The sequence below is a fragment of the Butyrivibrio sp. TB genome (assembly GCF_900110805.1).
GTDB lineage: Bacteria > Bacillota > Clostridia > Lachnospirales > Lachnospiraceae > Butyrivibrio > Butyrivibrio fibrisolvens_C.
In genome coordinates this window covers 57,180-98,345 of record NZ_FOER01000022.1, presented here as the reverse complement: position 1 = coordinate 98,345, position 41,166 = coordinate 57,180, and the positions used below count along the sequence as shown (strand labels likewise).

Annotated in this window: 42 protein-coding genes (1 of these 42 cut by a window edge); 4 read left to right on the top strand and 38 right to left on the bottom strand. The window is 36.4% G+C overall.

The window, feature by feature from the left end; genetic code table 11:
• Positions 1-75: 75 nt before the first annotated feature.
• The 31 genes from BMX21_RS14565 to BMX21_RS14405 all read right to left on the bottom strand — a co-directional run bounded on the left by BMX21_RS14565 (position 76) and on the right by BMX21_RS14405 (position 32,693).
• Positions 76-876, bottom strand: a complete 801-nt coding sequence (locus tag BMX21_RS14565) for an ATP-binding protein (RefSeq protein WP_092045488.1) — start codon at positions 874-876, stop codon at positions 76-78.
• A 121-nt stretch (positions 877-997) separates the two neighbouring features.
• Positions 998-2,266: a glycosyltransferase family protein gene (locus BMX21_RS14560; protein WP_092045486.1), complete on the bottom strand. Its 1,269-nt coding sequence runs from the start codon at positions 2,264-2,266 to the stop codon at positions 998-1,000.
• Between the two features lie 45 nt (positions 2,267-2,311).
• A complete protein-coding gene (locus BMX21_RS14555; protein ID WP_051199638.1) occupies positions 2,312-3,268 on the bottom strand; it encodes a glycosyltransferase family 2 protein in 957 nt (318 codons plus the stop codon).
• Positions 3,252-3,827: a dTDP-4-dehydrorhamnose 3,5-epimerase gene (rfbC, locus tag BMX21_RS14550; protein ID WP_027205254.1), complete on the bottom strand. Its 576-nt coding sequence runs from the start codon at positions 3,825-3,827 to the stop codon at positions 3,252-3,254. The genes BMX21_RS14555 and rfbC overlap by 17 nt, the downstream gene beginning before the upstream one ends.
• Complete coding sequence (locus tag BMX21_RS14545; RefSeq protein WP_073387172.1) at positions 3,814-4,740, bottom strand: NAD-dependent epimerase/dehydratase family protein; 927 nt, start codon at positions 4,738-4,740, stop codon at positions 3,814-3,816. The genes rfbC and BMX21_RS14545 overlap by 14 nt, the downstream gene beginning before the upstream one ends.
• A gap of 2 nt (positions 4,741-4,742) precedes the next feature.
• A complete protein-coding gene (gene rfbF / locus BMX21_RS14540; RefSeq protein ID WP_027205252.1) occupies positions 4,743-5,525 on the bottom strand; it encodes a glucose-1-phosphate cytidylyltransferase in 783 nt (260 codons plus the stop codon).
• A 165-nt stretch (positions 5,526-5,690) separates the two neighbouring features.
• Complete coding sequence (locus BMX21_RS14535) at positions 5,691-6,203, bottom strand: nitroreductase family protein (protein WP_278305097.1); 513 nt, start codon at positions 6,201-6,203, stop codon at positions 5,691-5,693.
• Between the two features lie 11 nt (positions 6,204-6,214).
• Entirely contained in the window at positions 6,215-6,808 is a 594-nt protein-coding gene (locus BMX21_RS14530) for a hypothetical protein (RefSeq protein ID WP_092045482.1), read from the bottom strand.
• On the bottom strand, positions 6,805-7,764 hold the full coding sequence (locus BMX21_RS14525; RefSeq protein WP_177174056.1) for a glycosyltransferase family 8 protein: 960 nt from the start codon (positions 7,762-7,764) through the stop codon (positions 6,805-6,807). Before BMX21_RS14525 ends, BMX21_RS14530 begins: the two co-directional genes overlap by 4 nt.
• A gap of 652 nt (positions 7,765-8,416) precedes the next feature.
• Complete coding sequence (locus tag BMX21_RS14510) at positions 8,417-8,686, bottom strand: hypothetical protein (RefSeq protein WP_092045474.1); 270 nt, start codon at positions 8,684-8,686, stop codon at positions 8,417-8,419.
• 118 nt (positions 8,687-8,804) lie between these two features.
• On the bottom strand, positions 8,805-10,592 hold the full coding sequence (locus tag BMX21_RS14505; protein WP_092045472.1) for an HAD-IIIC family phosphatase: 1,788 nt from the start codon (positions 10,590-10,592) through the stop codon (positions 8,805-8,807).
• A gap of 17 nt (positions 10,593-10,609) precedes the next feature.
• Positions 10,610-11,602, bottom strand: a complete 993-nt coding sequence (locus BMX21_RS14500; RefSeq protein WP_092045470.1) for a hypothetical protein — start codon at positions 11,600-11,602, stop codon at positions 10,610-10,612.
• A gap of 24 nt (positions 11,603-11,626) precedes the next feature.
• Positions 11,627-11,875 (bottom strand): acyl carrier protein, encoded by a 249-nt coding sequence (locus tag BMX21_RS14495; protein WP_092045468.1) that lies wholly within the window; start codon positions 11,873-11,875, stop codon positions 11,627-11,629.
• A gap of 90 nt (positions 11,876-11,965) precedes the next feature.
• Positions 11,966-12,934 carry a polysaccharide deacetylase family protein gene (locus BMX21_RS14490; protein WP_177174055.1) on the bottom strand — a complete coding sequence of 323 codons (969 nt, stop codon included), beginning with the start codon at positions 12,932-12,934 and terminating at the stop codon, positions 11,966-11,968.
• Positions 12,904-14,079: a LegC family aminotransferase gene (locus BMX21_RS14485; protein WP_092045466.1), complete on the bottom strand. Its 1,176-nt coding sequence runs from the start codon at positions 14,077-14,079 to the stop codon at positions 12,904-12,906. The genes BMX21_RS14490 and BMX21_RS14485 overlap by 31 nt, the downstream gene beginning before the upstream one ends.
• A gap of 113 nt (positions 14,080-14,192) precedes the next feature.
• A complete protein-coding gene (locus BMX21_RS14480) occupies positions 14,193-15,788 on the bottom strand; it encodes a glycosyltransferase (RefSeq protein WP_092045464.1) in 1,596 nt (531 codons plus the stop codon).
• 23 nt (positions 15,789-15,811) lie between these two features.
• A complete protein-coding gene (locus BMX21_RS14475) occupies positions 15,812-17,443 on the bottom strand; it encodes a hypothetical protein (protein WP_092045462.1) in 1,632 nt (543 codons plus the stop codon).
• A 14-nt stretch (positions 17,444-17,457) separates the two neighbouring features.
• Positions 17,458-18,534 (bottom strand): radical SAM/SPASM domain-containing protein, encoded by a 1,077-nt coding sequence (locus BMX21_RS14470; RefSeq protein WP_092045460.1) that lies wholly within the window; start codon positions 18,532-18,534, stop codon positions 17,458-17,460.
• Positions 18,535-18,660: 126 nt separating this feature from the next.
• On the bottom strand, positions 18,661-19,479 hold the full coding sequence (locus BMX21_RS14465) for a flagellin N-terminal helical domain-containing protein (RefSeq protein WP_092045458.1): 819 nt from the start codon (positions 19,477-19,479) through the stop codon (positions 18,661-18,663).
• Between the two features lie 410 nt (positions 19,480-19,889).
• A complete protein-coding gene (locus BMX21_RS14460) occupies positions 19,890-20,708 on the bottom strand; it encodes a flagellin N-terminal helical domain-containing protein (RefSeq protein WP_092045456.1) in 819 nt (272 codons plus the stop codon).
• Between the two features lie 130 nt (positions 20,709-20,838).
• The gene (locus tag BMX21_RS14455) at positions 20,839-22,719 is read right to left on the bottom strand and encodes a motility associated factor glycosyltransferase family protein (protein ID WP_092045454.1); all 1,881 of its coding nucleotides are present in this window, start codon (positions 22,717-22,719) and stop codon (positions 20,839-20,841) included.
• A gap of 28 nt (positions 22,720-22,747) precedes the next feature.
• Complete coding sequence (locus tag BMX21_RS14450; protein ID WP_092045452.1) at positions 22,748-23,008, bottom strand: hypothetical protein; 261 nt, start codon at positions 23,006-23,008, stop codon at positions 22,748-22,750.
• On the bottom strand, positions 23,001-24,080 hold the full coding sequence (locus tag BMX21_RS14445; protein WP_027204509.1) for a nucleotidyltransferase family protein: 1,080 nt from the start codon (positions 24,078-24,080) through the stop codon (positions 23,001-23,003). The genes BMX21_RS14450 and BMX21_RS14445 overlap by 8 nt, the downstream gene beginning before the upstream one ends.
• Positions 24,081-24,110: 30 nt before the next feature.
• The gene (locus BMX21_RS14440) at positions 24,111-25,280 is read right to left on the bottom strand and encodes a glycosyltransferase family protein (RefSeq protein ID WP_092045450.1); all 1,170 of its coding nucleotides are present in this window, start codon (positions 25,278-25,280) and stop codon (positions 24,111-24,113) included.
• A gap of 108 nt (positions 25,281-25,388) precedes the next feature.
• Complete coding sequence (locus tag BMX21_RS14435) at positions 25,389-26,411, bottom strand: lipid II:glycine glycyltransferase FemX (RefSeq protein WP_177174054.1); 1,023 nt, start codon at positions 26,409-26,411, stop codon at positions 25,389-25,391.
• A 113-nt stretch (positions 26,412-26,524) separates the two neighbouring features.
• Positions 26,525-27,670: an aspartate aminotransferase family protein gene (locus tag BMX21_RS14430; protein WP_092045447.1), complete on the bottom strand. Its 1,146-nt coding sequence runs from the start codon at positions 27,668-27,670 to the stop codon at positions 26,525-26,527.
• A gap of 15 nt (positions 27,671-27,685) precedes the next feature.
• A complete protein-coding gene (neuC, locus tag BMX21_RS14425) occupies positions 27,686-28,792 on the bottom strand; it encodes a UDP-N-acetylglucosamine 2-epimerase (RefSeq protein ID WP_092045445.1) in 1,107 nt (368 codons plus the stop codon).
• Between the two features lie 114 nt (positions 28,793-28,906).
• Positions 28,907-29,914 (bottom strand): N-acetylneuraminate synthase, encoded by a 1,008-nt coding sequence (neuB, locus tag BMX21_RS14420; protein WP_027204514.1) that lies wholly within the window; start codon positions 29,912-29,914, stop codon positions 28,907-28,909.
• Between the two features lie 180 nt (positions 29,915-30,094).
• On the bottom strand, positions 30,095-30,508 hold the full coding sequence (gene fliS / locus BMX21_RS14415; protein ID WP_080656083.1) for a flagellar export chaperone FliS: 414 nt from the start codon (positions 30,506-30,508) through the stop codon (positions 30,095-30,097).
• Positions 30,509-30,597: 89 nt separating this feature from the next.
• Positions 30,598-32,133 carry a flagellar filament capping protein FliD gene (fliD, locus tag BMX21_RS14410; RefSeq protein ID WP_092045443.1) on the bottom strand — a complete coding sequence of 512 codons (1,536 nt, stop codon included), beginning with the start codon at positions 32,131-32,133 and terminating at the stop codon, positions 30,598-30,600.
• A 71-nt stretch (positions 32,134-32,204) separates the two neighbouring features.
• Positions 32,205-32,693, bottom strand: a complete 489-nt coding sequence (locus BMX21_RS14405) for a flagellar protein FlaG (RefSeq protein WP_242952934.1) — start codon at positions 32,691-32,693, stop codon at positions 32,205-32,207.
• 458 nt (positions 32,694-33,151) lie between these two features.
• Here BMX21_RS14405 and BMX21_RS14400 point away from each other — a divergent pair, with 458 nt between their 5' ends.
• The 4 genes from BMX21_RS14400 to BMX21_RS14385 all read left to right on the top strand — a co-directional run bounded on the left by BMX21_RS14400 (position 33,152) and on the right by BMX21_RS14385 (position 36,613).
• Positions 33,152-33,880 (top strand): glycosyltransferase family 2 protein, encoded by a 729-nt coding sequence (locus tag BMX21_RS14400; protein WP_177174053.1) that lies wholly within the window; start codon positions 33,152-33,154, stop codon positions 33,878-33,880.
• A gap of 57 nt (positions 33,881-33,937) precedes the next feature.
• Entirely contained in the window at positions 33,938-34,996 is a 1,059-nt protein-coding gene (locus BMX21_RS14395; RefSeq protein WP_092045439.1) for a hypothetical protein, read from the top strand.
• A gap of 116 nt (positions 34,997-35,112) precedes the next feature.
• The gene (locus BMX21_RS14390; RefSeq protein ID WP_092045437.1) at positions 35,113-35,592 is read left to right on the top strand and encodes a hypothetical protein; all 480 of its coding nucleotides are present in this window, start codon (positions 35,113-35,115) and stop codon (positions 35,590-35,592) included.
• Between the two features lie 40 nt (positions 35,593-35,632).
• Complete coding sequence (locus tag BMX21_RS14385; protein ID WP_092045435.1) at positions 35,633-36,613, top strand: LicD family protein; 981 nt, start codon at positions 35,633-35,635, stop codon at positions 36,611-36,613.
• A gap of 87 nt (positions 36,614-36,700) precedes the next feature.
• Here BMX21_RS14385 and BMX21_RS14380 read toward each other — a convergent pair whose 3' ends face one another.
• From BMX21_RS14380 to BMX21_RS14350, 7 genes are all read right to left on the bottom strand, one after another.
• Entirely contained in the window at positions 36,701-37,888 is a 1,188-nt protein-coding gene (locus BMX21_RS14380) for a glycosyltransferase family protein (RefSeq protein ID WP_092045433.1), read from the bottom strand.
• 69 nt (positions 37,889-37,957) lie between these two features.
• On the bottom strand, positions 37,958-38,173 hold the full coding sequence (csrA, locus tag BMX21_RS14375; protein WP_092045431.1) for a carbon storage regulator CsrA: 216 nt from the start codon (positions 38,171-38,173) through the stop codon (positions 37,958-37,960).
• Positions 38,174-38,206: 33 nt separating this feature from the next.
• A complete protein-coding gene (gene fliW / locus BMX21_RS14370; RefSeq protein ID WP_092045429.1) occupies positions 38,207-38,665 on the bottom strand; it encodes a flagellar assembly protein FliW in 459 nt (152 codons plus the stop codon).
• A 74-nt stretch (positions 38,666-38,739) separates the two neighbouring features.
• Positions 38,740-39,237, bottom strand: coding sequence for a flagellar protein FlaG (locus tag BMX21_RS14365; protein WP_242952933.1), 498 nt, complete (start codon positions 39,235-39,237; stop codon positions 38,740-38,742).
• Between the two features lie 401 nt (positions 39,238-39,638).
• A complete protein-coding gene (locus BMX21_RS14360) occupies positions 39,639-40,208 on the bottom strand; it encodes a hypothetical protein (protein ID WP_092045427.1) in 570 nt (189 codons plus the stop codon).
• Positions 40,209-40,464: 256 nt separating this feature from the next.
• Positions 40,465-41,022 carry an ATPase gene (locus BMX21_RS14355; protein ID WP_092045425.1) on the bottom strand — a complete coding sequence of 186 codons (558 nt, stop codon included), beginning with the start codon at positions 41,020-41,022 and terminating at the stop codon, positions 40,465-40,467.
• Positions 41,023-41,026: 4 nt separating this feature from the next.
• A protein-coding gene (locus tag BMX21_RS14350; protein ID WP_022754341.1) for a hypothetical protein crosses the window boundary here: on the bottom strand, positions 41,027-41,166 show its 3' portion. It continues 40 nt past the right edge of the window; the window shows 140 of its 180 coding nt (coding positions 41-180); its start codon lies beyond the right edge, outside the window — the gene reads right to left on this strand; its stop codon occupies positions 41,027-41,029.

Below are 41,166 nucleotides of genomic sequence, written 5' to 3'. Positions count from 1 at the left end.
ATTATAAAGTTTAATTATATATAATCAATGCACACTCCGCTTAAAATATGGCTTAATTATAATTTATTATACTATTTACCTTATATTCCCAACAGCTAGAGCCTTTATATCACTATCAAAATATTTAAGAAGTTCCTCGTCTGTAATACCGCAAAGACCTGCATATTGTCTTGTTAAAGATATGTCTTTAAGCTGATTTAGATCACTAAAAATGCTAACTTTATGAAATTTAGATACACCTGTAATAAAAATAAATTGAATAACTTCGTCAGCTTTCTTCAACCTGCTAAAAAAGCCTTTGAAAACGTCCCTGATGTGCTCTTGTATTTCTTCATGTTCTGAAGTATCTAAAAGAGGTTTATCGTACTCGTCAATAAGTACAACGCAGCGCCTGCCTGTTTTCTCAGCTGCAAGCTCCAATACTTTTTGAAAACGATCCCCCAGAGTCCTGTCTCTGAACTGATCTCCATAAATATCTTCCCAATCACGAAGCATACCATCGAGTACAATTTCTATAGAAGTCTTAGTATAACTATCTCCATTAAAATCAAAGTAAAAAACCGGGTATGGCTGCCACGCTTCCGGATTATCCTTTTCAAGTTTCTCGATATCAAGACCTCTAAATAGTTCTCTCTTACCTTCCCAATAAGCCTTCATTGCAGACAACAAAAGCGACTTTCCAAATCTTCTAGGCCTGCTAAGAAAATAGGGTACATTGTTATGTACCAGCTCATAAATATAACTCGTTTTGTCTATATATAAGAACCCATCTGTCCTTAATTTTTCAAAACCTTGTATACCGATTGGTAGCTTTTTCAATTCGATATTCACCTCTGTAATTATAAAGGCGTAAATGTATAAAACACATTCAAACACCTACTAACCATTCTTTAAAATTCTCGGGATATTCTTGTAAATCTCTACAATATTATACATTTTGCCTTCTAAGCTTGGCAACAACGAACATCTGGATCGATTTTATCACTTGATCCAATAGTTATGCTCTCCTAAATTCTTCCAACAACCGCCCCGTCTCTTCCGAAGGATTAGGGATAAGTGACAGTGTAAGGAATGCTCCTGCAGCATCTCCTTTTTCCAGCATATCAGATGCGATAGAAAGCATGATATTCTCACGCTCGACATAGATAGAAATATGCGAATAAAGCATAGCTTGTATACTAAATGGCGATATATGCCTGTCACGAATGAAAGCATATGCTTCCATCACTTCTTGTTTTAATGTAACTGTGCTACTAAGCTCTATCCTTCTTAACATAAGTTTTAGTTCAAGAAGTTTATCTTCAAATTCATCAATATCATATACATCATCTATAAAAGTCGGAAGCTTCATAGCGTATTCTTTTTGAACGCAGCTTCCCAATAGCTGTATCTGTGTAAGCCTTGAAGAAGCTCTTAAAAGATTGTCTTTATCTTTAAGTGCATCACATATGGTACTAAAAGCTCCTGCCTCATGGCTTCCTATAATATCACTTATTTTTTCTATTATGCTGCCAAGCATTCCCTGCATATCAGCGGTATTATCGCTATATGTTCTTATAATCTCAAGATAAGCTTTATACTCAGGATCCTGTTCGTCTGCTTCAGGAATCATATTGCTATAACTATCTATAAGCTTTCTTCTATACCGGTCATAGTTCCAAAGCGACATGATAACTCCATCATCATGAACACACCAGGTCGACAGCTGTTCTGGTACTACGATCTTATAACCTTTCCTTCGAATCTCAAAGGATTGAGATACATCATAGAAATCCCACCCATCAAAGATATCGCTTCTCCAAGGCACATCCACCCTTGTGACCATCATGAAGCCATCAATAGACTCAACTTCATGAATTATAGAATCTTCTGTGATTCTTTCATGTTCAAAATTTCCACCAGGCCATGATCTAAAGTTACCAGCTCTGTCACCTAACCACATAACAGCTGAAGCTGGTATATGTGGGCTCCCTATCATACCGATCATACCTATGGAATCATCTTTATTAAAAATATCAATTATATTTAAAAGGAAATATTTATTGATTATATAAACGTCCTGATGCATATAGATCTTATACCTGGCATCAGTTTCTGCCATGGCGCTATTGTAACCTGAAGTCATAGAAACAGCGCCATATATAGGAATAAGCTCTGTCTCATAGCCATCGGGGACTATAAGCTTATCTATATACAGCTTGCATTCATCGAATTGTATCTTATTATTGGTGCAGATTATGAAAGCGATTTTTCTATTGCTTGCCATATGCGTTACCAGTCATCAAACATGTTTTACTCTTATCATTAATCTCTAAATATGAAAACTCAGCTTATCAGGTTCTTTTTCAATATAACGTTCACACATATCTTTGTATGCCAAAAGTAGATCATCAAATTCTTCACCTTTATAGTGGTCTTCATAACAATTAGCAATGATCAAGGTTGCTTCTCTTATCCAATGAAATTGTGAAACATGCAATTTATCAGGACTATCCAGATACTTTTTATTGTTCCATGCATTCTTGATCGTAAGTGCCATAGATACAGATCCCTTAACTATTGTCCTAAAATCCTTTTGATCATTTTCATCGTGCAATCTAAAAAAGCTAAGCGGCTCGTTAATATATATCATGTCCCCTTTTTCAAGTAATCGTAGCCACAATGGATAATCAAGAATCAGATATTTTTCATCTCCTACCCAGCCTTTAAAAAAGCCGTCAGTATATTCTCTATTAAACAAAACTGTTGTCGGCTCTCCTATCCAATTCTTTCCAGTGAGCAAAAAATGTAAACCGGCTTCATACCCCTTTACATGTAAAAGCTTATCTGTAAATGGAGAAGCATTAAAATCTTTATCTTCCAGAAAATTCCCATCCTTATCAATAAGCTTTCTATATGATGTTACTAAAGAAATATCAGGATTACTCAAAAACTGAGCTGCCATATATTCAATCTTATTTGGAGCAAAAAGATCATCATCCATCAGGAAATTGATATATTGCGCATCATCTGACATATTGTCCCAACATTTCTGCCAGTTATCCCACATAGGAAGATCAGGAGTATGAAAATATTTGATATTTTTATAGGTCTTTTTAAATTCTTCTACAAGCTTCTGCGTCTCATCTCCACTACTATTATCGGAAATAATGATTTCAATATTGTCATAGGTTTGATTTACAGCACTGGCAAGTGCAAGAGCAAAATAATGAGGTCTTTCGTGAGTAGGTATAAGTATAGATACTAACGGCTTATTCTCCAAATCCATATTCAATCGCCTTCTTCTCAAATTCTTCAAAAGTCATCAGTTTCAAATCTCTGTCAGAAAAGACACCTTTTCTCGTATCTATCGGCCATGTAATTCCAATAGTCTTGTCATTGTATAATATCCCCGTATCTGTCTCTATATCATAGTCCCCGTCGCATTGATACAGCATTGTGGTATCATCTGATAATGCCACAAAACCATGTGCAAATCCTTTGGGGACATATACTGCATTTCGGCCATCACTCCTTAAATCTATACTTATCCATTTTTTATAAGTTGGACTGTTTCTTCTAAGATCAACAATCACATCCCAAGCCTTACCTTTTAGTACACATACAAGTTTAGCCTGCGGATTTCTCAGCTGAAAATGAAGCCCACGTATAACATTCTGAACCGACACAGAAACAAACGTTTCGTTAATATTAAATTCTATTCCACATTCGCTATATATTACTTTGTCAAAACTTTTTATAAAACTCCCTCTATTATCTTGGAAAAAAAAGTTTGTAATCGCATATGCCCCAGGAAGTTCCAATTCAGAAAAATCAAGTTTGCTCATATATATTCTCCTTGATATATCTAACCGTTGCTTCAATTCCTTCTTTGAAAGAAATATTTGAGTCAAAATCAAATTCATTTTCCAATGCACAAACATCAAATTCAGAATATGAAAGAGTTGTAATAGGATCCGGAAGTTCACCAAATCCAAGTAGTATATCAGGATTTATCACATCTTTTATCAGTTGTAGATATTCTTTTAACTTTCGAGGATTAGTACCGATGTAGTATGATCTGTTATTAGTTCCTTTCTCACCAATAACAGTAAAAGCCCTGGCCGCATCGTCTATGTATATAAAATCATATAATTGCTCTCCGCTTGAAAACTTACAGTGCTCGCCTTTTAGAAGTTTTCTTATAGTTGAATTAACAAGCCTCGGACTTTTTTCCCCTGGGCCATAGATATTAGATATAATGCCGCATATATACTCTACTCCCAGGTCATTTGATATAGCGCGAGCCATGTTATCAGCAGCAAGCTTGGCACTTGAATATACTGTATTTGCAGATAACTTACCTTCATTTTTGACAGCGTTTTGAATCTCATATTCCATAATGCTACCGGCAAAAATAAAGCGTTTACATCCTATTTCGCTACACGCTTTTACCACGTCACAAGTATACTTTACGCAGTCAGTCTGAACACGATAATTACTTCTAAGAGATCCTGAACTTCCTGTCCATGCGAAATGGTACGTATAATCTACATCTCTGTCAGCAATTACATGATGTAGATTCTTGATATCTGACAAATCACAATAAACCATTCTAATATCAGGAATTCCTGCCAATCTTGATATATCAGACGCTTGGTTCCTAATAACAGCTATGACTTCATAGTTTTTTAAAGCAAGCTGTTTACAAACAGCTGCTCCTACAAATCCATTTGCCCCGGTAACAAGAGCTTTCTTCATAGCTAATCCTCCCATATCTTCCACGGAGCATTGCCATCATTCCATAACTGCTCAATCTGGTTCTTTTCTCTAAGTGTATCCATGCATTGCCAATAACCTGTATGAACATACCCTGCAAGCTTTTTCTCTTCTACCAAAGCCTCCATCGGTTCTTTTTCAAAAGCAGTATCATCATCTTTAATATAATTAAAAATCTCAGGCTCTAATATCATAAATCCGATATTGATCAGTTCACCATCGTCATCAGATTTTTCACGAAATGCTTCGATCATCCCATCTCCGGATACTTCTACTACGCCCTTATGCTGCCCATAATTATACATAGAAAGTGTACATATACTATGGTGTAATCTGTGGAACTTAATAAGCTCTGGAATATTAATATCAGCTACTCCATCACCATAAGAAAGCATAAAAGGCTCTTGCCCTATATACTTTTGTACCCGTTTTATTCGTCCGCCTGTCTGCGTATTAAGCCCTGTATTAACCACAGTAACTTTCCATGGTTCAATACTTTTATCATGATAAGTGATGCTACCGTTTTCGCTAGTGTAATCAAAGGTAACATCAGAGGTATTCATAAAATAATCCGCAAACCATTCTTTTATTTGTCTTTGCTTATAACCGGCACAGATAATAAACTCATTAAAACCATAATGAGAATAAATTTTCATAATGTGCCAAAGTATCGGCATATCGCCGATTTCTATCATTGGTTTTGGTTTTAAATGCGATTCTTCGGATATTCTGGTTCCAAATCCGCCAGCCAGGATTACGACCTTCATTGCCACCTCGCAACTGCACCTATTATTCTTTCAATACTAACATCCACTTTTAGTATTATGGTTCAAAATTCCACTTCACTTATAGCATACTCAAGACAATGCATATTTCATTGTGAATGTAAAAATGCTAATCATCCTTTGTTTATGTAGACAAATACTTAACATTCATAGATACTTAACTTTTCTATTAGCCTTTACAGCCGGTTGCAAGTACCTTATATCCGGAATACCCATGGCAAAACAGATCAATGCCTCTTCATTATTTTTTACCCCAAGCATTTCTTTGATATCATCAACATTGTTAATAGCTTCCTTCATATCTCCCCTATATCCTGTTCCAACTCTCAAGGCCGCTGCCTCAAGCTGCATCCTTTCAGCCGCAATAGCAGCATCTACCAGGCTTGACTTATTACCAATAAAAACAACCAGATACTCTGCATTCCATAACACTTCTTCTCGTTTTGCATCCAGTCTCATGGTTGATGAATATAAAGGATTTATACTTCCAGTCTTGGAAACTTTCTCAACCAGATAATCAAGTGCCTCATTATATATTTCTACGAGCTTTTCTTTTACAAATATAATCCTGGCAGACTTTCGGTTTCTATCCGTAGGAGCACTCTGCCCGGCCAATATTATTCTCTGGAGTACATCTTCTGATATCTTTCCACCCTTAATATACTTTCTGATTATGTAAGAACTGCTTTTACTTCATTTAACGCCTTTGTGAGTTTTTTGTTTTCTTCAAATATACTATTTGCGTAATCCTCCAAAGTCGAATCAGATAGAGCATTATCTAAAAATAACTCCATAAGTTTTAAATATATAGGAGTTTGCTTTGCATACTCCCACCATATCTTTTCTATATCATAATGCAGATCAGAACACGACCATGGCCCATTTTTTGGAAAAGATATTATTGGATGTATACCTTTTATATCGTCATACCCAATTCCCTCATCGTGAGCGGCATCCGCATTAATAGCAATTGACAAAAAATCCTTATTATGACTATTGTCTTCCGATTCTAATATTTCCGATACACTACCATCTATTATGATATTGGATTCAAATTTAAAGAAATCCTCTTCTCCATTAAAAGGCTTAACTTCAACATCATATTTATGTAACGCATCTTTTAACATTTCGATTTCTTCGCCACTTAAACCTTCATTTTGAAAAAGAACTAAAACATGACCAGTATAGTTTTTACAAAGCGAAGTCAATGCAACTATCGCCTGTAAATAATTATCCTTATCAAGATTTATTTTTACTTTGATCATTTATTATCTATCCTCTTTTTCATAAGCTCATATGCTTTACCCAAAGTATCTTTCAACTCATAATTAGTCTTAAAAAGATCAAACAGAAAATTTTCTATCTTAGTATCAGTCATTGCTTTTTCAACAAACTCTTCAAGCAATTCTTCGTAAAAAGGTGTTAGCTTTGCATATTCCCACCAAATCTTCTCAATATCAAAATGAAAATTATTAAAGTCCCATGGCTTTGAACCAGAATAATGAATTATAGCTATTTTTTCTTTGGCATCTTTGTAGGTCACCTTGTTTCTGTGAGCAATTCTGGAAAAATAATCATATACTTTACAATCAACATATCCTATTTTTTTCCAATGTACCCAGTTCAAAATATCCTGATCCGGAGCATCCATTTCATAGTTCCATTCTTCAATTGCATCAAGATATGTCTGGAACGAATACTCTTTTCTTAATCGCTTTAGATTCATGAGCATAACACCGGAATTAAAATATCTGTATCCGTTTGCATAAGCTTCTTTAAACATCTCATTATGTTTTGCTCCATAAGAAGATGGATCATTATTTCCGCTTCTATCATCCGTAGCAATAATCTCATATTCATCAAAATCCACGTTATAGAAAGCTTCGATTGATTTATTTATAATAAGATCCACATCCAGATATAATATTCTTTCTACACTTTCAGGAATAACTTCTCCCATTAATAGCCTATAGTACATTTCAATGCTCCACTGATCATCTTTAGGGAGCTTATCATCAAATCTTTCTGAACTTATGTTTACAGGAATCACGCTAATATCATAGTTTGAAAGAGCGTTTCTTATCTTAGCAAAATCTTCTGCATCCAGCTCAGAATTCAAAATATATGCATCTATATGTACCGGATTATTCACGCAAAGAGATGTGAGCATTACTACTGTATATCTGATATATTTTTTATTCAGGGCGGTTGCGATATTCATAATTAACCTCGTGTGTGCAAATGCCATTCTAAAAAATGTGCATTTTATGATCCTGAAACAAAGTCAACACTTTCTACAAGTCTTTTCTGATACTCCTCATACATAATCTTCGCATATGGATATTGTTCAGATACCGCTCTCCAGTAACCCTCATATTCCGGAAGCCATGCCTTTTGAGCAGAAAGCCAATGAACAATACAAGTTATGTCTACTAATTTAGTAAAATCTTCCTCGGATATACTCGTAGTATCCGTAATCGGAAAACTATTCCAAATTGTTTGAAGAAAAAACTTTATCTTATATCTAAATACCACGTTAAGCGCTTCTTGATCTGTAGAGTAGCTAAAATCCGGAGAAAACAAAGTTTCCCAAAATTTATGAATCATATCATCAGATCTAAGTCTATTTAATATGAACATGACAATTATTGTTATACAAAAACAAGGTATAAATTGTAGTTATAGAAGGTAACAGAAATTTAGAATTAAATGACATTACTATTTGCATATCATTTGTGTATTGTTTATTCCTTTCATCGATTATTACAGTTGGGAGCTTATTAGAAATCAACGAACTATTTAAAAATCTTAAATAATCAATATATCCTTCAAATGTCAGCATAATAGCAGCTGCTTCTAACATCATCATTACTTTATATTGATGACCTGTAAGCATTTTTTAGTTTTCCATAAACCTCATCAGTTTTATCTGATGCTATAACCACATAGTCAAATGTAATAATATTATCTACTTGATAATTATCAAGGCAATTATATGAATAACCCTCTATATCTGTTTCTATATCATCACATGAAAACAATATGCAATTGTATTCTTCTTTTACTCCCTTAAAAAAAAGATATGCCAGAGCCACATAGTTAATGTCTATAAAAAACAAAGCATTGAACCTCGATTTAGACATAATAACCTCCTTCGTAAAACTCTTATTCAAATTTTTAATTACCGATCAATCAAGGTAATGTATTAAGAATTACTTCGAAAGACATTTTTCAACTTAAATACTGTTTCTTCAATCTGGCTTATAGCCATAAGGAACTCATTGAAATCATCGTAGTATGCATTTCATAAGATAATGTATCAAGTTCCCAAATAGTACTACCGTTTGATTCTTCTTTGACAAAAGAAAAACCCATATTGCTATAAAAATCCTTCACCAACCCATTTTTTGGCGTTGGCTTATAATACCCCACTATTCGCCTGATATTTGTATTTCTTACGATTTTCACCAATTCATTCATCATAAGATCTTCCAAACCACGTTTAAAAACTCTGCAGCTCATAAGCCATAATTCAATGTGCAAAGAATCATCCTTTATTTTCCCTGATACAACAGTAACAATGCCATTATCTGCAAATTTGTCTATAAGCCTGCCGCATAAACAGATATAATCAGGAGCATTTTGCATATGGCGAATATCATCTTCACTGCATCTTAAAGTGGTTAAATTGAACTGGTTTGTTTTATTTGTAAGCTGTGCAATTCTTTGAATACAGATTGGATCAAATTCAGTAACTACAGCTTTCATCTCAAGGCTTTTCAGATAATCATCATAGTTTTCATATACCGCCTGTTCTTTTTTGGCCTGTGCTCTTGCTTTATACTGGCTTGTTTTGGACAGATCATCTTCCGTTATTGTCGTGGTTTCAAAATATCCGGATTCATCAAGAATCTTAATATAATTCTCCGCTACATCCATATCAGGAACAGCTACTGCCGGCAATCGATTTTTTATTATTTCACGCTCCGCAGGATTATCATCAACAAACACAAAACTATCTATTCCTAAAGATAGTTCGTCAGCTAACTCTCGTAAATTCTGATCCTTATTGTTCCAATTTGCTTTTATCGATACAAAATCATCTGGTCTAAGCACGCCCTCTGGGTGCTTTAGTCCGGCAATAGCATTATCTTCATCATTTTTAGAATTAACAGCAAGAACAACACCTATCTTCTGAAGCTCTTTACAATATTTTTGAAAATAGTAATAGGATTGTCCCTGAGGTGTTTCCTTTCCAATCTTTATCCCTTCTAATCCATCATCTCCTATAACGCCGCCCCAAATAGTGTTATCCAGATCTAGAGCAATCAACTTTTTATTTTTCCCAAAAAGAGATTTAATAATATTGGCTATGCTAAAGGATAAATATGGAATAGCATTCATCGGACACATATATTTATACATGTTCCAATACAGCGAATTCGACCACTCTGCAAGTCCGAAATTTTGAGCTATGTAGTCCAGATCATTAATATAAAAAGATGTATGCTCTCTCGCATACAGATAAAACTTTTGATTTAGCCTTGAGAGAAAATTGCTCCTACCACGATAATCCCAAATATCACGATTCCCCATTAATCTATAATCCGGCCTGTCAAAATTGTTCTGAATTATCGGACACTGGTATTTTTCTTTAATGCTATTCCACAGCTGTTCAAAGCGGGTATATTCATTATCAAGTATCTTATCAACACTTTCCTCGGTATCACTTATAGAAGGAAACTCCTTAACATTTCTCCAATTGGTATGGATATAAATAATATCCGGAGCAAAACCATCTAAAGCCGGATTACCAAACATACCATCTTCCCAATATTTACCATATTCCGACTGATAGAATTCTGCCTTTATTCCATAATGTAAAAGCGCAAGTTCTAATTGATCTACCACCTCATTAGTTGTAGATCCGCCAAGAACAGCAATTCTTTTTGTAATCCAACTATGATTCTGCTCCAGCAATTCATTTTTTATTGCCAGTTTCTTTCGAATCAGAGTCTTTGTATCTAATGGATAAGAAAAATAATCCACTCTTAGCACCTCGCTTTTTAACTTGGCCTATCCTGATCTCCATCACCCTTAAAAAGTATTGCTCTCATATTGCTGGTAGAATAATGTATTTCAACATTTCTTTGTTCAAATGGAGAAAAATAATCCGGAATAATATTTCCATCTTCTATGACTTTGTGCCATCCAGCCTCTATAAAGATCTTTTCGTCTATACCGGCTTCATATGTATCAACATATTCACATCCATACTCATCTAAAAGCCTGTCTATTTCTGGTGTAACTCTTTTTATCTCGCTTATATCTCCAATACAATCAATCATTCTAAGCGCCTTTGATCCATTACATTCTTGTATTCTGAATGCAAACAAAGCCTTTATATCCTCATTATCATTAACTGATGCAAATACCTTGTATACGTATTGCGGATGGTTAAAATACCTCCATAAAAGATATGATCTACTCTTATACGGAATTTGAACACTCTTATCAAATATAGATTTACCGACATTCTCAAGCGTTTCATCTATCGGAACAAGTTTTACAGAACTTTTCCCTTTTACAAATTCGGTGATGGGGGGAGTTGTTATCTTAGCAATATTATAAGCATCTCTTCTAGCCAATCTATACCAATGAGACATTGTGCTTACCTGCATTCCTACATACGCATATATCTTTGAAGTTGTCTCAGGATTAATTCCCGGACACACAATTTCTCTATGGGGCTCGTTATTAATGAGATATTGTATTAGTTTTATGCCTAAAAAACCTGTTGATGGATTAGCCTTCCACAGTGCCAGTGCAATATCCTTATCATCAGAAGTATCATAAGTAACAAATCCAAGCATCCCTTGGATTTGGTCATCTTCATCCAGCCCAATTACGATATTCAGCTTATCGTTATCGCCTCTATACTGCCATTCGAAAAGCTTCCTATCTCGTGAAAGAATATGCCCCTTACGCCAATACGTATCAATGAATTGCATTATCTTATCAACATCACTTTTTTGAGCAAAACGAATAGAATAATCCACTACTCATTACCTCATTTCATACGTTCAAGAAGTTGTACTTTTCGCAATAATAGCATCAACTATTTTTCCAACATCACTGAGCTCTATCATCTCATCAAGCGTAAAAGTTAATTCAAATTCATCCTGAACGGCCTCTAGAATTGTTATATGAGTTAGACTATCCCAACCATCAATATCATTTTGATTTGTATTTTCATTGATGATCAAACTGGAATTTCCAAAAATATCACGAAAAATATTCTGTACTTTATCCAAAATATCAGTCTTATTCATATTTACATATCTCCTTATTCAGCGATTTAGCTTATCAATGGCGGTACTATTAACTTGCATTTTCTTTTTAACCATTCGACCAAAGAGGTATTATTTCCATCTTTTATAATTCTCACTTTTTGGAGGAAAATCATTACAATCAAGTCTTGGAAGTAGCAACGCTGAATCTTTGCCAATCTCTGCCGCACGAGTATCGGTAGTCAGTCCAATACATGCACCGTTTTCTCCAATAAGCCTGAGCACATCATCATTGTAACTGCCATACGGATAATTCATCACCCATTCTTTGCGATCAATAAATTCATCCATAGTTTCCAATGCCTTCAAAATATCTTCCTTCATCTGCTCAGTAGAAAGATTACCAAGCCAATAATGATCATATCCATGTATTCCTATGAACATTCCATGCTTTCTCAAAGTACGAATCTGCTCTGAAGTCATATATAATTCATAGGCGAGCTGCTCTTCTGTAACCCCAACATACTTTTCAAAAAGATCACTGGAAATTATATTTCTAAGCTTTTCCGGAAGTACAGTTTGAAGGATTCTTTTTACAAATACAGTTTCTTTGCCATCGAATCTTTCATCTATCGCATATTGATTCCATAATTCTACAGTATCAGGATAATCAAACTCTCTGCCCCTGTAATAGTCCATTTTTTGCTTTACATCTACAACAAGCTTTGCGATATCTGCACTTGCAAGTATATAGTGAATTTTGTTTACATCTAATAGTTGATGCGTTGTAAATGTTTTTCCAGGGATAAAAAATGAACCTTGAAAGCCAAACTCTTCAAGAATTGGATAAGCATATGTAAAATTATCAATGTATCCATCATCAAAAGTAAGCAGTATAGCATTATCCGGAAGTGTGGAATTTCCTTTAACTGCGTCTATGACCTGTTCCATTGTGACTACATTACAGTTTGTCTTAAAAAACTCCATCTGTTGTCTGAAAAGATGTATATCAAGGCCTTTAATATCCGGATATCTGCTATGTTTAAGATCTCTTGTGTAATGATACATTGCTATTGACAATTTTCTGCGATCTTCAGACATTTTTTCATTTTACCTACCGTTTCTTCAATCTGATCCTTAGTTATGTTTGTGCTACATGGAAGGTTTATTATTCTTTCAGAATAGTATTTCGCCTTTTCTATCTTGTATGAAACACATTTCTGATATGGTTTCTGCTCTCCTATAAGCCCCCAGATAGGTCTTGTTTCTATTCCTTCTTTAGATAAGTCATCAATATATGTTTTTATATCCAAAGGACATTTAACCCTGTTTATAACCAAAGAATAAAACCATTTATTAGACCTGATATTATCTCTAAACGGAAGAATATATCCAAAATCTGCTCCTTCAAGCAATTCCAGATATATCTGGTGATTTTTATTTTTTCTACTGATAAATTCTTCAAGCTCTTCCATCTGAGCACAGCCTATAGCTGCCTGAACATTAGTCATCCTATAATTAAAACCAATCTCGTTATGTATATAAAAATGTGGGTCATCCTTGGCCTGTGTAGACAGATACTTAATATGCATTGCTCTATCCTTATCTTTGGATAAAACAGCACCACCACCACCTGTTGTTATTATCTTATTGCCATTAAAAGAAAGAGCTCCATAGTCTCCTATTGTGCCTGCTATTCTCCCTTTATATCTTCCATATTCAAACCTGCTCCCAAGAGCTTCTGTTGCATCTTCAACAACAGATAGATTATATCTGTCTGCAATATCCATTATTTTTTCCATATCTGCAAGATTTCCAAAGACATGGACAACAATTATTGCTTTTACCTTTTTACCACTCTTAGTATGAACAAGATTCTGTCCGTCATACTTACATTCAGTCATACAGAATTCATCAATTTTAGCAGGATCAATACACAGGCTATCATCGCAGTCCATAAATACAGGCTCAGCACCTACATATGTAACCGGGTTTACAGCCGCTATAAAAGTCAGTGTTGGTACAAGAACCATGTCCCCATATTTGATCCCAAGGTCATAAAGAGCCATATGAAGAGCTGATGTCCCGCTCTGACAGGCTACAGCGTATGATGATGTATATTCTGAAAGCATATCTTCCATACGGCTTACATATGCACCACCTGTAGACACCCATCCCTGGCCAACCGCATCACTTGCATATTTAAGCTCATTACCTTCAAAATTCGGAACAGACAACGGTATCATAATAACCTCATAACCTCATGTTGCGAGTGAAACGAGCGGCTAATGGTTGAAGTGGTGGAGCTCGCGACACCACTTCGTAGAGTTTGAATTTATTCAAACTCATAACCTCATGTTCATATGTTTAAGAAATAATTATCATCATCTCTTTTATGGCACTCTTCAATGATCCTGTTGAATTCTCCTATTGTGTCATGTTCAAGTTCTCCGAGTTCGTGTGCCTTTTTTGATTGAGATTTATAATAATCAGCATCATTTACGTATCTTTCTATTACTTGTACCATTTCGTCATAATCATCAACTGCAAAGTCGTCATGACAATTGGCATATACATCTCCTGTTTTGCAGGTAACAACCGGCACTCCTTTTAGCATTGCTTCCTGAGCGCTGGTTCCACCTCCTAGTCGTATGGGGTTAACATAAAGATCAATGTTATCCAATACCGCCATCATATCGGATTGCATTCCCAAAAATCTGCATATACCGGAACAGACAGGATCTTCACCAATCAACTTCTCGTATTTTGAAAAAATACCGCAGAAATTGAATCTGACATTACTCACTGAGCCTGCAACTTTCCGTATCATTTCAAGAAATTCAGGGCCAACTTCATCATCGAGTCTTCCACCTACAATTGCAATTTCAAAATCTTCCTCTTTCATCCCAAGATCGGCTTTTGATAATACAATTGACTGTTCCTTACATTCAAAGGTCATGATCATTTCTATGACTTTATCTTCAGGATAACCAATTCTTTGTAACATGGTTCTGTCTTTGTCTGTTATCTTCCTTCCAAGTGTCTGCCATTTCTCTGTAGTTCTTACAAGATTGTCAGGTCCAAGGGTAACAGCAAGTGTAGGTATAAAGTAATTGCACAGATTGCCAAGAAGAGTATTACCACCTATGTCTATAACCATATTAGGGGCGTAGTCGTAGATTATGTGTAAATAATCTCTCAGTTTTGGAATATCCATAATTCCTTTACCAATTTGGCAAAATGGTATACTAACCCCTTTATAGTTTATTGACTCCATATTATCCAGCTCATCTACATGATTCGCAAATACAAATCCATAAAATAAGACTGAAATATCGTAAAAACACATTTCTCCGGTATTTATTAAAAGGACATTATTGTTATTAGCAATTAAAGCTCTACATCTATCCAAAGCAGACTTTGTAGGACCATGTTCTTCTCCCAAAATCTGATCTGTTATTACAATATAAAAATCGTTATTTCTCTTATCTATGGAAATATATGGAAATTTCTCTTTTGACCATATTGCATCATGATATTCTTTTACAATCGAATTATATAATTTCCATAATAGTAATTTATTATCATCGGTTTGAAGTACAGGTGTGACAAACAGTCTATACGAAATCTCATAAAAATATACATATTTTTCCTCAACAGATATGTCAGGAGTTTTGAGTAAAATATCCACACTTTGTTCCAATGCGAAATTATCTTTGGCAAGACAGATTGGCATCTGCAGCAATATAGAATAAAAAAACAGCTTTAATCTAACATCATCAACATCATTTGCGCAGACATTAATTATCAAATAAGCATAGTCTTTATCAGAGGGATTTTTATTGAGATATTCAATAAGCTCAGAACTTTTATTAATTAGAGCCTGATAATTCATCTCATCGCTAAGTTCACTGACTATCCCCAATACCTTATCTTTTACATCTTCATATGCCATATGCAAACATCCTCAACCAGCTTTTACCAGTAACATCCACCTTCAACTTGTTCATACCAGACCGGTTTTTCATCAAAGGGTCTTATCCAAGCATCGGTCATGTATTTACCATAAAAATCCTTCTCATCTTCAACAAAGCGTTTACCTGCAACTCCAAATATAAAAGATGTAAGACCACACATCTCTATTGCTGATCTTCCCGATCTTTTAATTGCATCACATAATGGAACTCCGTAGAACCCCGCTCCCACAATAGCTATGTCAAAATCAATTGCAAGTATATCCTTTTTGACCTTATCTAAAGCTTCAAACCACGAATCGTAATTATTATCATCACTCTGACAGGTCTGTATCATTCTGTATGTGATCAATGTAAAATCAGGAAGGGTGCTTTCCTTATAAGGGCTAATTGTTTCTTTTCTCTTATATTGGTATTCAACTGAATCAGGAACATTTGTAACAACAAGTACTTTCTTCCCTGCAAGCGCCGATGTCCACGGCTCATAACCATCAACATAAGGAATAAGGGAAAAATAGTCTATGTTATCACAGGAAGATAAAACAAAATGATTTGCAAGTACAGCTTCCATTCTACATGCGCCCCACATCATCATAATGTCTGCATTTCTAAATCCCTCAAGCTGTACTTGAACAAAACGATCTATATAATCAATGATTATTTCCGGAGAAGCATCTGAAGGTACAAAAAAGCCACATGCATTGAATGCGTACTCTAATGCAAAATCACTATATTCTTTTTTATCTTCTAATATATTTGATATATAGTTATCAACTAAAATTCCTTCTGTATTTCCTAAACGAAGTGCACAAAAAGGTCTTCCCTCCAAGATTTTATTTTTTAATACTTCGTTTGCTTTATTTCCAAAATGCACTTCTTTCTTCACAGGGTCTAAATTCTTCATGTAAAAGCATCGATCCTGATAGTTTTTCCTAATGACAAGATTATACATATTGAATGTATTTACTTCATTTATGAATCCGCTAAGTCCATCTTTCTTATCAGGAAAAATATCCTCCCTTTCGAAGGATGTATCTATCTTTTTAAGCATCATTCTTATATACGGAACAAATAGTGCATTTATGCTGTCTTCATAATCATCTCCAAGCATTTTTACAAGCATTTTTTTATTTAGATCAGCTTGTATCGGATTTCCAAATAAACCAAACTTATCTATAACAAAACCAAGCTCCGTGATGTGATCAGCTATATCTATAAGGGAATCATCCGTAAGCTCTTCTTTAGCTTTATAATCCTTATTCGTTTTTACTTCTGCTCCTGATCTAATTACTCTGTTCATCATCAGGTCAGCTATTTTCTCTATATTATTAGAATTAGGGCAGACTATCATCATCTGTCCATTGGCTTTTAATAAACAAGAAACTGTAGAAAGATTTTTCCACCTTTCACTTTTATCAATCAGATAGGTTACAACTATATAATCAAAAGAAATCTTCATGCTAATGAGCTGCTTTAAATCTTCATCTGAAAGCTCTGCACTATAGACATCACAAGAAGGAAAGAACTGCCCTGCAATCGCTACATCTTGGATGCAGTCTTCCCCTAGTATAAGCATATTGAATTTTGAATTCTCTGCTTCTTGGATCAGATCAAGTAGGTATGCTCCAATAGTCATATAAACCTTTTCTCTCAAATAAACGAATCCATTTCTACAGGAAGCTTTGAAAGCAGTTCTTCCATGATCATGTTATAGCTTATCGCCCTACAGTTCTTACACTCTCCGCAGCTCCATCTCTTATTGGAAGTAGCTTTAACCTCATCGTGTCTTTTACTGTGCCATATTTCTTCAAATGAGTTCTCATAAATATTTCCAACAAGGAATTCCTCTTTACCTATCTCTGAAATATTAGGGTATACATCTCCTTCTGGTGTGACTGCAGCAAGAAGTCCCATCTGATTTATATGACATATCTTTGATTTCGTATATGGTTTTCTATAATGAAATACTGTATCAAGGTTAGTAAAATTATGATCTATCTTGCCTTCTTCTGATAACTTTTGAATGACAGAATCAAGTTCTGCTGCCTTTTCTTCTGAAACTCCAAGGCCTCTGTCTTCATAGTCTCTTACGATCTTGAATATAGCATAATCAAACTGTCTGTCTTTGAGCGTCTGCAATATATGCGGAACTTCGTCCACAATAAGATTCGTAACAACTACTCTGGAACCTACTACAGGTGACTTATCACCAAATCTGTCCTTAATCTTGGAAGGAAGTGACAAAACCTTAGGCATATTTTCAGTTCCGGTAATCTTCTTAAAAAGATCTTCGCTGCAGCTTGGTACTGACAATGCAATATAATTAAAGTGATCAGCAATATCAAATACTCCTGAAGATTCAATCATTGATCCGTTTGAAACAAGAGCAGATTCAACGCCGTTTTCATAAAGTTTTACTACTGCATCAGCCAATCCCTCATAAATGCAGGGTTCTCCGCCACCTGAGAAATATACACCTTTTACTTTCATCCTGATAATGGAATCTATGAGCTTATCAAATACAGCTCTATCCATATGACAACGGCTTTCATTTCTTTCTTTATAGGAGCAATGAATACATCTGTGATTACATCTTGCTGTAGGATGTATCTCAACAGACCATGGTGCAAAATCATTCCTTCCTCCCCTATAATCAGCCAGGTATGCTCCAAACGGAAACATTACTTTTTGAGAGTTTAAGAAGTCGTTACAAAGTGAATATTTCATATTTAGATTCCTTTCTACCAGGACCAACTATATCAATAATATGTTTTTCTATACTTTCAGAAAAATCCGGCAGGTATTCTGCCGGATTTCCTGTTAGTATATATTATACCATATTTAGTATATTTTTTACTGAAGTAATGATAATACGCCCTGATTTGTCTGGTTAGCCTGAGCAAGCATTGACTGACCTGCCTGAGCAAGGATGTTATTATTTGAATATCTAACCATCTCTTCTGCCATATCTGTATCACGAATCTGTGATTCAGCTGCTGATGTATTCTCTGTGATGTTATCGAGATTCTTTATAGTATGTTCAAGTCTGTTCTGAAGAGCACCGAGGTCAGATCTCATGCTGGAGATAGATACGATAGCTGCTTTTACAGTACTGATAGCCTGATCTGCAGTAACATTAGTCGATACACTAAGGCCAGATACGCCGATTCCTGCTGCGCCAAGCGAGCAGATGGAGATAACAATTCTACTATCGTCAAGATTTTCAGAACCTACCTGAAGATTCTTTGCTGTGAATGTTCCGTCAAGAAGTGTCTGGTTATTGAATTCTGTTGTGGATGCTGTTCTGTCAATCTCTGATATAAGAGCATTTACTTCCTGTTGGATGTATCCTCTATCGTCTGTTGTAAGAGTATCGTTAGCAGCTTTAACAGAAAGTTCATTCATACGCTGAAGCATATCCTGAACTTCCTGGAGCGCACCTTCTGCGATCTGTACGCAGGAGATACCATCCTGTGCGTTATCAGATGCCTGTGAAAGACCTCTGATCTGTCTTCTCATTTTTTCGGAAATTGCGAGACCTGCTGCATCATCTGCTGCACGATTGATCTTGTAACCTGATGAGAGTTTTTCTGAAGATTTTGCCTGATTGTCTGTTGTAATACCAAGCTGTCTCTGCGCGTTCATTGCGGTTATGTTGTGTTGTACTACCATATTAATTTCCTCCTTGAATTGGGGCCCGCTTCCCTGCTGCCACTCTCCTTTTCTTGAATTTATGTAGCCTACTTTGCGGATTCCTTTCCAAGGCTGAAACTTTCTTACACTCTTTATATCGGTAGATCAAGAGAAAACTTAACAGATATACTAATAAAATTCTTGTTTTTTGCTCGGTATAGGAGTATAATAGTATGACAAAAATTATAGATCCAGGTGATTATCACTTGGATCTTTCTCTTTACACTATATTTATCGACATTAAAATTTAAAACTTTAGAATTTCTGACAAGATTTATTCATCTCAATAATATTTCCACGCTGAAAGAAGCCCCGGTGATGTTTCCGGGGCTCCTTTTGGTAGTTGCAATCATTCACTTAAAATGACAGATTTACTATTTTGTTTGAGATTAGCCAAGGATTGAAAGAACGCCCTGGTTAGACTGGTTAGCCTGTGCAAGCATTGACTGACCTGCCTGAGCGAGGATGTTATTATTCGAATACTTAACCATCTCTTCAGCCATATCTGTATCACGGATCTGGGATTCAGCTGCAGTTGTATTCTCAGCGATGTTATCAAGGTTCTTGATTGTGTGCTCAAGTCTGTTCTGAGTAGCACCGAGATCAGATCTCATAGTTGAAATAGACTGGATAGCGATCTTAACAGTAGATATAGCTGCCTGAGCCTGGACACTTGTACTAACTTTAAGAGCATTAACACCAATACCATTAGCACCCATAGAACCGATAGATACTACAATACGGCTCTTTGTTACGTTCTCAGTACCAACCTGAAGGTTCTTAGATGTGAATGTACCATCGAGAAGGTTCTGGTTATTGAACTGAGTTGTTGATGCTGTACGATCGATCTCAGATACGAGCTTGTCAACTTCAAGCTGGATGTATCCTCTATCATCTGTTGTAAGTGTGTCGTTAGAAGCCTTAACTGCCAGCTCATTCATACGCTGAAGCATATCTTGTACTTCCTGAAGGGCACCTTCAGCTGTCTGTACTGCAGATATACCATCCTGTGCGTTGTCAGATGCCTGATTAAGACCTCTGATCTGTCTTCTCATCTTTTCGGAAATTGAAAGACCTGCTGCATCATCTGCTGCACGGTTAACTTTGTAACCGGATGAGAGCTTTTCTGAAGACTTTGCCTGTAAATCTGTTGTGATACCAAGCTGTCTCTGTGAATTCATTGCAGTAATGTTGTGTTGTACTACCATAGTTTTTTCCTCCTTGAAAAAAGACCTCGAAAGCATCCGTGCTTTCGGTTTGTGTGTTTGGCGGGTAAGCTCAGGATTATCCCTTGCTTGTTCCCTTACATATTATTTATCGACAAAAAAATCAGATTCTTTATAGGTAATTCCATTCTTTTTTTATTAATTTGATTATTTTCTCAATTGCACCTATGCAGTCATCCATCATCTGCGCACTGGCTATGAGGACTTCATCCATTGGTTTATTCTTGTTCATAACAATATTTTTATACTTATAAACTTCACTTAAGCAAAAGGCTGTCACCAGATAATATAAAGGCTCTGTGCGGTCTATGACGTTAGCTTCTTTCACAGCTTCATAGGTTGTCTCAAAATCTTTCCCTGATGTGATATTGTTCTTTATAAAACCGGACATCTTAATGTAGTTTCTCTTATACTTCTTTAATTTATCTCCAAATTCATTTAATCTGTCAGGAAGTTTTCTTAGATGATCAAGGCATTTTTCTTTATCTTCACCTTCAAAAGCATATGAAACCTTTTGAAGCATATCATCAAAATCGCAATTCGTATTACACCTTGTATCTATAACTTCGTTAAGTGTCATATTCAAGGCGCCTTGTATCCTTGCGCCACCTTCTGTCGCATCAATGACAGTGACATTTTCCTTTACTGCTTCTATCTTCTTTTCAAACCATCTGATGTAATATCTCATTTGAGAATCGGTTGTAAGTATACTGCCGTCACAGGCTTCTACCCGTTCTATTCCTCTTTCAGCCAGTTCTTCTTCTGATTCCTGATTACTGTACCCTTGTACATGTCCCTGACCTCCTGTAAAAGCAAGATCCTGGCCAACAAGTACAATTGTCTTAAATCCTATATATTCAAGAACAGAAAAAGCATTAGTTGATATAGATCCTCCTGTTTCCACCTTCCCAATATCATGTGTTAGTATATCGCCAAATATAGAAGTCTGAACTACTGTTCCCATAGAGGATCCTCCGGTAAAAAACAATCTGCCGGACCAGTTCTCAACTATTTTGTAGTTTGATGATATCTCTGCAATAAGTGGCTTCCTACGGGTTCTGTCATCTTCAAAAACGGAATATTCCTTCTCTGCATCTCCCGTTATTACTGCATTATAATTAACATTATGGTTTTCAAGTGCTCTTACTGCAGAATCTACCGCTAATATAAAGGCTCTTCCTTCAGCCTTTTTAAGATCATCTATATTTTTATTAAGTGAAGGACCAGCACAGACCAATATCGCGGGTATATCTTCAAGATCAATATCATTAAACTTTTTTACTATCCAATAAAGATCAGAGCCATCTACAAAGTATCTTAAATTCTTGAATGTATTTAGATTGAGTTCGTCCTCCATCTTGATCAGGGTATTACTGTTAATCCTGATTGAATCCATGACATAATCCGCCATTTTGATGCATCCTCTACACATATCGGGATAAAGGGCATCATATCCGGGTGATATCAAAAACCTTATAGGAGTAACAGTTCCGGGATTAATAACACCATCAAGCAGAGTCTGAAGGTGTTCAAAGACTTTAGAATTTCCGATCAGAAGGAAAAAATTCTCATTACTGATAATATCTGAAATATCAATTTCAGACATAACAGATAGTAAGACGTTAATATCCGGCTCAACAGCTATTAGAATATTATTATCAAACATATCCCCAAGAATATGCCTTGCAATCCTTCCATCGCCCAATCCGAAGAGAATATAGGTTTCAAATGGCTCTGGTTCGTTGTATCGTTCAGAATATATCTTAGCTGCATCATTGGCATCCACCATGCTTGAAAGAGCATATTCATAGCCATCTCTGCTTACGTATACAATACTTTGACCACATAAATCTGACGATATTCTGATATCATTCTCCAAAATATTGCTGTCTTTTCCGCTCACAAGAGCATCTTTTATTGTATTATCAGTTTCTACGTCAATGAACTGCCTTTTTTGGATGACATCAAGATTTTTCTGATATATAGCATTCATCAAAATACCCTTTCGTTCTCCATGGCTATCAGGATGTCAGGATGTTCTCTACTATAACCAGAGCATCCGCCATGCCTATCATATCTGTATGCTTGTAGGCTTCAACTCCATTTTGAATGCTTTGAATAATATTCTGAACTTCTTTCTTACCGGAAGTCATATATGGAAGTACAGCGTTTGTAAGCTCTTTGATAAGAGGCATATACTCTTTCATGCCTTCCTGCTCATAGTTTTGGTATAGAAGCTTTATCTCATTTTGAAGTCTTTCTTTCAGTTCATCACTAATCATTGATATCTCCTTGACTTATGCGTTCTTCCATCTTCCTGAGTTCTTCAAACTGCCCCATATCAAGGAAAGAATTTTCGCTTATAGGGAATACTCCTACCTGCATCCCCCTGATCATAAAATCATCAATAAGGTCTGTCATGTTGTAGATAGTATCACGAGGTATCATATCGAGGTATCCGGCATCGAGTACATACATACCCGTATTAATAAGATATGAAAGGCTTGGCTTCTCATCCAGAGATGAAACAACGCCTTCTTCGCTGGTATGCAGGACTCCATATGGAATGATTGTATTTTTGAGTGATGATACTATAGTAATGGCATTGCCAGATGTTCTGTGATGCTCCAATATAGCTGCGTAGTCAGCTTCTATCATAATGTCACAATTAGTCACTATAACCGGTCCTTCAAGGTCATCTCCTATAAGACTTATCCCTCCTGCTGTTCCAAGGGGTTTACTTTCTTCGACATAATGTATGGTATATGACGAATTCAAATCTTTAAAATAAGACTTGATCATCTCTTTCTTGTAATTGACGGTTATATAGAATTCATCTGCTCCATATGAGCAGAATCTATTGACTATCCTTTCAAGGATTGGTATCTCACCTATTGGGATAAGGGGTTTAGGCAGGATCTTTGTATAAGGATATAGTCTTGTTCCCTTACCACCAGCCATGATTATTACAGGGATTCCTTTAAGTGATTGTTTTTTCTTTCTTCTGCGGCGATGGATATCTTCTATAAATACAATGTCAACAATTTTCCTGTGTTCATTGACAATTGGAACAGATCTGACAGATTCAATTGTCATAAGCTTACCAGCTTTATCTCTTGCTTCTTCTGAGAGGCACTTAGGATCTTTTTTCATAATGTCTCTTACGCGTCCCTGGAGATTGCCTGTTGTAATAATCCATCTACGGATATCTCCATCAGACACTGATCCGGACAGCTGACATTTACTATTCAGAATATAGAGGATACCCTTTCCATTCTCATCTATCTTCTGCATAGCTTCTACAATATTCATGTCTTTGGTTCCTGTATAGCGGGAGAGAGTCTCTTTATCCATGAATAATCCTCTTATAATGACCGACAGCGGTTAATCTGTATTGATATAATCAAGCATCCTACTAAGTCTATCTTCATACGTATAGTATTTTTTCACCTTCTCATAACCCTTACTTGCTATGGAAAGTCTGATATCGTCATGTGTCATATAAAAGTCCGCCTTTTCAAGTGCATCTTCAAGTCCGTAGTACATAGCGGTATCTACGCCGTCAGTGAACTCTTCATATAGTTCTGTTCTGAAGCTTGAAAGAAGAAATCCTCCGCACCCCATAACATCTAATTGTCTAAGTGGCAGTCCCGAACAGTTACCTCTAAATGTAGGACACAAGTTGATCTTACTAAGTTTAAAGATCTGTGGCATCTCTTCTTCATAGCTCACCTGACCATGTATTTTGACATTAGGAATGAGTTTATATTCTTCCTCTGGCAGATCATAGGTATACAGATGTGTGTCAAATTTTGTAGATAATAGTTTTAGAAGCGACAGTCTGTCTATATGTGTAACAAATGTAGCTATAGAGTATATAAGCTGCGGCGCAGAGATCGTAAGCGCATTATCAGGGTAGGTGGCATAGTTTCCATTTATGCTTTCAATAAGCTTATCAGTAACAGCATCCCTTATGATATATGCCTGATCATTGGCCTGCTGTGAAGCAACTATTGCTTCAATATAACCTTTCTGATAATCAGACATTCTGGTTTTTAGCGTAGGGAGTGTTGACTGATATGTTTTGCCTACAAGTGATATATCGGAAGAAAATGCCAAATTATTTGCTCTTACCTTGGCCCATCTGTCTGTGTTAACTGCAAGCGGCATATGATAGACATGTTCTATTCCTTTTTTCTTATAATCATCTACGTCATCTCTTGAGAAAAAGAAGATGTAGTTGGTATCATATTCCATTGTGTCAGTCTTGGGAAGATTAGGAGGTGAGTCATAAGACCATGAAATATAGGGAAGACCGTGCCTATGGCAGCCTTCTGCAACAAGCGGCCAGTAATTAGTTGTAAAACACACGTCAAAGCATTCGCTAAGCACCTGCCCTTCAAAATATTCAAGGAATGTATCATCTTCGTATCTGTTTGGAATATCGCCATAATCATTCCATATGCGACGACAATCATGTCCCATCTTGTTAAAAAAGTACTCAAGATCGTCATCTATATATGAACCAAGCCATGTAAAGAATAATATCTTCATACGAATAACCTCATATCACGAATACAATGATTAACTAATGATTTGAACTTTCAGAACTTGCGGCGTTGATTTTTAGAGTTAATCTTTGATCAATTCACGATATCCTTGTTAATATCTATATTTCAAAAGTCTATTCCCAAATATAACAATTTTATCAGGATTATCTCTTTCCCACTTCTGGCAGATTCTGTCGTAAATATCTTTATTGTAAATTTCTTTGCCTATAGCAAAGGACTCCAGGTTATGGGTAAAAGCTTTTTTGAATTTAAAAAGAGGATCTTCTTCGCTGGTGCTATTGCCTCCGCCAAGGTGAAATTTCTTCACTCCAAGTTCATGAAGTCTACATGCGCTCTTCCACAACAAAAGGTTATTAGCTCCAAGGCTCTTATATTCATGGTCGCTGCCTTCCAAATGGTAATGACCAAAATCGCCTTCATACATGATGATCGCTGAGCATATCAGCTTCCCATCAAGTCTTACTGTTGCCAGAAACGAATTATCTATAAGATCATTTTTAAATTTCTGATAATAGTCTCCATCAAAAAAGTAAAAGTCATCTGCTCCTATGCGCTTCATTGTTGCATTATATAAATCTATAAATTCCGGAAATGATTCAAGGTTATCTTCTGCTTTGTATATAAGTCCACTCTTTTCTGCTTTACGGATCATATTTCTATTCTTGGAAGATATCTGAGTGGTCCATATATCTTCATCGCCTTTATCCGTCAAGATAGCAACTGTATGCCTATCGTAAATGACGTTCATTGTATCCTTACAAAAGGCTGCATTATCTATAAGTGGGTGAAAGCGGATGAAACCGCATATATATCTGTTATCTCTAAAATAGTCTTTGATACCGGATAAGGCTTTATCTATCCAGGTCTTATCAGAAGCATTTGTGATCGGTCCTCCGTATCCATACTGGGTCTCAAAGTCGAAGTAGTCTTCTACCTCACCTCGTAAAAAGGGCATAAGAAGGACGTTTTGGCCTTCACTGCATACTATACACAAGGCCTTTGAATTTTCATTTTCATATAGTTTTACATATTCTTCCAGGTAATAAATATCTTTTTGATGATCACTTAATTTAGTAAGATATTCATTCCACTTATCCGTAATAATTATGTTCATGATATGCCTCATATAAGGTAACAGATACTTACTATATAGAAATAAGCCTAACTTTTACTATATCCAGTTCATATCATTATAAGATCCGGTTCAGCATTTATTTAATATATAGATTAAAATGCCTGCCCTAATATTTCTAATATTCTATCCATATCTGAAAGGTTATATCTTTGATCGCATATAAGCGAAAGTTCCATGTCGTAAAGTATATTTGAACCAGTCGAAAGATCTGATTCCTTTGCCTTCTTCCAATGAACAGGACAGAAAATGTTATTATCAAACATCTTTTTTCTAACCACATCTCTTTTATCTGGATCTAAAAGAACAGGTATAAAAAGAGGTACTTTAGACTCTTTATAAATATGTTTTATATTAAGTTTTAATAATCCTTCATGTAGGTATCTGGCGTTGTCTTTGCGCCTGTTTTCAGCGCTTTCCTGCTCTTTTTTTATATAGGTGTTAAAGAGATTATATGAAATATCTGATATGCGGCATTTATAGTTATGATTTAAAAGCTCTTCACCTTTTTCTATAAGTTCAAGGCATACCTCGTCGTTTATTACTTCTCTGAAGCTTTTTAATAGATTCCCTGAAAGCTTATATGAAACAAATAAATTACTGTCATTCATTGAGTCGTATATTTCTGATAGCTGTTTACTTTTTGCTTTATTTTTTACTTTTAGTATTCCGCCATCAGGTATAGGGAACCACTTTCTTAAACTGGTAAAAGCATAGTCATAGTCTGTCTCTGTACCAAAGCCGTAATAGTTCTGGACATCATCAAGAATTATTATGGATTCCGGTACTTCTTTTCTTATGGCTTCTATAGTCTCATCCAAATCTAGTAATCCAAAATAGTTGATCAGGATGATTGCACTTTTTACTCTTGCATCTTTTGAGGCATAAGCCATAAGGCTATCCATATCCGGATAAAAGTTATCTTGTATGTGATAAAAACAGATTGGCAATCCCGCATCATTTACAGCGTCTATCACACTACTACACAGATAATCTGGAAGAACCACCTGCAAAGAGTTTTTCTCAGCACGCAGGGCCGCATACAGCGCTGCTCTTCCACTTGAAAAGAACAATTCGCTATTATCATTTGGATCCTCGAGAAAAGGTGAGACAGCAGTACAGAAAGCACTATCATGATCTAAAAGGCCGCGCGCATCTAAAGCACTGTTTAAAGCATCCGGTGCTATCGCAAATTCACCGCCTATGATTTTTGATCTGTCCTTTTCTGTACTACCTGACATATTTCCCTTTCATAATCAAAGAATCTCAGATAATATACTGACGATCCTTTCGCTGGTATGTCCATCGCCGTAATAAGTGCTGTCATCTACAGAAGATGTATCCATTTTCATTGCTTTTCGGATCGAATCTTCAAGAGATCTCCTGCTGCCGTCAGACTGAAGGATATTCTTGCACATATAGCGACCTTTTTGTCTGTCACCAATATTTACTACAGGAATCTTTAAGTATGGGGCTTCAACTATACCGCTTGATGAATTCCCTATAACAAAAGAAGCTTCTTTCATAAAGCTAAGGTAACGCCTGCTGCCAAGAGAAGGAACCACTCTTATTTTTTTATCTTCTTCAAGGAGCTTGTTGATCTTATCTCCTCCGGGGTCAAGGTTCGCATATGTTGCAACTACGCTTACGCCATCGAGGGTATGAAGAATGTCGAGAGTGTTGGATACTATTTCAAGATCAATAGAGATATCGTGATCAGTCTGAGCATGGTAAGTCATAAGTATCCATTTGGAATCAGGATCTATATTCAGGTCATCCGCAAGCTCTTTTCTTGTCATCAGCTTATTTCTTATAAAGTGATCAAGCCCGGGTTCTCCAACATCAAATACGTTCTGCGATGTGCCTCGCATTCTGATGATATTGTCTGCGCTTTCTTTGGTTCCGGGGAAGTGTATGGATGCGAGCATAGTTACAGCATTTCTTATGGCGTCATCTATAGCGCCCTTAGTAACGTCTCCGCCTGATATATGTATGATAGGTATATTCATAAGAAATGCGGTATTGCATATAGGGAGCAGTTCGTATCTGTCACCAAGAACGACTACGTAGTCAGGAGATAGTTTACGAAATGCATCAGCACATCCTATCATAAGCTCGCTGCATTCATATGTTAGAGATCTTAAATCATCTATATCCGGATATTCTGAAAAAGGAATTGTACAGTCAGGAGTAAAACCATCCTCAAGTATCTGATCTATTGTATGTCCCTGACTTTCAAGAAGGTGTCCTCCGCATACAATTAGTTGCAACTCAAAAGATGCAGAATCTTTGACATCCTGCATTATCCATCTAAGAAGACCATATTCAGATCTGGCAGCAGTAATAAAACATAATTTGATCATTACATTTTACCCTAATGGCCCATTACTATAGTCTTAAAAATTCTCCTTCATGGGACTATATATTTTTTATTCTTAGGACTATATGATTTTCATTCTTGGCCAAATTCAATATCTCTAAATCTCAATTCCCTCATCCGGAATATAATCCTTTAAAGCTTTTCGCCCTATCACTTTATAATAATCTCTTGCAAGCTCACCTATATCGTTGCGTTTAACGCATATATTGGATTCTGTAAATGTATCTCCCTTAGCTATATTCGCATACGCTACAACTCTTTTAGTAACAACTTTAGATATCTCTTTTTCTTCAGGTGTGGGTTCTTTAATACCATCACCAAGAAGCGCTTCTGTCTTTCTGATACTTTCCACCATGTCTTTGAATGGACCAGGTTCAGTACTTGCAAGGTGGTCAGGGCCTTCCATCTGACAATCAAGTGTGAAGTGCTTTTCTATAACACAGGCTCCCATTGTTACTGCCGCAATAGAAGCTTCTGGTCCTATTGTATGGTCTGAATATCCAACAGGTAGATGGAAAGCTTCTCCTATCGTATTCATGGCTCTTAAATTGACTTTATCATGTGGGCAGGGATAACTTGTTGTGCAGTGAAGAAGGGTTATATCGCTGGCTCCGCCTTCTCTTAAAGCTCTAAGCGATATATCTATGTCTGCAAGATTACTCATTCCTGTACTAAGTAGTATGGGTAATTTCTTTGATCCTATTTCTTTCAGATACGATACATTTCCTATATCACCTGATCCTATTTTTATAAATGGAATTCCAAGCCTTATTAGAAAATCAAGGCTTTCAGAATCATCTGCTGTAGATATGAATGTTATCCCGATCTGATCACAATGTTCTTTGATCTTTGTAAAAGCATCATAGGGAAGTTCGATTTTTTTGAGCATATCAAACTGAGACTCAGTAACTCCGGTATTTTCAATCTGATACTGAGCCTGTTCAACATTTCTTGTAATGATATTTTCTGTTTTCCAGGTTTGGAATTTGACGGCATCTGCGCCTGAATTTTTGGCTGCATCACAAAGTTTCAAAGCAAGATCAAGCTTACCATTGTGATTAACTCCCGCTTCAGCAATGATATAGCATCTGGACTTATCAAACATGACGCCCTCCCGAATGAACTCACGAATATTATATACGTATTACCGTTTATATTTATTATATCATTGAGATATATGTTTTTGATACAAATCGAGCAGGTATTAAAACCTGCTCGATAAATCCTAAAATTATATAATTACTATATGCCTTTAAATATAAGTGCCTGTGATAAGCTTGCAAGTTTATACTGCATCCGAATGATTCATATAGCTGTTAGGAACAGGAACATTGTTAGCCTTCATAACGCCAATCCATGTATCCCTTACAGAATGCAGGTGCTTATTTACCTCTTTCAATATCTCGATATCCTTGCTGACATTAGCTTCAACAAGTCTTCTGTCAAGATATGAATAGATATTCTCAAAATCCTGAGCAGTAGCATATTTCATATTCAGGGTCTCACGAAGATATGCGATGATATTCTGCACCTTACGAATATTATTGTGGGTTCCTTCAATATCTTTTTTCTCACAGGCATTTTCTGCTCTGTTACAGAATTTGATAGCACCTTCGTAAAGCATGAGAGTTAGCTCGGGGCCGGAAGCTGACAACACTTTATTGTTCGCATATTGTGCATATGGATTTGCTTTATTCACTATAAACCTCCTAGAGATGTCTTATATAAGCTACAATACTCTATCAGCCTCGCGGCTTGATGCTGTTAAATTTCATAATATGGATAGCTTTATTGTCCTAACATGCTTCCAAGTGATGAAGAGCTGGAATTGATCTTGGCCAATGCCTTCTCCATTGCAGCAAATTTGCTGTAATAGTAATCCTGTTTTTTCTCTAAGTCTTTTTCTGCCTTGGAAATCTGAGTAGTATACTCGCTATACTGTGATGCCATGAGTTTATCTTCGTATACAGTATATGCACTTGAATACTGAGACCCCTTCATGAGATCGCCAAGCTTGGTATATACTTCCCTTGACAGCTGTGTGAAGAAACTTGTAACCGCATCCGGATCATTTGCTATTGCCGATGCAAGCTTATCTGCATTTGCTTTGGAATAGTCATCATCATCATTGCCATCGATATGGTACAGGCCACGCTCATTTTCTTCTGCTTCGAAGTATCCCTTAGTATTGATTCCAAAAGTTGAAAGGGACATTGAGGATGTCTTACCATTTGCATCGGTTACTTCGAAACTCTTTTGCATAGATTCCTTAAGAGCCTGTATTACGTTATACAAGGTGCTGTCTTTGGCAAGGAGGCCTTTTTTTATTTTGTCATTCCATTCAGTTATCTCATCCTCGGTCATCTCATCTTTCTGATCAGAAGTCAGGATATCATATTTATCAGCCTTGTCTGCATTATACATTGTGTCGAGCTTCTGGATCAGGGTATTGTACTGGGATAGATATTCCTTGACCATATCATATATGCCGCTAGTATCATTAGAAGTTGTTATAGTGAACTCTTCATTTGTCGAGGAGTTAATAGATATGCTAAGTCCATTAACTTCAAATGTGTTAGAAGCTGATGTATATGATACACCATTCATAACAAGTTCAGCATCTTCTGCTTCCTGATACTGCGATTCCTGTTCAAGTTCATCTGTGTTGATTCCAAGCAACGAAAGTGCAGCTCCGTTTGTACTTGTATCAACAGTAAATGCATTTTCTTCGCCGGTCTTCTCGGAAGCAATATATAGTCTTCCCTGTTTCGCATCATAGTTAGCAGTTACTCCAAGGCCACTATCTGTTGTCGCAGAATTAAGCTTTGAAACAAGATCGCTCATGCTGTCACTAGCGCTAATAGTTATATTAAGTGTCTCTGCTCCATCTTTTCCCATCTTAAAGGAGATGGTTGTATCTTCTGTAATACCAAGTTCAGACATCTTAGTGTCTTTGGTTGCAAGTTCATCGCTGCCTTGTTTGGTTACCTTATTACCTGTCAGGTAAGAAGCTTTCGCAAGGCTTGTCTTACTTACTGTTGACGATGAGATCATTGCATTTTCGCCAGTTGTGATTGATACTGCATTACTTGATGCTTTTGATGTCTTTTTATTAAAAGCTGTTGAGAAACGCATATCTGAAAGTTTGCCGTTATAGAAAGATACTATGTCTTTGTTGGTACTCTTCCAGACATCCTGTTTCCATGAAAGTCTTGTCTGTCCGCCTGTCTGCTTATCAACTCTGGTTTTATAATTTTGTGTAAGTGCAGTTATTAAAGATTCCGTATCAAGGCCGGAATTCAGGCCTGTAATCCTGTTAGTCATAATACCTCATTCCCGGATGAACTCCATTTCATCCATAAAAAACTGGGATTTTACTACTTATAATGAGAGAATTATTTTCTTTCATCGACCATGATACCTGCAAGTTCCCAAGCCTTTGCAATCATATCAAGTGTCTTTTCCGGTGGAAATTCCTTTACGACTTTCTTGGTGTCCTTATCAACGATCTTGATAGTTACACGATTAGTCTTGTCATGGAATCCAAATACAGCCTCAGTATTAGCTGTCATTTTCTGATTGATATTAGCTATTGTTTTACTGATCTTCTCATTATTCTTTTCATTTTGTTCATCGGCTAATTCGATCGCATGCTGAAGCTGCGAAGTATTTTCTTCAGTCTGGCTTTCATCATTGCCATCTTCCTGACTATACGGTGCTACACCTGTAGCCTGCTTAACTGTTTCTACTTCCTGAGCTAGCTGATCTAGTGCATTACCAGTAATATCAACGCCGGCGCCTTCTCTTTCTCTCCGAACAGGCTGAATCTGCTGCATCTGTTGAACCTGCAGAATATTGGCCTGTTGAATCGAATTAATTGCCATAATTTATCACCTCCATGTGTTACAGATTACCAGCTGCTTAATTGCTTACTTGGTAGCAGCTTCGATGGAAACTTCCCTGTTTCCACTCATAATCTAAATATTATAATTGTTAGTACATATATACAAACAAGCTTCCAACATACCTTATGGTATCCTCTCGCTTGATATAAAGGGTATTAATGTTTATGTCAAAGTCTTATAAAAGTCCTTTCAAAAACATAAATATACACGTACCTACTTCTATTGCATTTATCGGTAAAAATCATCAAATCCTTAACAAAATTAGAATAAAAATCGTCATGTGATTTTTTACGATTTAACATAGAAATATTATTTAAGACTTTTGGAATGATATGATGTAGATGTCAAAAGTTTCTTTTGACCCTTACGTCATGATATAATAGTGGAAAAAGAAAAAAAACACTTTTTATCATATGTTTTTACACGATGAGGTCCTTATGATTTCAGTAATAACTATATGTAAAAATGAAGCAGCTCATATAGCGCAGACCATCGAAAGTGTAATTGGTCAATCTTATAGCGATGTTGAATATATCGTTATAGACGGCGGTTCAACTGATGGAACTGTAGATATCATTAAATCCTATTCCGATAAGATCTCCTACTTTGTCTCCGAACCTGATAATGGAATATATGATGCCCTTAATAAAGGAATTCTTGCTGCTCATGGTGAAATCATTGGCACTATGAACGGTGGAGACTTCTATGAGCCCGGGGCTCTTCAGGCCGTTTGGAATAGTTTTCTCGAAAAACCTGACAGCAACATTTTGTATGGAAATCTTAATTTCATTTATGACGACGGGACAAGTGAGAATTTTATCGCTGGTGATGATCTTTCAAGACTCCCATATGGTTCCATTAATTTGGGTCATGTTGCCTGCTTTGTCACAGCAGATACCTACATAGAACAGGGCTTATATAATACAGCCTATAAAATTGCCGGAGATTATGATTTTCTTCTTAGGTGTTATGTTAATGGCAAAAAGTTCTATCATATAAGGAACACTCTTTCTAATTACAGGGTTAATGGTGTATCTAGCACCAACCACGTTCTGACTTTTCAGGAAACATGCGCTATAGCTCTAGTCTACGCAAGTGATGAAGCAATGAGATGCGAGATACGAGAAGGAATCTCAAATTTATATAAGGAGCGATTTCTATCGTAATATAAAAGCTATAGGATTCTTGACAATGACATGTACTATAACGAGGTGCCGTTTAGCATGACTACTATAGAACTTATTGATAAGTTAATTGAAATTACAACAAAAAGACCTGAAGTCCTTTCCGGATTTGACTGGCAGGATGCCCAGCTTATGATAGAGCTTGAAATTGACAACAGAAAGAGCTTATATCCTGAGTCCCAATATAGTAACCTCATTGATAGCATTCGAGATCAATTTAATATCCTTAGAAGCGAGTCTGCCAAAAGCGTTTGCAACAAAGATAATGTTAGTTCATGCCTTATTCTTTTAAAAGGATTGATCTCTTCTTTACCAGATTTGGACTTTGCGACATCATTTCTTCAAAATGCGGCTTTCGAGCACGAAAAGCTTATTCACTTTACTGATAATACGGCTATTGTCCTTGGGGATTCTCATGTGAATTTTTTCTCAGGTAATAACAAACTCACCTTTAAAGCAATCGGTGATGGAATAAATGTCTGTCCCAACATTACAAACTATAAATTTACCTGTCTTCATCTAGGTCCTTGTCTTGCCTATAACTGCATCAATGAAAATTCTAAATATGCATTTTATAAGAAAGTCAATTTCCTATGCGATAACTTCATTAAGCCTGGTGCTAAAATATGCGTATGCCTTGGCGAAATAGATATCCGCGCTCATGTCTTTATGGAAAAAGATCTGCAAAAAAGGCCATGGGAAGATATCTGCGATAACATAATCGCAAATTATATGGATTTTCTTTGTGAATTAAAATCAAGAGGATTCAGGGTCTATTGCTGGGGACCTATTGCTTCCATGCCTGATAATACTTCTGAAGAAGAGGAACTTAAGGCACTTGCCGCAGAAGGGCTTTTTGATCAGGAGCTTATAAGTGTTGGAAGCGAAGCCGAGAGAAATACTGCAACTGCTTATTTTAACCAAAAGCTTTCCGAAGAATGTGCAAAAAACAGCATAACATTTATGTCTATCTTCAATCAGATGGTAGATGCAAACATGAAAACAGATGTTTCTTTTTTGGCAGATGATAAGTGCCATCTTAATTCAGAAATTATAAAGGTTGCAGAAAAAATATGGATTACTCATGAATTCATATAAAGCCTGTAAACAAAGGTCAGGCGCCATGAAATTACCGATAATAAGTGTTATAATCTACGTATAAATGTTCGTTTTTAGTAATTAGCTTGTATATTAACCTGAATGAGAGGTGTAGTATGGCAAGAACATATCTTGATATGATGGAAGATTCTCTTCGAAAGAAAATCGAGATCATGAAGCAGATTGAAGTTCAAAACGGCATACAGAAAGAGGCTCTTGAAACTATCGGTGGCCCGGATGAAGATGCTTTTGACAAGTCTGTTAATATCAAAGGCGAGCTCATAGATAAACTCACCGAACTTAATGACAGCTTCGATAGTCTTTATGAAAAGGTAGGAAAAGAGCTCGATGGCAAAAAAGACAAATACCGTGACCAGATCCAGCGCATGCAGGATCTTATTCGTGATATCACCGACCTTTCTAATACACTTGAAGTTCAGGAGTCCAGAAACAAGGAACTTGCAGACAACTATTTTTCCAACACAAGACAGGGAATGAGAACCGGCAAACAGAGTGCAGCTGCAGCGCTCAAATATCACGTTACAATGAATAAATCTGCCAATATCCAGCCTCACTTTATTGATAATCATGGTTAAGTTAATATGATATTTCTTAAGCCATGCTGAAAGGACTATTATGTCTTTTGTCTTTACAGAAGATTATTTCAAAGAAGAAACCAGACATGGTTTTACAATCACCTCCACTATGAAAAGGTGCTGGGCATGCCAATTGCGGGTTGTCGGAGCTATAGACGATATCTGCAAGCGGTATAATCTTAAGTACTTTGCATATTGGGGAACTCTCCTTGGGGCTGTGCGCTCTCATGGCATGATCCCATGGGATGATGATATTGATATAGCAATGACAAGAGACAGTTTTAATGGTCTTGTAGAGCATATTGATGAACTTCCCGATACTCTTCATCTCATTGGAAAAGATGCTTCTAATTTCCCATTTACAGGATTCTATAGAATTACTAATACTGACCACATCAGGTGGACAGACGATTATCTAAAAGATAATTATGACTTCCCAATGATGGCGGGGGTTGATATTTTCGTGTTTGATTATATTCCCAGAGAAAAAGAAATATATAACTCTATATGCCAGATTTTACAGGTAACTCTTGATGCTGCCGATCTTATTGTCAAAAACCCAAAAGATCCATCTCTTCCTCAAAAGATCGTTAATATTCAAAACTTTATTGGGCATAGACTGGATCCCTCTTCTGACAAGTCAATAGTCTATCAGCTTCAGGAACTATATGAGATCGCTGCACAGTCAACTTTTCCCGAAGAAGCTGACGATCTTGGTATGTATAATCATATGATGTACCATGATCCTGGACAACATTTTCCCAAAGAAGCTTTTGAACATATGATAAGGGTTCCTTTTGAAACAGGGACTATTGTAATTCCGGAAAATTATGAGCTTTTCCTTACACATCGTTTTGGAAATGATTATATTATTCCTGAAAAAATAAAGGGGGCTCACAATTATCCCTATTATAGGTCTGAGCTTAAGATGATCGATGATTATTGTAAAGAGCACAATACTGATGAACCCATTGTTAAATGTAACCTTCAGGAGGAAATGGATAGATATATCTATAACTGAATAGCCTTGATAAAGGCCATATATCAAATTACATCGCTGCCTATACATGTTTTCTTATCTTCTATATTGGCTAATTACCTGATTCCTTTAACCAATATCACATATTCTCGATAGTAAATTCGTGTATGCAAACTTTTCAAAAACCTTTTCCTGTCCCTTTAAAGCAATTTGTTTTCTTTCTTCATCATGTTCAAGATAATATGCCACCTTTTGTATCATATCCTCGGGAGTATATGCTATGACCAGTTCTTCCCCATCTATAAAATACTCAGCAATTTCTTCTGTATAGGTTGTAATGAGAAATCCCCCTGCTGCCAATATATCAAGAACTCTAAGAGGAATGCCTGACAAGATACTTCTAAGTGTTATATTAAGATTTATCTTGCTTCTTCTAAATACTTTCGGCATCTTATCAAAATATCCTGCTATGCCAAGATTTGATACTCCATCAATTTTTTTTGCTCCTGGCATAGTGTAGAGAACTGTATCGAAATGTTTTCCCATTTCTGTTAGGATATTACGCCGTTCATTAACAGTAACTTTTTTCCTCAGAATGTCTCTTATCACCCTTCCATAATCCAATTCATATTTTCCACTATTTTCAAATTTTATATATTTAGAAAGCTCGTCTATATGTGTATCTCTAATTGCTTTTTCATCTGTAAACATATCATGACCAAATATCATTTCCTGAGCTTCTATAACGATGTCTATATATTCTTTTAATGCATACGGAAGAGTTTGTACCTGATCGTAAAAATTGTATTCGTTGTCATACATATTACCCAAAAAACAAACATCATGCTGATATATTATCTGTCCCCCTGTCTCTTCATCCATATCTTTGCACAATTTTCTAAGCCTTATGTCATTTACACCAAGCGGAGAATAGTTTATATTTTTTACTCCCTTATCCCGCATATATTTGCACAGCACTTTGTCAAAGACATAGATCTTATTAACTATATAATTGACGGTATGTGAATTAAGAGTATAATGCGGGCAGTCAAATACCCAGGATACATAGGGCATGTTATACTTATTGCATACTTCTGATATATTAGGAAAATAGTCAAATGAAAATAGAAGGTCATAGTATCTTTTTCCACCTTCTTTTTTGTCAAAAAATTCTTTTAACGTATTCTCTATTTCGGGAGTAACATCAAATCCATGCACGTTGAGTCGTACTGTATCAACGTGATATCCCATTCTTCTCATGGCATCGCGGCAGTCTTCACCGTTGAATTCATCCCAGTCATAATAGAGTATTCTCATGTCTCTATGCTCCAAAAAAGCGCCCAGGACAATGTCCAAGGCGCATGATTACTAATTCAGTCTTCGTGGCTACAAGAGCTTTTTCAGTGCCTCAATTTGGGCCACATCTGTAGCTTCCTTGTTCTCATTCTGAATCTGTATATAAACCTCTTTCCTATGTATAGGTATATCTTTTGGCGCAGTAATCCCAAGCTTGACCTGATCGCCTCTGACATCCAGAATTGTTACTTCTATGTTATTATTGATTATGATAGCCTCGTTCTTTTTTCTAGATAATGCCAGCATATTCTCTGTCCCTCCATGGCGTGGCCTACATGATCATCCTTGGGCATCTTTATTTTTTTTCAAAATATCATAGATAGGAAATTTGACCGGATACTCTTCATTATCAACGATAATCTGTGAGGCTTTCATCTCTTTGGTATTTATTATAATAGGTCCCATGAGGTTTACTGTCATCTTGGTAAGGTCATGAGGAACCGTAACTGTTACAAGGACAAGCATTTCCTGCTCATCAAGATCTCCAATCTCTGTAATACCATTCTTGTCAACTATAGGTTTATAATCATGACATACAATGAGCGGATCCAATACAGGAAGGGCAAATTCAGGCTCATCTATAGATTGAAGCCACTTAATAGTACTAGCGCTCTCACCTTCATCATACATAAGGGTGAATTTCTTAAGATCAGGAAAGCCTATGATTCCATTTGGAAAAACAATGATCTTGCTATCGTCAACTTCTACTTCACCAAATACTCTTGTTGTTAGCTTCATGTTGTAACCTCCATGGGTTGTAAATAATGCTGCATATTAGTGTATCGTGTAGAGCTCTTATATATCTTGATCATTTACTTTCTTTCATCGACCATGATGCCTGCAAGTTCCCAAGCTTTAGCGATCATATCAAGGGTCTTGTCCGGTGGAAATTCCTTAACTACTTCCTTGGTATCCTTGTCTACGATTTTTATGGTTACTCTGTTGGTCTTCTCATGGAATCCGAACACTGCTTCAGTATTAGCAGTCATCTTCTGATTAATGTTAGCTATCGCTTTACTAATCTTCTCATTCTTCTTATCATTCTGTTCTTCGATAAGTTCACGTGCGTGCTGTAGCTGGGCTGCTGCCTCATTGGGATTCTGGCCTGATCCATTGCCGCCATCTTCCTGTGAATATGGTGCAACGTTGGTTGCCTGCTTGACGGTCTCTACTTCCTGAGCGAGCTGATCTGCTGCATTACCGGCAGTATCTACTGTCCTTGCGCCTTCTCTTTCTTTCTGTACAGGCTGTACCTGCTGCATCTGCTGTATTTGCATTATATTGGTCTGTTGTATTGAATTGATTGCCATAATATATCACCTCCATGTGTGACTGATTACGAGCTGCATCTAATGCTTCCTTGGTAGCAGCTTCTGTGGAAACCTCCCTGTTTCCGCTCATAATCTTATGTTTATATGTAAACATATATATAAACAAGCTTGGAATAAGAACTTTATGGGTTATATTCCTGCCTGATTTGAAGGATAATAATCAATTCTGCCCATGTAAATATAGCCATAGAAGACGGCATAATAATACACCTATTGTCTTCTATGGCTTATATCGGATGATTTTTTAAATTATTTACCGAAAATCATATAAAAACATCAAATAATCAAAAAATATTCTTTATCTTTTGGGAATTATCTTTTTTGAATAATCTTTGGGAATCATCTTTTGAAGTCATCTTTTGGAAGTTATGTGTGAAAATTCAGAAGCTATATTCAGATATGCTTATATAAAGATTTGGCAAAAAAGCTTCGAATGGCTTTACATTTTCTCCTGCACATATATCAATTGCCTTGAAGTATCCTGAACTTGCATATTTATCGAGTTCGTCTGCCTCTTCTTCCACATTTCCAAAGGAGGGGTATGTTAGCTCTGCTTCAAATATACTATCAGGACAGTAGGTTTTATGGAATCCTTCGATAAGCTCTTGGAACTCTTGTACTGTTCCTACCAGATCCACTTCAGCGATACCGAAGTTCATTACAAGACGAGTTATATTATTTCGCCTGGCCTCAGCAAAAGCACCTTCCCATCTAAGCAGCATATTCTCGTATCCATTGCAAAAGGGCTTTATAGATGACCTAAACCATGTCTGCATGCCATCAAGTCCTTCAAGATGCTGTGGCGGCTCTGGAATGTTAACATGGAGGTGCTGTGCAAGCCACTCCCTTCTGCATCCTTTGGTTGAGTGATTATGGAGGTCACTTTTAGGTACAGCTAAAAGTTTGTTTATATCGTTTTCTTTTAAACCTTCTACAAAAATATTCTCCACACCAATTCTCCTTCTGAGTTTTTCGATATTGCAGTATTGTAACAAAACAGGTTCGCCTCGTAAACAAATACACGCAAAAAGGCCCGGTACTTTCGTACCGAGCCTTTGAAATCTGTAATAACAGATAATTATCTCTTCGAGAACGATTAATGATTCGAAAATGCCGTATTTGAGGCATTTCTCCTTCAGGTTGCTGTTTACCTGCTACGTACGTTAGAAAGCTCAGGGCTACTGTATGCGGCTGGTGGCAACTTTACTATTCTTTTCTGGTAAACCATCCAGGAACTTTGTGTGACAATCTCACAAGACTACCATCTTTGTAAATTGCAAATCTCCTAAAATCTTCTGTGTTATCATATACCGCAACAAGATTACAAAGAGGAAGAACTCTCCAGAAAGCTTCTAATGAAGCCATATATCTTCTTTCGATATCAGCTTCAGCTACTCCATGTCCACCTTGTGATACTCTTTTTGCAACACGCTCTTTTGCAATTTCAACACTATCTAATCCAATATAATGCATTTCAATTAAATAGCCCTTCTCTTTTGCCCTTGTAATATTTCTGATCACCGAATTTCCACACAATGTAGTTTCTTGGTTAAAGCTTACTCCCTTTTCAATATATGAGTTAAGAAGCGAAACTGCTCTTTTCCCAGCTTTGAAAATATCAGCCAGATTCTTCCAATCTCCTCCGGATTCCTTAAGTATTTCATCCGCATTTACTCTGTTTTCACATTTAAGATCCGGATCAAGCTGATATAACGTAGATTTACCTGCGCCATTAACTCCCGCAACTATAGTAAACTTTTTCATCTACTCAAAAAAGATTCCTTTCAACAACTTCTTTTTGCCTTCTTTGTAGCAAAAAATCTCCTACCATCTCATAGAAATCTTTTTCTTCTTCAGTCTCACTCTCAAGAACAAGCTGTAAAGTATCCTTAGGATTTAATTTGGCTA

Bases quoted from the DNA above. Each gene is read 5' to 3' on its own strand.
- BMX21_RS14445 (WP_027204509.1), bottom strand. From the start codon at position 24,080: ATGGATAAAGAGACTCTCTCCCGCTATACAGGAACCAAAGACATGAAT.
- BMX21_RS14465 (WP_092045458.1), bottom strand. From the start codon at position 19,479: ATGGTAGTACAACACAACATAACCGCAATGAACGCGCAGAGACAGCTT.
- BMX21_RS14470 (WP_092045460.1), bottom strand. From the start codon at position 18,534: ATGAAATATTCACTTTGTAACGACTTCTTAAACTCTCAAAAAGTAATG.
- BMX21_RS14525 (WP_177174056.1), bottom strand. From the start codon at position 7,764: ATGAATATCGCAACCGCCCTGAATAAAAAATATATCAGATATACAGTA.
- BMX21_RS14405 (WP_242952934.1), bottom strand. From the start codon at position 32,693: ATGGCAATTAATTCGATTCAACAGGCCAATATTCTGCAGGTTCAACAG.
- BMX21_RS14440 (WP_092045450.1), bottom strand. From the start codon at position 25,280: ATGAAGATATTATTCTTTACATGGCTTGGTTCATATATAGATGACGAT.
- BMX21_RS14385 (WP_092045435.1), top strand. From the start codon at position 35,633: ATGTCTTTTGTCTTTACAGAAGATTATTTCAAAGAAGAAACCAGACAT.
- BMX21_RS14490 (WP_177174055.1), bottom strand. From the start codon at position 12,934: ATGTCTGAAGATCGCAGAAAATTGTCAATAGCAATGTATCATTACACA.
- BMX21_RS14510 (WP_092045474.1), bottom strand. From the start codon at position 8,686: ATGTCTAAATCGAGGTTCAATGCTTTGTTTTTTATAGACATTAACTAT.
- BMX21_RS14430 (WP_092045447.1), bottom strand. From the start codon at position 27,670: ATGTCAGGTAGTACAGAAAAGGACAGATCAAAAATCATAGGCGGTGAA.
- fliW (WP_092045429.1), bottom strand. From the start codon at position 38,665: ATGAAGCTAACAACAAGAGTATTTGGTGAAGTAGAAGTTGACGATAGC.
- BMX21_RS14555 (WP_051199638.1), bottom strand. From the start codon at position 3,268: ATGGATTTGGAGAATAAGCCGTTAGTATCTATACTTATACCTACTCAC.
- BMX21_RS14475 (WP_092045462.1), bottom strand. From the start codon at position 17,443: ATGACTATTGGAGCATACCTACTTGATCTGATCCAAGAAGCAGAGAAT.
- BMX21_RS14400 (WP_177174053.1), top strand. From the start codon at position 33,152: ATGATTTCAGTAATAACTATATGTAAAAATGAAGCAGCTCATATAGCG.
- BMX21_RS14460 (WP_092045456.1), bottom strand. From the start codon at position 20,708: ATGGTAGTACAACACAACATTACTGCAATGAATTCACAGAGACAGCTT.
- BMX21_RS14390 (WP_092045437.1), top strand. From the start codon at position 35,113: ATGGCAAGAACATATCTTGATATGATGGAAGATTCTCTTCGAAAGAAA.
- BMX21_RS14455 (WP_092045454.1), bottom strand. From the start codon at position 22,719: ATGAATGCTATATATCAGAAAAATCTTGATGTCATCCAAAAAAGGCAG.
- BMX21_RS14435 (WP_177174054.1), bottom strand. From the start codon at position 26,411: ATGAACATAATTATTACGGATAAGTGGAATGAATATCTTACTAAATTA.
- rfbC (WP_027205254.1), bottom strand. From the start codon at position 3,827: ATGAGCAAACTTGATTTTTCTGAATTGGAACTTCCTGGGGCATATGCG.
- BMX21_RS14450 (WP_092045452.1), bottom strand. From the start codon at position 23,008: ATGATTAGTGATGAACTGAAAGAAAGACTTCAAAATGAGATAAAGCTT.
- BMX21_RS14485 (WP_092045466.1), bottom strand. From the start codon at position 14,079: ATGATACCGTTGTCTGTTCCGAATTTTGAAGGTAATGAGCTTAAATAT.
- BMX21_RS14530 (WP_092045482.1), bottom strand. From the start codon at position 6,808: ATGATCAAAGTAAAAATAAATCTTGATAAGGATAATTATTTACAGGCG.
- BMX21_RS14560 (WP_092045486.1), bottom strand. From the start codon at position 2,266: ATGGCAAGCAATAGAAAAATCGCTTTCATAATCTGCACCAATAATAAG.
- BMX21_RS14380 (WP_092045433.1), bottom strand. From the start codon at position 37,888: ATGAGAATACTCTATTATGACTGGGATGAATTCAACGGTGAAGACTGC.
- rfbF (WP_027205252.1), bottom strand. From the start codon at position 5,525: ATGAAGGTCGTAATCCTGGCTGGCGGATTTGGAACCAGAATATCCGAA.
- neuB (WP_027204514.1), bottom strand. From the start codon at position 29,914: ATGTTTGATAAGTCCAGATGCTATATCATTGCTGAAGCGGGAGTTAAT.
- csrA (WP_092045431.1), bottom strand. From the start codon at position 38,173: ATGCTGGCATTATCTAGAAAAAAGAACGAGGCTATCATAATCAATAAT.
- BMX21_RS14545 (WP_073387172.1), bottom strand. From the start codon at position 4,740: ATGAAGAAAGCTCTTGTTACCGGGGCAAATGGATTTGTAGGAGCAGCT.
- fliD (WP_092045443.1), bottom strand. From the start codon at position 32,133: ATGACTAACAGGATTACAGGCCTGAATTCCGGCCTTGATACGGAATCT.
- BMX21_RS14495 (WP_092045468.1), bottom strand. From the start codon at position 11,875: ATGAATAAGACTGATATTTTGGATAAAGTACAGAATATTTTTCGTGAT.
- neuC (WP_092045445.1), bottom strand. From the start codon at position 28,792: ATGATCAAATTATGTTTTATTACTGCTGCCAGATCTGAATATGGTCTT.
- BMX21_RS14365 (WP_242952933.1), bottom strand. From the start codon at position 39,237: ATGGCAATCAATTCAATACAACAGACCAATATAATGCAAATACAGCAG.
- BMX21_RS14355 (WP_092045425.1), bottom strand. From the start codon at position 41,022: ATGAAAAAGTTTACTATAGTTGCGGGAGTTAATGGCGCAGGTAAATCT.
- BMX21_RS14480 (WP_092045464.1), bottom strand. From the start codon at position 15,788: ATGGCATATGAAGATGTAAAAGATAAGGTATTGGGGATAGTCAGTGAA.
- BMX21_RS14395 (WP_092045439.1), top strand. From the start codon at position 33,938: ATGACTACTATAGAACTTATTGATAAGTTAATTGAAATTACAACAAAA.